The sequence below is a fragment of the Sphaerotilus hippei genome (assembly GCF_003201595.1).
GTDB lineage: Bacteria > Pseudomonadota > Gammaproteobacteria > Burkholderiales > Burkholderiaceae_C > Sphaerotilus > Sphaerotilus hippei.
Window position 1 is genome coordinate 56,772 of record NZ_QJJS01000011.1, and the last position, 57,671, is coordinate 114,442.

At 72.5% G+C, this 57,671-nt stretch carries 33 protein-coding genes and 1 tRNA gene (2 of these 34 cut by a window edge); 11 read left to right on the forward strand and 23 right to left on the reverse strand.

Features of this window, described 5'->3' with window-relative positions; translation table 11 throughout:
- The 3 genes in view from recC to recD are tightly spaced (each overlapping or abutting the next) and all read left to right on the forward strand, a layout consistent with a single transcriptional unit that may run on beyond the window.
- A protein-coding gene (recC, locus tag C7444_RS12645; RefSeq protein ID WP_110401216.1) for an exodeoxyribonuclease V subunit gamma crosses the window boundary here: on the forward strand, positions 1-2,667 show its 3' portion. Its footprint begins 1,056 nt before the window's first position; the window shows 2,667 of its 3,723 coding nt (coding positions 1,057-3,723); its start codon lies beyond the left edge, outside the window; its stop codon occupies positions 2,665-2,667.
- Complete coding sequence (recB, locus tag C7444_RS12650; protein ID WP_110401217.1) at positions 2,664-6,515, forward strand: exodeoxyribonuclease V subunit beta; 3,852 nt, start codon at positions 2,664-2,666, stop codon at positions 6,513-6,515. Before recC ends, recB begins: the two co-directional genes overlap by 4 nt.
- The gene (gene recD, locus C7444_RS12655; protein ID WP_110401218.1) at positions 6,515-8,833 is read left to right on the forward strand and encodes an exodeoxyribonuclease V subunit alpha; all 2,319 of its coding nucleotides are present in this window, start codon (positions 6,515-6,517) and stop codon (positions 8,831-8,833) included. Before recB ends, recD begins: the two co-directional genes overlap by 1 nt.
- Positions 8,834-8,870: 37 nt before the next feature.
- Here the strand turns inward: recD and C7444_RS12660 are convergent, their stop codons facing one another.
- Positions 8,871-10,142 (reverse strand): MFS transporter, encoded by a 1,272-nt coding sequence (locus C7444_RS12660; RefSeq protein ID WP_110401219.1) that lies wholly within the window; start codon positions 10,140-10,142, stop codon positions 8,871-8,873.
- Between the two features lie 52 nt (positions 10,143-10,194).
- Here C7444_RS12660 and C7444_RS12665 point away from each other — a divergent pair, with 52 nt between their 5' ends.
- From C7444_RS12665 to C7444_RS12670, 3 genes are all read left to right on the forward strand, one after another.
- Positions 10,195-11,106, forward strand: coding sequence for an AraC family transcriptional regulator (locus C7444_RS12665; protein WP_110401220.1), 912 nt, complete (start codon positions 10,195-10,197; stop codon positions 11,104-11,106).
- Between the two features lie 141 nt (positions 11,107-11,247).
- Positions 11,248-11,409 carry a hypothetical protein gene (locus C7444_RS20270; RefSeq protein ID WP_170130745.1) on the forward strand — a complete coding sequence of 54 codons (162 nt, stop codon included), beginning with the start codon at positions 11,248-11,250 and terminating at the stop codon, positions 11,407-11,409.
- 92 nt (positions 11,410-11,501) lie between these two features.
- Positions 11,502-12,224 carry a fumarylacetoacetate hydrolase family protein gene (locus C7444_RS12670; RefSeq protein WP_245909544.1) on the forward strand — a complete coding sequence of 241 codons (723 nt, stop codon included), beginning with the start codon at positions 11,502-11,504 and terminating at the stop codon, positions 12,222-12,224.
- An 11-nt stretch (positions 12,225-12,235) separates the two neighbouring features.
- Here the strand turns inward: C7444_RS12670 and C7444_RS12675 are convergent, their stop codons facing one another.
- Together C7444_RS12675 and C7444_RS12680 are read right to left on the reverse strand one after the other, a co-directional pair.
- Entirely contained in the window at positions 12,236-13,171 is a 936-nt protein-coding gene (locus C7444_RS12675) for a phosphotransferase enzyme family protein (protein WP_110401221.1), read from the reverse strand.
- Positions 13,168-13,659 carry a retropepsin-like aspartic protease family protein gene (locus C7444_RS12680; RefSeq protein ID WP_170130746.1) on the reverse strand — a complete coding sequence of 164 codons (492 nt, stop codon included), beginning with the start codon at positions 13,657-13,659 and terminating at the stop codon, positions 13,168-13,170. The genes C7444_RS12675 and C7444_RS12680 overlap by 4 nt, the downstream gene beginning before the upstream one ends.
- Positions 13,660-14,033: 374 nt before the next feature.
- Here C7444_RS12680 and C7444_RS12685 point away from each other — a divergent pair, with 374 nt between their 5' ends.
- The gene (locus C7444_RS12685) at positions 14,034-14,297 is read left to right on the forward strand and encodes a hypothetical protein (RefSeq protein WP_110401223.1); all 264 of its coding nucleotides are present in this window, start codon (positions 14,034-14,036) and stop codon (positions 14,295-14,297) included.
- A 397-nt stretch (positions 14,298-14,694) separates the two neighbouring features.
- Here the strand turns inward: C7444_RS12685 and C7444_RS12690 are convergent.
- The 4 genes from C7444_RS12690 to C7444_RS12705 form a co-directional block, all read right to left on the reverse strand.
- Positions 14,695-14,770 (reverse strand) — tRNA-Thr (locus C7444_RS12690).
- Positions 14,771-14,794: 24 nt separating this feature from the next.
- Positions 14,795-18,544 carry an O-linked N-acetylglucosamine transferase family protein gene (locus C7444_RS12695; protein WP_110401224.1) on the reverse strand — a complete coding sequence of 1,250 codons (3,750 nt, stop codon included), beginning with the start codon at positions 18,542-18,544 and terminating at the stop codon, positions 14,795-14,797.
- Complete coding sequence (locus C7444_RS12700; RefSeq protein WP_110401225.1) at positions 18,537-23,060, reverse strand: O-linked N-acetylglucosamine transferase family protein; 4,524 nt, start codon at positions 23,058-23,060, stop codon at positions 18,537-18,539. Before C7444_RS12700 ends, C7444_RS12695 begins: the two co-directional genes overlap by 8 nt.
- A gap of 90 nt (positions 23,061-23,150) precedes the next feature.
- The gene (locus C7444_RS12705; RefSeq protein ID WP_110401226.1) at positions 23,151-36,536 is read right to left on the reverse strand and encodes a hypothetical protein; all 13,386 of its coding nucleotides are present in this window, start codon (positions 36,534-36,536) and stop codon (positions 23,151-23,153) included.
- 328 nt (positions 36,537-36,864) lie between these two features.
- Here C7444_RS12705 and C7444_RS12710 point away from each other — a divergent pair, with 328 nt between their 5' ends.
- On the forward strand, positions 36,865-38,817 hold the full coding sequence (locus C7444_RS12710) for a type I secretion system permease/ATPase (protein ID WP_110401227.1): 1,953 nt from the start codon (positions 36,865-36,867) through the stop codon (positions 38,815-38,817).
- A complete protein-coding gene (locus tag C7444_RS12715) occupies positions 38,814-40,571 on the forward strand; it encodes an HlyD family type I secretion periplasmic adaptor subunit (protein ID WP_110401228.1) in 1,758 nt (585 codons plus the stop codon). Before C7444_RS12710 ends, C7444_RS12715 begins: the two co-directional genes overlap by 4 nt.
- Positions 40,572-40,628: 57 nt before the next feature.
- Here C7444_RS12715 and C7444_RS12720 read toward each other — a convergent pair whose 3' ends face one another.
- The 4 genes from C7444_RS12720 to prfB all read right to left on the reverse strand — a co-directional run bounded on the left by C7444_RS12720 (position 40,629) and on the right by prfB (position 46,250).
- Positions 40,629-41,645, reverse strand: a complete 1,017-nt coding sequence (locus C7444_RS12720) for a class 1 fructose-bisphosphatase (RefSeq protein ID WP_110401229.1) — start codon at positions 41,643-41,645, stop codon at positions 40,629-40,631.
- Between the two features lie 106 nt (positions 41,646-41,751).
- Complete coding sequence (pepN, locus tag C7444_RS12725; protein ID WP_110401230.1) at positions 41,752-44,442, reverse strand: aminopeptidase N; 2,691 nt, start codon at positions 44,440-44,442, stop codon at positions 41,752-41,754.
- Entirely contained in the window at positions 44,435-45,142 is a 708-nt protein-coding gene (locus C7444_RS12730) for an HAD family hydrolase (RefSeq protein ID WP_110401231.1), read from the reverse strand. Before C7444_RS12730 ends, pepN begins: the two co-directional genes overlap by 8 nt.
- A gap of 3 nt (positions 45,143-45,145) precedes the next feature.
- Positions 45,146-46,250, reverse strand: a protein-coding gene (gene prfB / locus C7444_RS12735; protein ID WP_110401292.1) for a peptide chain release factor 2 whose coding sequence is annotated in 2 segments (ribosomal slippage) — positions 45,146-46,168 and positions 46,170-46,250 — 1,104 coding nt in all. Because the reading frame shifts where the segments join, the coding sequence is not laid out codon by codon here.
- A gap of 181 nt (positions 46,251-46,431) precedes the next feature.
- On the opposite strand from prfB, the gene C7444_RS12740 reads away from it, so the two are divergent.
- Positions 46,432-46,884, forward strand: a complete 453-nt coding sequence (locus C7444_RS12740; RefSeq protein WP_310732630.1) for a DUF4212 domain-containing protein — start codon at positions 46,432-46,434, stop codon at positions 46,882-46,884.
- Between the two features lie 32 nt (positions 46,885-46,916).
- On the opposite strand, the gene C7444_RS12745 is transcribed toward C7444_RS12740, so the two are convergent.
- The 3 genes from C7444_RS12745 to C7444_RS12755 all read right to left on the reverse strand — a co-directional run bounded on the left by C7444_RS12745 (position 46,917) and on the right by C7444_RS12755 (position 49,649).
- Positions 46,917-47,867, reverse strand: a complete 951-nt coding sequence (locus C7444_RS12745; RefSeq protein WP_110401232.1) for an alpha/beta fold hydrolase — start codon at positions 47,865-47,867, stop codon at positions 46,917-46,919.
- Between the two features lie 24 nt (positions 47,868-47,891).
- Entirely contained in the window at positions 47,892-48,680 is a 789-nt protein-coding gene (locus tag C7444_RS12750) for a 2OG-Fe dioxygenase family protein (RefSeq protein WP_110401233.1), read from the reverse strand.
- Positions 48,681-48,752: 72 nt separating this feature from the next.
- The gene (locus tag C7444_RS12755) at positions 48,753-49,649 is read right to left on the reverse strand and encodes a DMT family transporter (protein ID WP_110401234.1); all 897 of its coding nucleotides are present in this window, start codon (positions 49,647-49,649) and stop codon (positions 48,753-48,755) included.
- 99 nt (positions 49,650-49,748) lie between these two features.
- On the opposite strand from C7444_RS12755, the gene C7444_RS12760 reads away from it, so the two are divergent.
- Positions 49,749-50,810, forward strand: coding sequence for an aldo/keto reductase (locus C7444_RS12760; protein WP_110401294.1), 1,062 nt, complete (start codon positions 49,749-49,751; stop codon positions 50,808-50,810).
- A gap of 9 nt (positions 50,811-50,819) precedes the next feature.
- Here C7444_RS12760 and C7444_RS12765 read toward each other — a convergent pair whose 3' ends face one another.
- From C7444_RS12765 to C7444_RS12805, 9 genes are all read right to left on the reverse strand, one after another.
- Positions 50,820-51,191 (reverse strand): glutaredoxin family protein, encoded by a 372-nt coding sequence (locus C7444_RS12765; protein ID WP_170130747.1) that lies wholly within the window; start codon positions 51,189-51,191, stop codon positions 50,820-50,822.
- 11 nt (positions 51,192-51,202) lie between these two features.
- A complete protein-coding gene (locus C7444_RS12770) occupies positions 51,203-51,583 on the reverse strand; it encodes a RidA family protein (protein ID WP_110401236.1) in 381 nt (126 codons plus the stop codon).
- Entirely contained in the window at positions 51,580-52,251 is a 672-nt protein-coding gene (plsY, locus tag C7444_RS12775; RefSeq protein WP_110401295.1) for a glycerol-3-phosphate 1-O-acyltransferase PlsY, read from the reverse strand. The genes C7444_RS12770 and plsY overlap by 4 nt, the downstream gene beginning before the upstream one ends.
- A 144-nt stretch (positions 52,252-52,395) precedes the next feature.
- Positions 52,396-52,899: an aminoacyl-tRNA deacylase gene (locus tag C7444_RS12780; protein ID WP_110401237.1), complete on the reverse strand. Its 504-nt coding sequence runs from the start codon at positions 52,897-52,899 to the stop codon at positions 52,396-52,398.
- 8 nt (positions 52,900-52,907) lie between these two features.
- Positions 52,908-53,330 carry a carboxymuconolactone decarboxylase family protein gene (locus tag C7444_RS12785; protein WP_110401238.1) on the reverse strand — a complete coding sequence of 141 codons (423 nt, stop codon included), beginning with the start codon at positions 53,328-53,330 and terminating at the stop codon, positions 52,908-52,910.
- Between the two features lie 47 nt (positions 53,331-53,377).
- Entirely contained in the window at positions 53,378-54,010 is a 633-nt protein-coding gene (locus C7444_RS12790; protein ID WP_110401239.1) for an L-threonylcarbamoyladenylate synthase, read from the reverse strand.
- A gap of 4 nt (positions 54,011-54,014) precedes the next feature.
- Positions 54,015-54,938 carry a DMT family transporter gene (locus C7444_RS12795; RefSeq protein ID WP_110401240.1) on the reverse strand — a complete coding sequence of 308 codons (924 nt, stop codon included), beginning with the start codon at positions 54,936-54,938 and terminating at the stop codon, positions 54,015-54,017.
- Positions 54,938-55,798 carry a 3',5'-nucleoside bisphosphate phosphatase gene (locus C7444_RS12800; protein WP_110401241.1) on the reverse strand — a complete coding sequence of 287 codons (861 nt, stop codon included), beginning with the start codon at positions 55,796-55,798 and terminating at the stop codon, positions 54,938-54,940. Before C7444_RS12800 ends, C7444_RS12795 begins: the two co-directional genes overlap by 1 nt.
- Before the next feature lie 62 nt (positions 55,799-55,860).
- Positions 55,861-57,671 carry the 3' portion of a sensor domain-containing protein gene (locus C7444_RS12805; protein WP_110401242.1) on the reverse strand. 1,378 nt of this gene lie beyond the right edge of the window, so only the last 1,811 of its 3,189 coding nucleotides appear in the window; the start codon falls outside the window, past its right edge; the stop codon is at positions 55,861-55,863.

Sequence of the window (57,671 nt, forward strand, 5' to 3'; positions counted from 1 at the left end):
GCGATCCCGCGGGTCGACCTGTTCGATGTCGACGAGGCCGGGGACGGCGGCCCCGCGCCGCTGCTGCAGCAGCTGCAGGCGGCGGTGCGGGACCTGAAGCCGCTCGATGAACATCCGCGCCGCCTGGGCCTGCCGCTCGAGGCCAGCGTGGCGCCGGGCGACCGCTCCATCACCTTCCACGTCACGCATGGCGCGCAGCGTGAGGTCGAGGTGCTGCACGACCAGCTGCTGCACGGCTTCGCGGCCGCGGCGGCGGCCGGCCAGCCGCTGGGCCCGCGTGACGTGGTGGTGATGGTGCCCGACATCGAGCCCTACGCGCCGATCATCCGGGCGGTGTTCGGCCGCGTGCCGCGGGGTGACGCCCGCCACATTCCCTTCGAGATCACCGACGTGCGCCAGCGGGGCCGCCAGCCGCTGCTGCTGGCGCTGGAGTGGCTGCTGCGCACGCCGCAGCGGGCCACGGCCAGCGAGCTGCGCGACCTGCTGGAGGTGCCGGCGCTGGCCCGGCGCTTCGGCGTGTCCGACACCGACCAGCCGCTGATCGCGCGCTGGCTGGCCGGTGCCGGGGTGCGCTGGGGGCTGGACGAGGCGCACCGCGGCGAACTCGGCCTGCAGGCCTGCGGCGAGGCCAACACCTGGGCCTTCGGGGTGCGGCGCATGCTGCTCGGTTATGCCACCGGGGCGACCGCGGCCGGTGCGGGCCACGGCGGCATCGAGCCCTACGACGAGGTGGGCGGGCTGGAGGCCGCGCTGGCCGGCTCGCTGGCCGAGCTGCTGCACCGGCTGAGCCACTGGTGGGCGCTGGCCGCCGAGCCGGTGTCCCCGTCGGCCTGGGCCGAGCGCTGCCGCGGGCTGCTGGCGCAGTTCTTCGACCCGGTCGAGGAGCGTGAGCGCCTGCTGGTGGCCGCGGCCCACGAGGCGCTGGACCGCTGGCTCGACGACAGCGACGTGGCCGGCTTCGACGAGGCGGTGCCGCTGGCGGTGCTGCGCGAGGCCTGGCTGGGCGCGATCGACGAGCCGGGGCTGAACCAGCGCTTCCTGGGCGGGGGCGTCACCTTCTGCACGCTGATGCCGATGCGCGCGATTCCCTTCGAGGTGGTCTGCCTGCTCGGCCTCAACGACGGCGACTACCCGCGCCGCGCGCCGCGCAGCGACTTCGACCTGATGGGCCTGCCCGGGGTGCGCCGCCCCGGGGACCGGGCCCGCCGCGACGACGACCGTTACCTGCTGCTCGAGGCCGTGCTGTCGGCCCGCCGCCAGCTCTGCATCAGCTGGGCCGGGCGCAGCGCCCGCGACCAGAGCCTGCAGCCGCCGTCCGTGCTGGTGGCGCAGCTGCGTGACTACCTGAGCGCCGGCTGGGGCGAGGCTCTGCCCGGGCGCCTGACCACCGAGCACCCGCTGCAGGCCTTCAGCCGGCGTTATTTCGAGCCCGGTGCCGCCGCCCGGGGCCTGGTGACCTATGCCCGCGAGTGGCGCGAGGCCCATGTCGAGCCGGTGCTGGCGCCGCCCCGGTCGGCCGGCCCGGCGGTCGAGGCCGATGCCGAGCTGGGCCTGGCCACGCTGGTCGACCTGCTGAAGCGGCCGGTGCGGCATTTTTTCCGCCACCGGCTGCGGGTCGACTTCGACGATGCCGATGCGCAGGCGCTCGAGGACGACGAGTGTTTTGCCCTCGACGGGCTGGTGCACTGGTCGCTGCTCGAGGATCTGCTCGACAGCCTGCCGGCCACGCCCCTGGCCGACGAGGCGCTGGCCGCTCACCTGCAGCAGGCCGTGCACCGGCTGGCCGCACGTGGCCAGCTGCCGCTGGCGGGGCTGGGCGAGCGCACCGGCACGCTGCTGTGCACCGAGGCCGAGCCGATGGCCCGGGCCTGGCAGCGGCTGCAGCAGCGCTGGCCCCCGGCCGCCGCCACCGAGGCCAGCGGGCGCCTGCGTGTGCAGGGCCTGTGGTCGCTGCCGCCCGATGCGGCGGCGCCGGCCGGCCCGGTCACGGTGCGCCTGGACGACTGGATCGAAGGGCTGCGCCGCGGTCCGGCCGGCGAGGCCACGCTGCTCAGCCGCAGCAGCTCGGCGCTGATGAAACCGGATCCGGATGCCCGGCCCCCGGCGCGGGTGCTCAAGCCCGAGGCGGTGGTCGACGTCTGGGTGGCGCTGGTGGTGGCCGCCGCCCAGGGCGTGCCGCTGCAGGCGGTGCGGCTGGGGCGTGACGCGGTCGTGACCCTGCACCCGCCCGAGGCCGCGCTGGCGCGGGCCTGGCTGCACGACCTGGTCGCGGCCTGGAACGCCGCCCGCCAGCACCCGCTGCCGCTGGCGCTGAAGACCGCGCTGGCCGCCGTCGCCAGCGGCACGCCCGAGGAGGCCCGCCCGGCCTTCGAGGGCGCCGGTTTTGCCGGCAGCCCGCCCGGCGAGCGTGAGCGGGATCCGGCCCTGGCACGTGCCTACCCGGACTTCGAGACCCTGCTCGCGGGTCTGCCCGACACCCCGACACCGGCCGGCGCCGGCTGCCGCTGGACCGCCGCCGAGGTCCCCGAGGACCCGGACGATGCGCCCGCCACGCGCGGTCTGGCCGCCTGGTGCGGCCTGTACCAGCCGCTGCACGACTGGGCCCGGACCTGCGCCGAGACCGAGTCGCTGGCCGCTTTCCTGAGCCGCACGGAAGGCGCCCCATGAGCCTGCCCCTGACCCTGCCGCTGCACGGCAGCCACCTGATCGAGGCCAGTGCCGGCACCGGCAAGACCTGGACCATCGCCGCGCTCTACCTGCGCCTGGTGCTGGGCCACGGCCGCGAGCCCGATCCGGCCGACCAGGCCGACACCGGCACCCAGCCACCCCGGGCGCTGATGCCCGGCGAGATCCTGGTGATGACCTTCACCCGCGCGGCCACGCGCGAGCTGTCGGACCGCATCCGCGAGCGGCTGGCCGAGGCGGCCCGCTGCTTCCGCGGCGAGCCCGGCAGCGAGCCGGTGCTGGCCCGCGACGCGCTGCTGCGCGAGCTGATGGCGGCCTATCCGGCCGGCGAGGCGCGCGAACGCGCCGCCTTCCGGCTGGCGCTGGCGGCCGAGGCCATGGACGACGCGGCGGTGCACACCATCGACGCCTGGAGCCAGCGCATGCTGCGCGAGCATGCCTTCGACAGCGGCAACCTGTTCGACGAGGAGCTGGTGGCCGACGAGTCGGCGCTGCGCGAGCAGGCGCTGCGCGACGTCTGGCGGGCCGAGGTCTACCCGCTCGAGGCGGCCGCGCTCGCCCCGGTGCTCGAGGTCTGGCCCACGCTGGACCACCTGCGCGACGACCTGCCCGGGCTGCTGCCCAGGCTCGAGCTGTTCGATGCCGCGCCGGTCGCCGACGTGGCGGCCCTGCTGCGCACGCGGGTCGAGGCGATGCAGGTGCTGCGCCAGGGCTGGACCGCCCGCGCCGCGGCGATGCGCCCCTGGCTGACGGCGCTGCTCAACGGCCCGGCCAACCCGTTCAACGGCAACAAGATGAAGGCCGACAAGGTGGCCGACTGGCTCGATCGCCTCGACGCCTGGGCCGCTTCGCACGGTCCTGGCCACCTGCGCCTGGCCGACAAGGACGATCAGCACGACAAGGCCTGCTGGCGGCTGACGCCGGCCGGCCTGGCCGATGCGCTGAAGAAGAACCAGCAGGCCGAGCTGCCGCCGGTGTTCGCCGAGTTCGAGGTGCTGCAACAGCGCCTGGCCATGCTGCCCGACCTGGCCTCGCTGCTGCGCCAGCATGCGGCACGCCGGGTGGCTCATCGCATGGACCAGCTCAAGCAGCGAGCCGGCCGCTACGGTTTTGCCGACCTGCAGGCGCGGCTGGAGCGGGCGCTGGCCGGACCGCGCGGCCCGGCGCTGCGCGAGCGCATCGTCGGCCAGTACCCGGTGGCGCTGATCGACGAGTTCCAGGACACCTCGCCGCTGCAGTACCGGCTGTTCGACCGGCTCTATCACATCGCTGCCGACCGGCCCGAGACCGGGCTGTTCCTGATCGGCGACCCGAAGCAGTCGATCTACGCCTTCCGTGGCGCCGACATCTACAGCTACCTGCAGGCGCGCCGCGACACCGAGGGCCGCCACCACCGGCTCGACACCAACTTCCGCGCCACCGAAACGCTGGTGGGCGCGGTCAACCACCTGTTCGACCAGGCCGAGCGGCGACTGCCCGGGGGCGCGTTCGCGCTGCCCAAGGACGGCACGCTGGCGCTGCCCTTCGACCCGGTGCGCGCGCGGGGCCGCGGCGAGCGCCTGGTGAGCTCGGCCGGCGTGGTGCCTGCGCTGGCGCTGTGCTGCGACCTGACCCCGCTGGCCGCCGTGCCGCTGCGGCGGCGCTGGGCCCAGCACTGCGCCGAGCGCATCGTGACGCTGCTCAACGACGAACGTTGCGGCCTGCAGGGCGACGACGGACGCTTCACGCGGCTCAGTCCGGGCGACATCGCGGTGCTGGTGCGCAGCCGCCACGAGGCCGCCGCGGTGCGCCAGGCGCTGGCGCACCGGCGCGTGGCCTCGGTCTACCTGTCGGACCAGGAATCGGTGTTCGCCAGCGGCGAGGCGGTCGAGCTGCTGCGCTGGCTGCGCGCGGTGGCCGATCCCGCCGATGGCCGGCTGGCGCGTGCGGCCCATGCCGGCGCCGCCATCGGCCTGGGCCTGGACGAGCTGCGCCGCTGCAGCGTCGACGACGAGGCCTGGGACGTGCACCTGCTGCGCCTGCGCGAGCTGCATGGCGTGTGGCAGCGCCAGGGGGTGCTGGCGATGCTGCGCCGCAGCCTGCACGAGCTGGACCTGCCCGCCCGCTGGCTGGCGCAGGTCGATGGCGAGCGGGTGCTGACCAATGTGCTGCACCTGGCCGAGCTGCTGCAGGCCGCCAGCGTGCAGCTCGAGGGGGAGCAGGCGCTGGTGCGCTGGATGGCCGAGCAGATCGCCGACCATGCCGCCGGCGTCGGCGAGGGGGGCGAGGACCGCATCGTGCGGCTCGAGAGCGACGCCGCGCTGGTGCAGATCGTCACCGTGCACAAGTCCAAGGGGCTGGAGTATCCGGTGGTCTTCCTGCCGCATGCGGCCAGCGCGCGCCCGGTCGACCGGCGCGGGCGGGTCGCGGTCGAGTCGGTCGACGAGGCGGGCCGACGGGCGCTGGACTTCAGCCTCGGCGACGCGGCGCTGGCCTCGGCCGAGCAGGAGCGCCTGCGCGAGGACCTGCGCCTGTTCTATGTCGCGCTGACCCGGGCGCGCCACGCGCTGTGGCTGGGCGTGGGGCTGCCGTCGGTGCGGGGCGCTCCGGACCAGACCGCGCTGTCGCTGAGCGCGCTGGGGCACCTGCTGGGCGTGGCCGGCCGCACGGTGCCGGTGGCCGAGCTCGACGCGGCCCTGCGCCGCCTGGTCGACGGCCAGCCGGGCCTGTGCCTGGGCCCGCCGGCCGCACCCACCAGCCAGCGTCTGGTGGCCCGCGGCCAGGCGCCGGTGCTGCAGGCCGCGCCCGGCTACACCACCCGCATCGAGCGCGACTGGACCATCGGCAGCTTCTCGGCGCTGGTGCGTGACCTGGCCAGCGCCGGGCCGGCCGTCACCTGGCCGGCCACCGTCGCCGACCGCGGGTCGGCCTCCGCGCCGGTCGCGCCCGGGCCGTCGGCCCGGGTGCCGACGACGGGCGGCGGGCTCGAGCCCCTGCTGCCGCTCGGCGCGGTGCTCAACGACCCGCTGCGCGAGGAGGCCTGGCGCGAGGAGCAGGCCGCGATCGAGCGCGACGAGCCGGCCGACGAGACGCCGCTGCCCGTGCCCGGGCAGGCCCAGCCCTGGCACCGTTACCCCCGGGGGCCGCTGGCCGGCAATTTCCTGCACGAGCAGCTCGAGCGGCTGGCTGACGTGGCGGGCTGGGACGCCGTGGGCACGCCCGAATTCCTGCGTGGCCTGCAGCGCCGCTGCGAGCGCCAGGGGGCGGCCTACCGCGCCGAGGACGTGCAGGTCTGGCTGCAGGCGCTGGTCGACACGCCGCTGCCGCCGCTGGGCGCCTCGCTGTCGCAGCTGCGTCACCACCTGGTCGAGATGGAGTTCTGGATGCCCAGCGCGGGCTGGCCGGTGGCCGCGCTCGACCGCCTCTGCCGCGAGGGCCTGCTGCCCGGCCTGCCGAGAGTGGCGGTGCCGGAGCGGCCGCTGCGCGGCCTGATGATGGGTTTTGCCGACCTGGTGTTCGAGCACGGCGGGCGCTACTGGGTGCTCGACTACAAGAGCAACGCGCTGGGCGCCGACGACAGCGCCTACGGCCGCCCCGCGCTGGAGGCCGCGGTGCTGCAGCACCGCTACGACCTGCAGGCCGCCCTCTACCTGCTGGCGCTGCACCGCCTGCTGCGGGCCCGCCTGGGTGAGGGCTATGACCCGGCGACCCACCTGGGCGGCGCGATCTACCTGTTCGCCCGCGGCATCGACGCCCCGGGCCGTGGCTGCGTGCACCTGCCGGCCGATCCGGCCCTGCTCGACGGGCTGGACCGCCTGCTCGACGGCCACGAGCACCCCGAGGACCTGTGATGCCCCCCCGTCAGCCCCCACGCCCCGCCGATCCGCCGCTGCAGGCGTCGCTGTTCGACGCGGTCGTGCCGCGCTCGCCCACCGAGCCCACCGAGCCGCCAGCCGCGACATCCCGCGAACGCTCCGGTGCGGCCTGGCCGCCGCCGGAGGCCGGACCGGCGTCCGGCGCGCTGCCGCTGGTGTTGCCGCTGCCGTCGGTGCGGGACGCGGCCGGCCTGCTGGCCGAGCTGTCCCGCTGGGCCGAGGCCGGCTGGCTGCGCCTGCTCGATCTGGCCTTCGCCCGCTTCGTGCACGAGCAGGCGCCGCGCAGCGAGCCGGTGGTGCTGCTGGCCGCGGCGCTGCTGGCCCAGCTCGAGGGGCGTGGCCACACCTGCCTGAGCCTGGCCGACCTGCTCGACGGGCGCCGCGCCGCGCTGATCCACTGGCCCGCGGCCGGCATGGGCGCGCTGGAGGCCACGCTGGCGGCGCTCGAGGGGGACGTCGACCGCTGGTCCGCGGCGCTGGCGGCCAGCGCCGCGGTGGATGTCGATGCACCGGATGGCGTGTCGCCGTCTCCTGCCGCGCTCGGGCAGGCCCCGCTGGTCTGGGTGCCGCGGGGCGCACGCCTGTACCTGCGCCGCTACTGGCGCGACGAGCAGCGTGTGGCCGCCCAGGTGCTGCAGCGTGTCGGTGCGGCAGCGGCGGCGGGCGAGGGCGAGGGGGCCGACCCGATCGCGCACGCCACCGCACCGGCCGAGGTGCGCCGCTGGCTCGACCTGCTGTTCCACGCGCCACCACCGGCCGCCCCGGGGGACGAGGCGCTGGAGCCCGACTGGCAGCGCATCGCCTGCGCGGTGGCCTGGAGCGGGCGCCTCGGGCTGATCACCGGCGGGCCGGGCACCGGCAAGACCTACACCGTGGCGCGGCTGCTGGTGCTGCTCGAGGCGCTGCACCCCGGGCCCGAGCCGCTGCGCATCGCGCTGGCCGCCCCGACGGGCAAGGCCGCCGCGCGCCTGAAGCAGTCGATCGAGGCGGCCCTCGGGCCGCTGCAGGCGCAGGTGGGCTCGGCGCTCGACCTGTCGGCGCTGGTCACCCGCATCGGCGCGGCGCGTACGCTGCACGCGCTGCTGGGCGCCCGTCCCGACACCCGCCGGCTGGCCCGCCATGCCGGCCATCCGCTCGATGTCGACGTGCTGGTGGTCGACGAGGCGTCGATGGTGCACCTGGAGATGATGGCCGCGCTGCTGGAGGCGCTGCCGTCCCGCGCGCGCCTGGTGCTGCTGGGCGACAAGGACCAGCTCGCTTCGGTCGAGGCCGGGGCCGTGCTGGGGGACCTGTGCCGCCAGGCCCAGGCCGGGGCCTACGCCGAGGACACGGCCGCGCGGGTGCTGGCCTGGACCGGCCAGGTGCTGCCGCAGCCGATGCGCCTGAAGGCCGGTCAGCGGCCGTCGCCGCTGGCGCAGCAGACCGTGATGCTGCGCCGCAGCCAGCGTTTTGGCGGCCCGATCGGCCAGCTGGCGCTGGCGGTGAACGCCGGCGCCAGCGTGCGCGCCTGGCAGGTGCTGCGCGGGCCGGGCGGTTCGCCGTCGCCGGTCGCCTGCTGGCCGGTCGACCGGCCGGTGACCCGGCTGGCGCTCGAGGGCCGTGACGGTGCCCCCGGCGGCTACCGGACCTACGCCGAGCTGCTGGCCCGCGGGCCGCAGGTGCCGTCCGCGCACGGCCGCGACGATCCGGAGGTGCTGCACGAGGCCTGGGTCCGGTCGGTGCTGCAGGCCTTCGAGCGTTTCCGGCTGCTCACCGCCGTGCGGGAGGGCGACTGGGGGGTCGGCGGCCTGAACCGTGCGGTCGAGGCCGCGCTGATCGGCGCGGGCCTGCTGCAGCGCGGGGGCGAGTGGTACGAGGGCCGCCCGGTGATGGTCACGCGCAACGATGCGGCCCAGGGCGTGTTCAACGGTGACGTCGGCCTGACGCTGCGCGCCTCGCCCCGGGTCAGCGCGGCCGGGGCGGGCACCCGGGCGCTGCGGGTCTATTTCCTCGACGGCGATCAGCTGCGTTCGGTGCTGGCCAGCCGCCTGAACCAGGTCGAGACCGCCTTCGTGATGACGGTGCACAAGAGCCAGGGCTCGGAGTTCGAGCACACCGTGCTGGTGCTGCCCCCGCGGGGCGCGCAGGTGCTCACGCGGGAGCTGGTCTACACCGGCATCACCCGGGCCCGCCGCGCCTTCACGCTGGTGGCGCCCGAGCCGGCACTGTTCGACGCCGCGCTGCAGCGCCGCACCCACCGTGCCAGCGGCCTGCCGGCGCTGCTGGGCACGGACGACCCGGCCACGACGGCCTGAACCGGGGGCCGGTCGTCCGGGCGTGTCGACCTGCGGCTCAGGCCCTGGTCGCGCCGCGGGCGGCGTGGATGCGCCCGCCCACCAGCGCGGCCGAGCCGATGCCCAGCAGCAGCGCCAGCGCCGAGCCGTGGAAGATGCCCGCGTCCAGCCCGCGGTCGAGCATCATGCCGAACACCGGTGCGGCCAGCGCGAAGCCGGTGTCCAGGCCGGAGTAGACCGTGCCGTAGACCCGCCCCGTCGAGCCCGGAGGGGCGGCGCGCTTGATCAGCATGTCCCGCGACGGCCCCGCCAGGCCGGTGCCGAAGCCCGCCAGGGCCGCCGAGCCGGCGGCCAGCAGCGGCGGCAGCCAGCCGGTGCCGGTCAGCACCAGCAGCACCGCCGCCAGCGCCATCGCCATCGCGATGATGCGCTCGAGCCGCTGCACCCGGGCGACCAGGAAGCCGCCGGCCACCATGCCCACCGCGCCGCAGAGCATGTAGCCGGTGACGACGAAGGCGGTGGTCGACGCCGGCAGGCCGTAGAGGTGGCCCAGCGCCGGGCTGGCGAAACTCTGGATCGCGCTCAGCGCCGCCGTGGTCCAGAAGAAGAACGAGAAGCACAGCCAGACCGAAGGCAGCTTCAGGAAGGCCATCGGGTGCTCGTCCTGGCCACCGCCCGCCCGGCCACCGGCCGGGGCCCGGCCGTGGTGGTCATCGATCGCGTCGGACTGCCACACCAGCACGGCCAGCACCACCAGGCCCACCAGCGCCGTGCCGGCGTAGGCCAGGCGCCAGTCGTCGAGCGCGCTGACGCCGATCAGGAAGACCGGCGCGAGCGCCCAGCCCAGGTTGCCGCTGATGCCGTGCACCGAGAACGCATGGCCCAGCCGTCCGGGGCTGACCCGCTTGTTCAGGATGGTGAAGTCGGCCGGGTGGAAGGGCGCGTTGCCCAGGCCGGCGAGCGCGGCGGCCAGCATCAGCCCGCCGTAACCCCGGGCCAGCGCGGCGGCCACCGACGCGGCCACGAAGCTCACCAGCGCCGCATACAGCACCGGCCGTGCGCCGATGCGGTCGACGATGAAGCCCGACAGCGCCTGGCCGATGCCCGAGATGATGAAGAACACCGTCACCAGCAGGCCCAGCTCCGAATAGCTCAGCCCGAAGTCGCGGATGAAGGCCGGGAACAGCGGTGGCAGCAGCAGGTGGTGGAAATGCGAGGTGCCGTGCGCCAGTCCGACGAGCGCGATGGTCTTGTAGTCGCGCCGGGCGGCGGCCCGGGCGTCGTCGACCTGCCGCAGGTCGGTCGCGCTGGAAAGAGGGGATGCACTCATGATGACCGGACTGTAGGCGCATGGCTTTCGACCGGGTTACGATAGAAAGACGATGTCTGTCGAGAATCAGCCAATCCGTCGACCCCGTGGCCGCACGGCCGCGGGCGAGCCGACCTATGTGCAGCCGCTCGATCCGCTGCGTTTCGCGCCCACGTCCGCCCGCCCGGTGCGTGCCAAGGCCCGCCGGCTGGCCGCCGACACCCGGGTCGATCCGCATGCCCACGCCTGGGCGCAGCTGTCGTATTCCGCCGCCGGGGTCACCCGGGTGACGGCCGGCACCAGCACCTACATCGTGCCGCCGTCCCGGGCGGTCTGGATCCCGGCCGGGGTCGAGCATGCGGTCACGGTCGTCCAGGCCGCCGACCTGCGCACGCTCTATTTCCACCAGGCGCCCGAGCCGGTCGAGGCGCGGGCGGGCGGCCCGGGGCCTTGGGACCGCTGCCGCGTGGTCGAGGTGTCGAGCCTGCTGCGCGAGCTGGTGCAGCAGCTGGTCGTGCTGGAGACCGATGCGCCCGGGCTGGAGGGCGGGCCGCCGGCGCCGTCCGGACCGGCCCGGACGGCGCGGGAGCATTGCCTCGCGACGCTCGCCGTGGACGAGCTGCGGCAGGCCCGTTGCCTGCCGCTGGGGGTGGCGCTGCCGCAGGACCGGCGCCTGCGCGGGCTGTGCGAGGCGGTGCTCGACGATCCGGTGCGCCACGCCACGCTGGAGGGCTGGGCCGCCGAGGCCGGTGCCAGCGCCCGCACCATCGCCCGCCTGTTCCGCCACGAGCTGGGCGCCAGCTTCGTGCAGTGGCGCCAGCAGGTGCTGCTGGCCAGGGCGCTGTCGCTGGCCGCCCGCGGGCGGCCGATGAGCCACATCGCCGCCGAGCTGGGTTATGCCAGCCCGAGCGCCTTCAGTGCCATGGTGACCCGCACCGTGGGCATGTCGCCCAGCCGCTTCTTCGGGCTGGAGCGGCTCGGCTGAGTGGCCGCGGGCCTTGCGGCGGGCCGCCTGCAACAAATTGTCGATCCGCTGTCATCCGATCCGGCGCCCGCGTCGTTAGAGACGCACAGCCCCCGTCGCCATCGACGGGACAGCATCAAGAATCGATCCCACCTCATCCTCATGAAGTACTTCCTGCGCTCCGAGCAGCACCCCCCCCGCCGCCTGCCGCTGAAAGAGCGGCCGACCGAAAAGGGGCAGAAGCACGAGTCCTTCGACTACGGCCGCATCGGCTGTGGTCAGCGCAGCGTGGCCCTGGCCCTGCGCATGGACCGCAAGCGCTGAACCGCGTCGCGGCCCTCATGCCGCGCTCAGGCGGTGGGGGCATCCGGATGGCATTACGCTTCAGGTCCGAATCCGCAACCTGAGGAATCCGAGTGAGCCTGTCCTGCGAACTGGTCATCGAGGCCGTCGAGCCGACCACCCTGCCCGTGGTCGGCACCCATCAGCGTTTTCCGGTGCGCCGCATCTGGTGCGTCGGTCGCAACTACGCGGCCCACGCCCGCGAGATGGGGTCCGATCCGACCCGCGAGCCGCCGTTCTTCTTCGCCAAGCCCACCGATGCGGTGCTGCCGGTCGAGGCGGGCAGCGTCGGCGAGATGAGCTATCCGCCGCAGACCGCCAACCTGCACCATGAGGTCGAGCTGGTGGCGGCCATCGGCAAGGCCGGCGCCGACATCGCCGTCGAGCAGGCGCTCGAGCATGTCTGGGGCTACGGCATCGGCCTGGACATGACCCGCCGCGACCTGCAGTTCGCGCTGCGCGACAAGGGCCGGCCCTGGGAGCTGGGCAAGGCCTTCGACCAGTCCGCCCCGATCGGTCCGATCCATCCGGTCAGCGCCATCGGCCATCCGGCCCGGGCCTCGATCTGGATCGACGTCGACGGCCAGCGCCGCCAGCACAGCGACATCGACCAGATGACCTGGAGCGTGGCCGAAGTGATCGCCCACCTGTCGCGCTACGTGGCCCTGCAGCCCGGCGACCTGATCATGACCGGCACGCCCGAAGGCGTGGCCGCCGTCGTGCCGGGCCAGACCCTGAGCGCCGGCATCGACGGCCTGGGCACGCTGCAGGTGCACATCGCCGAGCGCGGCGCCTGAAGCCCGCGGCCTCAGCCGCCGGGTCGCTGCCGCAGCCACGCCAGGCGAGCGGCCAGTCGCTCGCGGCGACCCGCCAGGTCCGGCCCCAGCCACCAGGTCCATGCGACCACGAAGAGGGCCCGCAGCTCGATGCAGTCGTCCAGCAGGTCCTCGTCCACGGGCCGGCCCACCTCGCGCCAGGCGCCCAGCGCGGCCTCGGCCCAGTCCACGTCCGAGCCCAGCACCCGGGCCGCGCCGACCAGGCCGGCCAAGTCCCATTCCAGCGGCGCCCTGCAGGCATCCTCCCAGTCGAGCCAGACGGGGCTGCCGTCGGCCAGGCGGCGCACATTGTTCAGGTGCGCGTCACCGTGCAGCCACTGCACGGGTGCCGGGTGGTGGCGCACCCGCCGGTCCAGCACGGCCAGCCGGCGCGCGACCCAGCCGGCATCGTCGCCGGCGCGGGCCTGGATCACCGGGTGAGCCAGCAGCCGGGCGGTTTCGTCCAGGGGTGACCACGGGGGTGTCGGCTCGCCGAGCCCGTCGTGCGGCAGGTCGTGCAGCACCGCGTGGCAGCGTGCCAATGCCCGGCCGGCCGCGCACGGGTCGGGTGCGGTGTCGTGCAGGGCCAGTCGTTGCCAGAGCGTCAGGCGCCAGCCGTCCTGCACATGCGGCCCGGCAAGATCCCCGGGCGCGGGCGTGGCCACGGCGGCACCGGCCCGCGACAGCGCCCGTGCCAGCGTGACTTCGCGGCGGGCCCATGCGGCCTGCGCGCGCGGCCCGGCGGTGCCGGTCGCCACGCGGGCCACCCAGGGGCCGGGGTCCAGCCACAGGGCCAGGTTGGAATGGCGGCCGATCACCACCGGCTGCACGCGGCCCAGCCCCAGGTGCGAGGCCAGGCGCTGGCAGGCCTGGATGACGGCTTCCTGCGTGGCCGCTTCCGCGTGATCCGTCCGGGTCGGCGTGCTCATCGGGGCTGGATCTGCAGGCGGGAGCCGTCCTGCACCAGGCGCAGGCGCGACAGCACGTCCATGCCGAGCAGCGGCTGATCCCCCAGCCCCTGCAGCACGACCACCTCCAGCCGGTCGATGCGCAGGCCGCCGGTCAGCGCGAGGTCCACGCGGCTGAGGTGGCCCCGTGCCTCGCCATTGGCCGTGGCGGTGCGCAGGACCTGGCCTTCGGGCAGGCCGAGCCGCCGCGCGTGGGCGGCGCTCAGTGCGCTGCGGGTGGCCCCGGTGTCGATGAGGAACTCCACCTCCAGTCGGCCGTCGGGCCCCTGCAGCACGGCCGGCCAGTGGAAATGGCCGTCCGACGAGCGGCGCAGCGTCAGCGTGCCGTCCAGGGCGTGGAACTCGGGCTGCGTGCGTCGGTGCTCGACGGCCTGCACGCCCAGGAACACCAGCGTGCCCAGCAGCAGCCAGACGGTGACGATCTTCAGGGCGCGGGGAAAGTCCTGCATGGCGCTCAGCGTCGTGCGCCGTGGTGCATCACGGGGGCAGGGCAGCGGGTGAGGAGGTCGTGGGTCATGCCCCGCATTCTGGCCGCGGAGCGGGAGCCCGCGCCGACGCGGGGCCTCGAGGCCTCGAGACCGCCACCCCCGACCCGGGTGTGATGCTGTCCGCACTACACCCTGTGCGCGTGGTTGTCCAGGTGCCGCGTCCGGTGTGACCATGTGTCACATCGCTGCTGGCGGTGAAATCACACGAATCGACCGAAATCGACTGAAAGGAACCCAGGCCATGGCCAACCGCCACCTCGTTTCCGGGGGCTTGCCACACGAACCGAGCCCGATCTGCAACCCGGAGCCGCGCCAGGCTCTGCCGGGAGCCTCGCATGGGCGCGACTGAGGTGCAAAAGGCGTTTCTGGAGCTGACGACGGTGCTGACGCAGGAGGTCCAGGCCCTGCACCGCCAGTCGGTGGCCGACCGAATGCTCATCCACGCGCTGATCCAGACCCACCCGGACTCCGGGCGCCTGCTGATGGACGTGATGGACCGCATGGACACGCTCGCCCCCCAGCTCGGCACCTCGGCCATCCTGGAGCAGAGCGTCGCCTTGCGCCATTACCTCCAGCACCTGAGCGACCTGCAGTCGTAGCACGGAAAGCCGCTCCGATGGCCGGCGTGTCCAACCTTCCAGTCTCTGGCCGGGCGGCTGCGTGATGGTACGTGGGCAGCGCTTCAGGCGGCATACAGGCGCTTGAGCACCCTGCGCATCTCGTCGGGCAGGCCGAACCATGCCTCGGCCACCGAGCCGATGATGTCCCCTGCGATGGCACCGAGCATGAATTCTCCCTTGACGTTCCGGTCCTGCCCGTGTGGCGCGGAACCCGAGTCCCCGTCCCGGTCTGACGCCACCGCTGGTGGCTGAGCGCACGGTGGGTCCAGCCGGCACCCTCGTCTGCCGTCACGGATGCACTGTTGTCAATGTGCAACAGTGTTGCCACAAAGCACAACGGGTCAGCGCCTCGTGAGCGCTGACCCGTTGATTTTTCTGGTGCCGGAGAAAGGAATCGAACCCTCGACCTTCTCATTACGAATGAGCTGCTCTACCAACTGAGCTACACCGGCGAAGAACGCAACTATAGCAAGAAGTCAGGGCGTTGCCAACTCTGGCGCGTGGTTGGGTTCAAGACGCTGCTGCCAGAGGTCGGTCACGAGGGCTTCGAGGTCACGCACGAAGCCGGCCGTGTTCCACAGCGGGGCGCTGCGCTGCCGGCTGGCGAGCTGATCGCGCCAGCGCTGGCGCAGGTCGCGGTCGCGCAGCAGCTGCAGTGCCAGGGCCTCGTAGTCGCTGTCGCTGCGGGTGATGCCCTGCGGCAGGCCGGCGGCCTGCAGCAGGCTGGCGCCGACGCGGGCGGCGAAGGCCTGGCCCTGTCGGGTGATGACCGGCACGCCGGCCCACAGCGCATCGCTGACGGTGGTGTGGCCGTTGTAGACGCGGGTGTCGAGGAACAGGTCGGCCAGCTGCAGGCGCTCGAGGTGGCGGTCCTTGGCCCAGACCGGGGCGAACACCAGCCGGCGCGCATCCACGCCGGCGGCGGTGGCCGCGGCGCGCAGGCGCTCGCGCACGAGCGCCGGGCCGTCGATCAGCCAGAGCCAGGCGGTCGGCACGGCCTTGAGCAGCCGCATCCACAGCGCGAAGGTGTCGGGGTCGAGCTTGTAGTGGGTGCAGAAGCAGGCGATCACCGTGGCGTGCTCGGGCAGGCCGCAGGCGGTGCGCGTCAGCCCGGTGCGCGCGATGGCCTGCTGGTGGTCGGTGCACTGGTAGCTGTGGGGCAGGCGGGCGATGGGTTCGACGTAGGCGCCGGCGACCGACTCGGGGGTCACGACCGCGTCGCCGATGACCGCGTCGAACCAGGGGGCCCCGGCCGCGCCGGGGTAGCCCAGCCAGGTCAGCTGCAGCGGTGCCGGGCGGCGCACGAACACGCCCGGGCGGCTGTCGCGGGTGTAGCCCTTCAGGTCGATCAGCACGTCGATGTCGTCGGCGCGGATCCGCTCGGCGATGCGGCTCTCGTTCCAGCCGGCCACGTCGACGAAGCGGTCGACGTTGTCGAGCAGCTGCTCGCGGTAGTGGCTGCCGTCGTCGGGGCCCCAGGAGTAGAGGCTGATGTGGAAGCGGGCGCGGTCGTGGCGCTCGAACACGCCGCGCATCAGGTGCATGGTGGCGTGGTTGTGGAAGTCGGCCGAGGCGTAGGCCAGGCGCAGTCGCTGGCCGGGCGCCCGCGCGCGCGCGGGCGGTGGCGCGAACGGCCCGCCGGCCTTGTGCATCAGGTGGAGCGCGTGGGCCCGGGCCGCGGGCGCGAGCTCGGCGTCGGTGAGCGCGCAGGGCAGCGACAGCAGCGCGAACGGCGAGGGCGGATCCAGCCCCGCGGGCGGCTCGGCGCAGGCCCGGGCCAGCGCCCGCTGCGACTCGGCGTCGGGCAGGCGGTCCCAGTCGCACAGCTGCTGGCGCAGGTGCACGACATCGAGCTGCACGCCGACATGGCCGGGCTGCAGGTCCAGACAGACCTCGTACTCGGTCAGCGCACGTTCATGCTGGCCCAGCGCGAGGTAGATGGCCGCGAGGTTGAAGCGCGAGGCGAAGTGCTGGCGGTCCAGCGTCAGCAGGCGGCGGTATTCGGCCGCCGCGGCGGGCAGGTCGCCCCGGGTCTGCAGGCACAGGCCCAGGCTGTAGCTGGCCCGCAGGTGCAGGTGCACCGTCGCGTCCGCGGGCACGCCCTGCGGGCGGCGGGCCAGGTTCCACAGGTCGACCCCCTGGCGGGTGGTCGACAGCACATGCTCAAAATGGGGCTCGGCCTCTGCCGGCCGCTCGGCCCGCTGCAGCGCGATGCCCAGGTTGTAGTGCAGGTCCAGCGCGGCCGGATGGTGCTGCAGGCCGGCGCGGTAGGTGGCGACGGCCTCGTCCAGCCGGCCCAGCGCCACCAGCGCGTTGCCTCGATGGATCAGCGCCTCCAGTGCATGGGGCTCGAGCAGCAGCGTGTCGTCGGCGGCCAGCAGCGCCTCGTCGTGGCGGCCCAGCAGGCGCAGCACGTCGGAGCGCTGGCTGTGGGCCTGGCGGTCCAGCGGGGCGTGGCTCAGCGCGGCGTCGAGCAGGCGCAGCGCCTCTTCATGGTGTCCCTGCGCCTTGCGCAGCAGGCCGAGGTTGCGCCAGGCGTCGGCAAAGCCGGGCCCGACGTCGATGGCCCGTTGATAGGCCTCGGCGGCCAGGTCGGCGTCCCCCAGGCGGCGGTGGATCGCCCCCAGCAGGGCCCAGGCGTCCGGGCGTCCGGGCTCGCCGATCAGCACGTCGGTGCAGCCGCTGCGGGCGGTCTCGAGCTGGCCGGCCGCGAAGGCCTCGAAGGCCTGGACCAGGCGGGTCTGGGCGTCGAGCGGCGGCAGCGGGACGGGCGTGTGTCCGGCCCGCTGGCGGACCTGCTCGTGCAGCGCCGCGGCCACCGCCTGCTCGACGGCCGGCCAGTCGCCGCGCTGCGGCTGGCGGAACAGCCGCATCGACGGGTACCAGTCGCTGCGGGTGGCGTCCATGCCGTAGCGCCAGTCACGCTGCCAGGGCAGCGTGACCCACACCGGCTTGCCCAGGCAGCCCGCGAGGTGGGCCACGGAGGTGTCGGAGGTGATGACCAGGTCGAGCTGGGCGATGACCGCGGCGGTGTCGGCGAAGTCGTCGATCTGCGCGTCGAGGTCGACCCAGCAGGCCGGCATCGTGCGACCGTCGAGGTCCTGCCGGCCGGGGCCTTTCTGCAGCGCGAACCAGCGCACGCCCTCGACCTCGAGCAGCCCGGCCAGCGCGTCCAGCCGCGGCGAGCGCCAGGCGTCGTTCCTGACGTTGGGATTGCCGGCCCAGACCCAGCCGACGGCCAGCTCGGTGCCGGGCTGCCAGCCGTGGGCCAGCAGCCGTTCGCGCCAGGCGTGCAGCCGCTCGGGCGGCGTGTGCACGCTGGGGGCCAGGCGTGGCAGCGTGAAGCGTTCGGCGGTGATGGCGTTGGCGGGCACGCCCGGGTGCTGCTGCAGCACCGCCGGCAGGCTCATCAGCGCGACGTGGCAGTCGATCGTGCCGGCCTGGGGCGACAGCACGCCCCCGCGGGGCGTGACCGCGGCCACGCCCGGGATGCGTTCGGCCAGCGCCATCATCGGCTGCAGCACCTCCAGCACCACCCGCCCGCCGCGCCGCACCACCTCGGGCACGAAGCGCAGGCACTGCAGCGCGTCGCCGAAGCCCTGCTCGGCCCAGATCAGGATGGTGCGGCCCTGCAGCGGTGCGCCGTCCCACAGCGGTTCGGCGCAGACCCGTGGCTCGGGCTGGCGGCGGGTGAAGCGCCACTCGTAGTCCCGGAAGCCCTCGGCATGGCGGCCGTGCAGCAGCAGCGCCAGGGCGCGGTTCCAGTGGCCGTCGACATGGCCGGGGTCGAGCTCGACCGTGCGGCTGAAGGCGGCCAGCGCCGCGTCCCATTCGCCGAAGTGTTCCAGCGCCACCGCCCAGTTGTGGGTCGGCTCGGCGCCGTTCGGGTTGAGCTCGACCGCGCGGCGGTAGGCGGCCAGCGCCTCGTCGCGCTGCAGCCGGTCGCGCAGCAGGTTGCCCAGGTTGTTCCAGGCATCCGGGTAGTCCGGCTGCAGGCTCAGTGCCTGGCGGTAGGCGGCTTCGGCGGCGTCGAGCCGCTCGTGGCGTTTCTCCAGGATGCCCAGCAGCGTCCAGGCGTCGGCGCGCCGGGGCAGCAGCTCGACGGCACGGCGCGCCAGCGGCAGCGCGGCCTCGAACTGCTGCGCCTGGTAGAGCGCGAAGGCGCGTTCGAGCGGCGGGCCGTCGTCGGCGGTCGGCGCCACGGTCCGGGGTTCGGTCTCAGGCATGGCTGCTCGGGATGCGCGAGGGTTTGACGGCACGCAGCGCGAACTGCAGCACCTGGCCGTCGTCGTGGCTGTGCACGACGCTGAAGTCGGCCTTGAAGATCCAGCGGAAGTCGCTCATCGCCGTCTTGCCGACCTGGGCGATGTACTGCATCTGGTCGAGGAAGATGAACTGCTCGGGCTGGATGATGCGGGTGTGCGACGGGTCGCCCCAGGCCCAGGGCGAGTGGCGCGAGGGGCAGGTGCCGATCAGCACGCCACCCGGGCGCAGGATGCGCCAGAACTCGCTGAACTGGGCGAAGTAGAAGCGGAAGTCGCCCTGGGCACCGGTGTGCTCGAGCACCTCGTAGGCGTGGATCTCGTTGAACTCGTCGTCGCCGTAGGGCAGCGGCAGCTGGGTCAGGTCCCAGACCATGTCGGGGCGGTGGTCGGGGTTGATGTCCAGCGTGCACAGCTCGGTCCAGTGGCTGCGCCCGTTCAGGCTGAGCTTCTTGGCGTGGTTGCCGCCGCAGCCGATCAGCAGTTCGCGGTAGGACGTCAGCGCGGGCTGCAGCGCCGCCGGTCCGGCCGGCACGAGCGTGGCGGGCGGCAGGACGAGCGCGGAGGGTGTGGCGAGCGAGGAGGCGGGCAGGGCGAGTTCGGCATTCATGGTCAGCAGCGTCTCCGGGGCGGGAAGCAGGATGGGGCAGGGCGGTGCCGCCTGCGCGGTCAGCGGGCGCAGGCGTTCGGCCGGCAGGTGCACCGGTGGCAGGCCCTGTTCGGCGCGGGCCCACATGCGGCGGTAGAGCGCCTCGAGCTCGACGGTGAAGCGTCCGGCGTCGAACAGCGGCAGCGTCTCGCGCCGCTGCGTCAGGTGCTCGCGCAGGCGCAGGCGGCGCGGGGTGTCGTGCACCAGGGCCAGCGTCAGCTCGACGTAGTCGTCCTCGGTGCGCACCGCCAGCTCGGGCAGGCCGGCCGCGCTGACCAGGCTGGTGGCCACCCGCGAGGCGAAGGTCTCGCCGGTGCGGGTGATCACGGGCACGCCGGCCCACAGCGCATCGCTGGCGGTGGTGTGGGCGTTGTAGGGTTCGGTGTCCAGGCTCAGGTCGGCCTGCTGCAGGCGGCCCAGGTGCGCACCCAGCGGCAGCTCGCCACCGAAGACCAGGCGCGAGTCGTCCAGGCCTTCGGCGGCCAGCGCCTGCCGCAGGTGGGCCTCGGCCAGCGGGTTGGAGCGCAGCAGCCACAGCACCGTCCGCGGTGCGGCCTTCAGGATGCTGCACCAGCGGGCGAACACCGGTCGGGTGATCTTGTAGTTGTGGTTGAAGCAGGCCAGCACCACCGCGTCCTCGGGCAGGCCGAGCGCGGCGCGCTCGGGCCGCTCGCCGATGCGGCGGTGGCGGTCGTTGGGCTGGTAGCAGTCGGGCAGCTGGGCGATGCGCTCGTCGTAGTCGGACGCGTGGGCCAGCGGCGTGACGATCGGGTCGCCCAGCACGTAGTCGGCGAAGGGGTCGCCCAGCGTGCCGGGGTAGCCGAGGTGACTGACCTGCACCGGTGCCGGGCGCAGCGCCAGCACCTGGCTGCGCGTGTCGCGGGTGTAGCCCTTCAGGTCGACCAGGATGTCGATGCCGTCGGCATGGATGCGGCGGGCGAGGTCCTCGACCGACAGCGCGGCCACGTCGTGGAAGGCGTCGCAGGCCATGCGGATGCGGGTGCGCATCTCGCGGCCGTCGTCGGCGCCGCAGGAGTAGGCGACGACCTCGACCTTCGAGCGGTCGTGGCGCTCGAACACCTCGGCCATCAGGTAGGCGGTGGCGTGGTTGTGCAGGTCCGAGCTCAGGTAGCCGATGCGCAGCCGCTCGCGCGGGCCGGTCTGCCGCGGCAGGGCCAGCGTGCGGGCCCGCTCGAGCTGCGGTCGGTACTGCGCCGCGACCCACTGCTGCGCGCAGCGGCGCTGTTCGGCCCGGCTGGTGTCGATGGCCAGGAAGGCGAAGGGAAACACCGGCTGCGGGGGCGTGCCCGAGGCCACCATCGAGCGCAGGCGGGTGGCACTGGCCTCGGCCCCGCTCCAGTCGCAGGCGTTCTGCTGCACCCGCAGCAGCGAGGTCAGCGCGTTGACGTAGTCGGGGTCGATCGCCAGCGCGGCCTGGTAGGTGTCGATGGCCTCGGCCAGCCGGCCGCTGTCGTTGAGCACGCCGGCCAGGTTGTAGAGCACCGGGGCGTTGAGCGGCTCGGCCTGCAGCGCCCGGCGGAACAGCGCCTCGGCCTCGGCCAGCCGGCCGGCCTTCTGGGCCGCGGCGGCCAGCACGTTGTGCAGGCTGGCGGAGTCGGGGCGGTGCGTGAGCCCTTCGCGCCAAGCGGCCTCGGCCTCGGCCGGGCGGCCCTGGGCGGTCAGGCTGTTGCCCAGTTGGGTCCAGTGCTCGTCCTGTCCGGGCAGGCGCCGGGTCGCCTCGCGGTAGGCGGCCTCGGCGGCGGCCTCGTCGCCCAGGGCCCGCAGCAGGTGGCCGAAGTTGCCCAGCACCGTGGCGCGGAACGGCTGTTCCCCGCAGCGGGCGAGGGCCTGCTCGAAGGCGGCGCGGGCCTCGTCGCCGCGCTGCTGGCGCTTGAGCGCGAGGGCGCGCAGGTGCCAGCCGTCGACGCTGTCGTCGATGGCCAGCGCCGCCAGCGCGCTGGCCTCGGCCTCGGCGGGCTGGCCGGCCTGCAGCGAGCGGATGGCCTGCGACAGCAGCGTCTCGGCCGCGGTCCGGTCGGCGGCACCCTCGTGGGCGGCCAGGCGCTGGCGCAGCGCGGTGGCGACCTCGTCGATCACGCCGGCCCAGTCGCGCGGCTGGCGCTGGCGGAACAGGCGCAGGCTGGGGTACCAGGCGCTGTGGCTGGTCTCGCGCAGCCAGCGCCAGTCCGGGCCGTGGGCCACCAGCACCCAGGCCGGGCGGTTCAGCGCGCCGGCCAGGTGCACGATCGAGGTGTCCACGCTGATCAGCAGGTCGAGCGACTCGACGATGGCGGCGGTGTCGGTGAAGTCGCGCAGCTCCTCGTCGAGGTCCAGCACGCGGGAGACGAAGCCCGAGCCACGCAGCGCCTCGGCCGCCTCGCCCTTCTGCAGGCTGACCCAGGCGATCTGCCGGCCGTCCGGATCGAGCGCCAGCAGCGGCGCCAGCGTGTCCAGCGAGGTCGAGCGGTTGCGGTTGTTGGCGTGGTCCTTGTTGCCGGCCCAGACCAGGCCGACCCGCAGGCGGCCCGCGGCATGGCGGTCCAGGCGCTGGCGCCACGAGGCGGCCAGCGCGGCGGGGGCGTGCAGATAGGGCACGGCGGCCGGCACCGTGTCCGAGCGCGTGCCCAGCCGGTGCGGCAGGCTCAGCAGGAAGGCCCAGCAGTCGTAGGCGTGCTCGTGCATCTGCCCGGGCGCGATGACCCGGGTCGGGCCGTCCAGGCCACGCAGCAGCGCCACCAGCGGGCCGTCGACGATCAGCGTGACCTCGGCGCCCGCGTCGCGCAGCTGCGCGGCGTAGCGGCAGAACTGCAGCTGGTCGCCCAGGCCCTGCTCGCGCACCAGCGCGATGTGCCGGCCCGCCAGCGGCTCGCCCTGCCACATCGGGCAGGGCAGGTCCGGCGGCTTGGGTGCGCTCTTGTTCTGCGAGCGGCCGTGGTAGCGCACCTCGTAGCCGGCAAAACCACGCTCGAGCTCGCCGAACAGCAGGTCGGCCAGCGCGATGTTGTAGAGCGTGTCGGGGTTGTCCGGTGCCAGGGCCAGCGCCCGGTCGTAGCAGGCCAGCGCCTGGGCGTGGTCACCGAGCTCCTTGTGCAGCTGTCCCAGGCTGTTCCAGGTGCGCCAGAAGCCGGGATCGATGGCGAGGATCTGTTCGTAGAGCCGGCCGGCCTCGGCGAAGCGCCCGGCCTCCTTGACGATGGTGGCCAGGTTGTTGAGCGCGTTGCGGTGCTGCGGCTGGCGGGCCAGCACGTCGCGGTAGCACTGCTCGGCCTCGTCGCTGCGGCCCAGCTCCTGCAGCAGCGTGCCGAGGTTGTTGCGCGTCTCGGCGTGGTCGGTGCGGGCGGCCAGCGCGGCGCGGTAGCGCTGCTCGGCCTCGGCCCAGCGTCCGCGCGCCTGCAGCACCAGGCCCAGGTTGTTGAGCGCCTCGGCGTTGCCCGGCTCCAGCGCCAGGCCACGCTGCAGCGCCGCCTCGGCCTGCGGCCAGCGCTGCAGCGCGCGCAGCACCTCGCCGAGGTTGACCTGCATGTCCGCCGAGTCCGGGCGCTGCGCGGTGGCGCGCTCCATCCAGGGCAGGGCCTCGTCGCTGCGGCCCTGCAAGTGCAGCGCCAGGCCCAGCAGGTGCATCAGGTCGGGCTCGCCGGCCCGCTGCTCCAGCCCTTGGCGGCAGACCTCGGCCATCGCGACCGGATCGCCGCTGCGGAAGTGCTGCAGCGCCAGGCGCAGCCGGGCGACCAGCGCCTCGTCCCGCTGCACGGGCGCGGCGGAGGCCATCGCGGACGGGGCGCTGGTGGAGGCGGTGGCGGTATCGGTTTCGGGCGGGCAGGCGAGATCCATCGGGACAGCTTAGGACCGCCGCTGTCCCGACATGAGCGCAAAAAGGCGGGTGTGAGCCCGCCTTTTTCGGCCCCGGTGGTGGATGGGCCGTCAGGAACCGAAGAAGTCGCCGCTGTCCAGGTTCTTGAGTTGCGTGCCCAGCAGCTTGATCTCCATGTCCGCCGAGCCGTCGCCGTCCAGGTCGATCTGGATGACCGAGTCCGATGTCGTCAGGCCGGCGCCGTAGGCCGCCCCGTCGACGGCGCGGATCTCGGTCTGGCCGATCGTGCCGGTGAAGGCGCTGCTGCCGACATAACCCATCGCGCCCTGCACCATGCCCAGCAGGTAGAGCTGGTCGATGGAGGTGGTGGCCGTGCCGGCGTTGAAGCCGGTGATGGTGTCCACCGACACCCCGGTCGACTCGGACGCGTTCTTGTAGAGGAAACGGTCCGCGCCGGCCCCGGCGGTGATCGTGTCGGCGTCGGCACCGGCATACACCGTCGCTCCGGTCTTGCCGGTGATCAGGATGGTGTCGGCGCCGCTGCTGCCGATCACGCTCTCGACGCTGTTGGCCGCCAGGCGACCGGCATCGAGCATCGTGACCGTGTCGGTGCCGTTGGCCGCACCGACCACGCTCTCGACCGAGGACACCGACACCGAGGCCGAGCTGAGCAGCGTCAGCACGTCGGTGGTGGCCGTGGAGCCGAGCACCGTCTCGATCGCCGAGGTCTTGATGGCCCCCGTCGTGCCCATGGTCAGCACGTCGATGCCCGACGAGCCGGTGATGCTCTCGACGGCACGCACCTCCAGTGCCCCTGCCGAGGTCATCACCACCGCGTCGGTCGCGGCGCTCGAGCCGACCACGGTCTCGACGCCGCTGACCCGGTAGGTGCCGGTGGCCAGCAGGTTGACCACGTCGGTGCCGGTGCTGCCGAGCACCGTCTCCACCGCGGACACCTTGATCGAGCCTTCGCTCAGCAGCGAGACCACGTCGTTGGTGCGTGCGCTGCCCAGCACGGTGTCGATGCCCGACACGCTGAGCAGGCCGCCGGTGAGCATGGTGACGATGTCGGTGAGGCCGGTCGTGCCGATGACACTCTCGACCGCGCTGACCCGCACGTTGCCCGCGGTGATCAGCGTGAGCACGTCGACGGTGCCGGTGCTGCCCAGCACGGTCTCCACGCCGCTGACGGCCATCAGGCTGTCGAGCATGCGCACCGTGTCGACTCCGGCCGAGCCGAGCACCGATTCGACCGCGCTGGTGGCCAGGGTGCCGGCGGCCAGCAGCGTGACGATGTCGGTGCCGCCGGAGCCCAGGATGCTGTCGATCGCGCTGACCCTGATGCTGCCGGCCGTCAGCAGCGTCAGCGTCTCGACGTTGCGGCTGCCGACCACGCTCTCGACGCTCGACAGCGCGACGCTGCCGGCGTTGAACAGCACGACCTGGTCGGTGGTGTCGCTGGAGCCCAGCACCGTCTCGATGCCGGTCAGCTTGAGCATGCCGCCGCTCAGCATCGTCACGGTGTCACCCGTGCCGGTGGTGCCGGTGATGTTCTCGACCGCGCTGACGCTCACCGACACCTGGCCGCTGCCCAGCAGCGTCAGCGCGTCGGCGCTGGCGGTCGAGCCGATCACGGTCTCGACCGCCGAGGTGGCCAGCGTCGCGGCGGCCAGCAGGCGCACCACGTCGGTGTTGCCGGTGCTGCCGGTGACCGTCTCGACGGCCGAGACCGACAGGTCGGCGCTGGTGAGCATCTGCACCGTGTCGCGGCCGCTGGAGCCGACCACGCTGTCGATCGACGAGACCGCCAGCGTGCCCGCGCTCAGCAGGCGCACGACGTCGGTGGTCTCGCTGGTGCCGGTGATGGATTCGACCGCGGACAGCGCCACCGTGCCGGCGGCCAGCATCACCAGGCTGTCGGTGCTGCCGGCCGAGCCGAGCACGCTGTCGATGTCGGAGATCACCACCGTCGCCGCCGTGGCCAGCGCGAGGATCTCGGTCGTGCCGGTCGAGCCGATCACCGACTCGATCGCCGAGATCGTGACGGTGCCGTTGGTGCCGGTCAGCGTCAGCGTGTCGCTGGCGCCGGCCGAGCCGGTGACGGTCTCGATCGCGCTGGTGCTCAGCGCGCCGCCCGACAGCATCACCACGGCATCGGTCTTGCCGGTCGAGCCGACGACGGTCTCGACGTCGCTGACGCTGAGCGTGCCCTGGGCCAGCAGTTGCACCACGTCGGCGGTGTCGAGGCTGCCGATCACCGTGTCGACCAGGCTGACCGACACCGTGCCGCCCTTGAGCAGGCTGACGATGTCGGTGGTGGCCGCCGTGCCCAGCACGGTGTCGATGTCGGAGACCGCCAGCGAGCCGGTGGTCAGCATCGTGATGATCTCGGTCACGCCGGTCTGGCCGTAGATCGACTCGATCGCCGAGACCGCGACGGTGCCGGCGGCCATGACCTTCAGCAGGTCGGTGCTGCCGGCCGAGCCGACCACGGTCTCGACCGCGCTGGTGCTCAGGCTGCCGGTGGCGTCCATGCGCACGACGTCGCGCCCGGCGCTGCCGACCACGGTGTCGACGGCCGAGACGTTCAGCGTGCCGGCAGCCAGCAGCGTGACCACGTCGGTGGTGTCGGCCGTGCCGACCACCGATTCGATCAGGCTGACGCCCACCGAGCCGGCGGTCAGCAGCGTGATCACCTCGCCGGTGCCGGCGGTGCCGATCACCGATTCGACCCCCGAGACGACCAGGCTGCCGGTCGTGCCCAGCGTGACCACGTCGCTTGCGGCGGTCGAGCCGATCACCGTCTCGATGGCCGAGACCATGATCGAGCCGGCGGCCAGCAGGGTGACGATGTCGGTGGTGGCGGTGGTGCCGACCGCCGACTCGACGCCCGACAGCGCCACCTGGCCGGTTTCGCGCATCGCGACGGTGTCGCGCCCGATGGAGCCGACCACCGATTCGATCGCCGAGATCGACAGCGTGCCGGCGGTCAGCAGCGTGATCGCGTCGTCGCTCTGCGCCGAGCCGGTGACGCTCTCGACGCCGCTGACGGCGAGCGCGCCGCCGTCGAGCAGCGTGACGGCGTCGCTGGCCGCGGCGCTGCCGACGACCGTGTCGACGTCGGAGATGGCCACCGCACCGGCGGTCAGCAGGCGCACCACCTCGGTGGCGCCGGCGGTGCCGAGCACGGTGTCGACCTGCGAGACCGACACGTCGGCGCCGACGATCGACAGGATCTCGGTCTGGCCGTTCTGGCCGATGACCGACTCGATCCCGGTGACCTGCAGCTCGCCACCCCCGAGCACGGTGATGACGTCGGTGCCGGTGGTGCCGACCGCGCTCTCGACCGACTGCACGCTCAGCCGGCCGGCGGCCAGCAGCGTGACCTGGTCGGTGGTGTCGCCCCCGCCGATCAGGGTCTCGATGCCGCTGACGCTGACCGAGGCGCTGTCGAGCAGCGTGATGGTGTCACCGCTGCCGCTGGAGCCGATCAGGGTCTCGATGCTGCTGACGGCCACGCTGGCCAGGCTCAGCAGGGTCAGCACTTCGGTGGCGGTGGAGCCCAGCACGCTCTCGACGCTGCTGACGGCCAGTGCGCCGGTGGTGCTGGCGCTGTCGATCGTCAGCGTGTCGGTGCCCGCCGAACCGATCACGGTGTCGACCTCGCTGAGGCTGACCGCGCCCTGGGTCAGCAGGCGCACGAGGTCGGTGGTGGCCGTGGTGCCGACCACGCTGTCGACCAGCGAGACGCTGATCGCGCCGGCCGACAGCAGCGTGACCTGGTCACCCGCGGCGGTCGTGCCCAGCACCGTCTCGATGCCGGAGACGGCGACCTCGCCGGTGGTCAGCAGGTTGAGCGTGTCGGTGGCCGCGGCCGAGCCGATCACCGTGGCGATGTCGGAGATGCCGACGGTGCCGGTGGCCAGCAGCGTCAGCACGTCGCCGCCGCCGGTGCCCAGCACCGATTCGATCCGCGAGACCGACAGGCTGCCGGTGTTGAGCAGCGTGACGGCGTCGCCCGTGCCGGTGCTGCCGATGACGGTGGCCACGTCGCTGACGGCCAGCGTGCCGGTGGCCAGCAGCGTGACCACGTCGGTGCTCGCGCCGGTGCCGAGCACGGTGTCGACGCCCGACAGGCTGACGCTGCCGGTGGCGAGCAGCGCGACGACGTCGCTGGCCTGGGTGGTGCCGATGATCGATTCGACCGCGGAGATCGCCAGCGTGCCCGAGGCCAGCATCGTGATCACGTCGCCGACGGCCGTGCTGCCGGTCACGGTCTCGATGCCCGAGATCGCCAGGCTGCCCGCGCCGAGCATGTGCAGCGCGTCGCCCGCGCCGGTGGTGCCGATCACCGTCTCGATGGCGGTGATGCGGACCTCGGAGGCGGGGGTGTCGAGCAGGGTCAGCACGTCGGTGCGGCCGGTCGAGCCGGTCACGGTCTCGACCGACGAGACCGCGATCGCGCCGCCGGTCAGCAGCGTGACGGACTCGTTGCCTCCGGCGTCGCCGATGACGGTCTCGACGCCCGAGACCTTGATCGCATCCCCTGCGGACAGGTGCACCTGGTCGGTGACGCCCGAGGCGCCGAGCACCGTGTCGATGCCCGAGACCTGGACCGAGCCGCTGTGCAGCAGCGTGACGGTGTCGTTGGTGGTCGTGGTGCTGCCGACGACCGTGTCGATCGACGAGATCGACACCGCCGACTGGTTGCCCGCCAGCGTCAGGCTGTCGCTGCCGGTGGTGCCCAGCACGGTCTCGACCGCGCTGACGGTGAGGCTGCCGGCGCTCGCCAGCGTGACGATGTCGCTGCCGGCGCTGCCGATGATGGTGTCGATCGCGTCGATGCGCAACTGGCCGCTGCTCAGCAGGGTCAGCGTCTCGTCGGTGGCGGTCGTGCCCACGACGGTGTCGATGGCCGAGAGGCTCAGCGCCGTCTGCGTGCCGCTCAGCGTGACGGCATCGGCCGCGCCGGCGCTGCCGATCAGCGTCTCGACGCCGTCGACCACGATCGAGCCGCCTTGCAGGATGCGCACGACGTCGGTGCCGGTGCTGCCGGTCAGGCTCTCGATGGCCGACAGGCTGACGCTGGCGCCGTTGCCTTCGAGCGTCAGGTGATCGCTGCCGGTCGAGCCGATGATGGACTCGAAGGCGCTGGCGCTGATGCTGCCCGCGCTCAGCAGGCTCAGGACCTCGCCGGTGGCGGTGGTGCCGGTGGCCGAGTCGATGTCGCGCACGGCCAGCGAGCCGCCGCTCAGCAGCGTCACCGCCTCGCCGACCACGGTCGTGCCGATGACGGTGTCGACCGCGCCCACGGCCAGGCTGTCGCCTTCGTTGGCCAGCGTGACCACCTCGGTCTGGCCGGTGCTGCCCAGCACGCTCTCGACGTCCGAGACGGTCAGCGAGCCGCCGTTGAGCAGGCGCACGACGTCGGTGCTGTCGACCGAGCCGACCACCGACTCGATCGAGGAGACGGCCACGGTGCCCGTGGCCAGCAGGGTCAGGGTCTCGGTCGCGCCGGTGCGGCCGATGACGGTGTTGATGTCGGAGACCGACAGTTCGGTGCCGGCGTTCAGCGTGACCACCTCGGTCAGCGCCGACGCGCCGGTGACGCTCTCGACGTCGGAGATCGCCAGCGCGCCGCTGGTCAGCATCACGACGGCGTCGCTGGTGTCGGTGCTGCCGATGACCGACTCGACCGCCGAGACCTCCAGCGTGCCGCCGGCCAGCATCTGCACCTGGTCGTTGTTGGCGGAGGTGCCGATGACCTGCTCGACATCGGAGACGCCGACCAGGCCGCTGCCCATCAGGCGCACGACGTCACCGGTCAGCACCGAGCCCTGCACGGTCTCGATGCCCGAGATGGCCAGCGTGCCGTTGGTGAGCATCGTCGCCACGTCGGTGCCGGTGGTGCCGGTCAGCGTTTCCACGGCGGACACGCTGACCGCCCCTTCGGTCAGCAGCACGACGCTGTCGTTGGTCGCGCTGCTGCCGGTGACGGTCTCGAAGGCCGAGATCCGCACCGTGCCGCCGCCGAGCAGCTGCAGCTCGTCGCTGCTGTCGGTCGTGCCGATCGCGCTCTCGACGGCCGAGATCGCCAGGGTGCCGGGGGTGGTCAGCGTGACGATGTCCGCGACACCCGACGAGCCCTGCACGGTCTCGACGTTGGCCACGCTGAGCGGGCCGGTGCTGAGCATGCGGACCAGGTCGGTGCCCGACGAGCCGGTGATGCTGTCGACGGCGGAGACGGCCACGGTGCCCGAGGACAGCAGCTCCAGCTCGTCGGTCGACGCGGTGGTGCCGATGACGGTCTCGATGTCGCTGGCCGACAGCAGGCCGGTGGTGGCCATCGTCAGGGTGTCGGTGCCGGTCGAGCCCAGCACGGTCTCGACCTGGGAGATGCGCACGGTGCTGGCGCCCAGCAGCGTCAGCGTGTCGCCCGAGGACGTGCCGCCGATGACGGAGTCGATGTCCTGCACGCTCAGCTCGCCGCTGTCGAGCAGGCGCACGGTGTCGACCACGCCGCTGCGGCCGATCACGGTGTCGATGTCCGACACCGCCAGGCTGCCCGCGCTCAGCAGCGTCAGCACCTCGGTGGCGCCGTCGCTGCCCAGCACGGTCTCGATGGTCGACAGCGCGATGCTGCCGCCGTTGAGCAGGGTCAGCGTGTCGGTGCCCGAGCTGCCCAGCAGGGTCTCGACGTCGGAGACGGCCACCGAGCCGGCGGTCAGGAAGCGCACCGTGTCCGTGCCGGCGGTGCCGACCACGCTGGCCACGGCCGACACGCCCAGCGTGCCCGCGGCCAGCATCTCGACGGTGTCGTCACCGCCGGTGCCGATGACGGTCTCGACCTCCGAGACGGCCAGCGTGCCGCCGGTCAGCAGCTGCACGGCGTCGTTGCCGGTGGAGCCGAGCACGGTGTCGACCTCGCTGACCCGCACCGTGCCGCTGGCGAGCAGCTGCACGGTGTCGACCGAGGCGATGTTGCCCAGCACCGTCTCGACGGCGCTGACGGCGATCTCGCCGCCGTTGGCCATCGTGACCCGGTCGGTGGCGGCCAGCGAGCCCAGCACGGTCTCGACGTCGCTGACGGTCACGCCGCCCGCGGTCAGCAGGCGCACGACGTCGGCGCTGTCGCCGGTGCCGATCACGCTCTCGATGCCGGAGATGTTCAGGGTCAGGTCGGTGCTGAGCTGCACCACGGTGTCGCTGCCGGCGCTGCCGATGACGCTGTCGACCTGGTCGACCGTCAGCTCGCCGGCGGCCAGCAGCACGACGCTGTCGGCGCTGCCGGCCACGCCGGTGACGCTGGCCACGCTGGAGACCGACACCTGGGCCGCGCTCATCAGCGTCAGGTGGTCGCCGGCCTCGCCGGTGCCGATCACCGATTCGACCTGGCTGACCTGCAGCGCGCCGGTGGTCAGCAGCGTGACCACGTCACGCGTGCCCAGGCCGCCGATCAGGGTCTCGACGTCGGAGATGGCCACCGAGCCGCTGGTCAGCAGCTGCACCAGGTCGGCGCCGGTCGAGCCCAGCAGGGTCTCCACCGCCGAGATCGCGATCGTGCTGTCGACCAGCAGCTGCACGGTGTCGGTGCCGGTCGAGCCGATGGCGCTGTCGATGTCGCTGACGCTCAGCGAGCCGGCGCTGAGCATGCGCACGGTGTCGGCCGTGCCGCCCGCGCCGGTGACGCTCTCGACCTCGCTGACGTAGACCGTGCCCGCGGTGCCCAGCGTGACGTGGTCGGTCAGCGCCGACGAGCCCAGCACGCTCTCGATGCCGCTGACGGTGAGCGCGTCGCCGGTCATCATCTGCACGATGTCGATGCCGTCGCTGCCCTGCACCGACTCGACGTCCTGGACCGCCACCGTGGCGGCGGTCAGCAGGCGGACCTCGTCGGTGCTGCCCGACGAGCCGGTGACCGTCTCGACGGCGGAGATGCTGACGACCCCGTCGGTCAGCAGCGTGATCGCGTCGGTGCCGCCGGCCGTGCCGACGACGCTGTCGACGTCGGAGATGGCGAGGGCGCCACCCTGCAGCAGGTGCACGGTGTCGGCGCTGCCACCGCCGGCGGCGATGACGGTCTCGACATCGCTGACCGCGAGCACGCCGTCGGCCGTGGCCTGCGTGACCACGTCGCTGGTGCCGGCCGAGCCGATCACCGAGGTGATCTGGGCCACCGTGACCGCGCTGCCGTCGAGCAGCGTCAGCACGTCGGTGCTGCTGCCGGTGCCGGTGACGGATTCGACCTCGCTGACCGCCAGCGAGCCGGCGACGGCCAGCGTCACATGGTCGGTGCTGCCGGTCGAGCCGATCACCGACTCGATCGCCGAGATCGACACCGTGCTGCCGTCGAGCAGGCGCAGCACGTCGCTGCCGGTCGAGCCGATGACGTTCTCGATGTCGCTGATGGCCAGCGTGCCGGCGTTGCTCAGCGTGACGGTATCGCTGCCACCCCCCTGGCCGATCACGGTCTCGACGTCGGAGACGCTGACCGTGGCGTTGGTGTCCATCAGGCGCAGCTCGTCGTCCGAGGCGGCCGAGCCGACGATGCTCTCGACGGCCGACAGCGCGAGCGTGCCGCCCGACAGCATCACCAGCGTGTCGCTGCCGCTCGCGCCGGTGACGGTCTCGATGCCCGAGACGGCCAGCGTGCCGGCGGTGAGCAGTTCCACCACGTCGGTGCCGGTCGAGCCGGTCACGGTGTCGATGGCCGAGACGCCGATCGTGCCGGCGTCGAGCAGGTGCACGACCTCGGTACTGGCGGTGCCGCCGATGACGGTCTCGACCGCCGAGACCGACAGCGTGCCGGGGGCGACGCGCAGGATGTCGGTGCCGCCGGAGCCGAGCACGGTGTCGATCTGGTTGACCGTGACCTGGCCCCCCGCCGAGGCGGCCAGGGTCACGACCTCGACCGCGTTGGCCGAGCCGGTGATGCTGTCGACCGCATCGGCGCCGCCCGAGACGGTGAGTGCGCCACCGCCTTGCAGCGTGACCCGGTCGGCGCCGCTGGTGCCGGTGACGGATTCGATGCCGGCCACCGTCAGGCTGCCGGCGGTGAGCAGGGTGACCTCGTCGGCCGTGCCGGCCGCGCCGATCACGGTCTCGACGTCCGAGACCGCCAGCGTGCCGTCGGTCAGCATCGTGACCACGTCGGTGCCGGTGGAGCCGAGCACCGATTCGATCTCGGTCACCGACATGCCTCCGCCCGTCAGCATCGCCAGCGTGTCGGTGCCGGAGGTGCCGACCACGCTCTCGATGCTGGAGACGGCATGCGTGCCGCTGTCGCCGAAGGTGACGGTGTCGACCGAGCCGGCCGCGCCCAGCACCGTCTCGACGTCGCTGGCCAGCAGCGCACCGCCGCCGGCGAGTTGCAGCACGTCGGTGGTGCCGCTCGAGCCGGTCACGGTCTCGATGCCGGTCACCGACAGGCTGCCGCTGAGCATGGTCACGGCGTCGGCGCCGGTGGTGCCGACGACGGTGCCCACGCTGTCGGCCGCCAGCGTGGCGCCGCTGCCTTGCAGGTGGATCACGTCGGTGGCCGCGCCGGTGCCGACGACCGACTCGACGTCCGACAGGCTGACCGCGCCGCTGGCCAGCAGCGTGACCGTGTCGGTGCTGCCGGCCGTGCCGATGACGCTGTCGACCGCGTTGATGGCGACCACGCCGGCCGCGTCCCCCAGCACGATGGTGTCGATCAGGCCGGACTGGCCGATCACGGTCTCGACCTCGCTGACGGTGACGCTGCCCCCGCCGTTGAGGTGGAGCTGGTCGGCGCCGGTCGAGCCGATCACGGTCTCGATCGCGGAGACGGTGACCGAGCCGCTGGCCATCGTGACCACGTCGGCGCCGGTCGTGCCCAGCACGGTGGCGACCGAATCGACGGTCAGGCTGGCGGAGGTGCCCAGCGCCTGGATCACGTCCGCACTGTGGCCGGTGCCGGTCACGCTGGCGATCGCCGAGACCGCCAGCGGACCGCTGGAGAGCAGGGTGACCGCATCGGCGGCATCACCGGTGCCGATCACGGTGTTGATGTTGCCCACGCTGATCGCGCTGCCGGTGTCCAGCAGCGTGACGGTCTCGTTCAGGCTGGCCGTGCCCAGCACGGACTCCACCGCGCTGACGGCCACGCTGCCGCCGCCCAGCAGCGTCAGCGCATCGGTGGCCGCGCTCGAGCCGGTGACGGACTCGACCGCCGAGACGGTCAGCGAGCCGGTGGCCATCGTGATCGCGTCGGTGCCGGTGGTGCCCAGCACCGTCGCCACGCTGGAGACGGTCAGGCTCGAGCCCGTGCCCAGCAGCTGGGCGACGTCGGTGGCGTTGCCGGTGCCGGTGAGCTGGTCGATGTCCTGCAGCTTGACGGTGCCGGTGGCCAGCAGCGTGAGCTGGTCGGCGGTGTCGGTGGTGCCGATGACGGTGTCGATGGCCGAGATCGCCAGGCTGGTCTGCGTGCCGCCCAGCGTCACGACCTCGGTCAGGCCGGTGCTGCCGATCACCGTGTCGACGTCCTGCAGCGTGATCGCGCCGCTGGTGATCAGCACGATCTCGTCGTCGCTGTCGGCGCTGCCGATGACGGACTCGACGCCGGAGACCCGCATGATGCTGCCGGTGCGCATCGTGACGGTGTCGGTGCCGGTCGACCCCAGCACGGTGTCGACCTCCTCGACCATCACCGGCGAGCTGTCCTGCAGCTGAAGGGTCTCGTTCTGGCCGCTGGCGCCCAGCACGGTGTCGATGGCCGAGATGCGCACGGTGCCGTTGGACAGCAGCGTCAGCGTGTCGGTCGCGTCGGTCGTGCCGATGACGGTGTCGACCTGCTCGACCGCCAGCGTGCCGGTGGTGGCCAGGCGCACGCTGTCGCTGGCCGCGGCCGTGCCGGTCACGGAGTCGATGTCGCTGATGACGATGCTGCCCGAAGTCAGCATCACCACCGTTTCCGTGCCGTCGGTGGTGCCGATCAGCGATTCGACGCCGGAGACGGCCAGCGTGCCGGTGGTCAGCAGCGTGACCGCGTCGGTGCTGCCGGTGCTGCCGATCACGCTGTCGATGTCGCTGACGGCGAGTGCCTCGGCCGTCAGCATCTGCACGGCCTGGGTCACGCCGCTGGCGCCGAGTACGGACTCCACGCCCGAGACCTTGAGCAGGCCGGCGTCGGTGAGCTGCACCACGTCGGTGATGGCTGCCGAGCCGAGCACCGTGTCGATGGCGGAGATGCCCACCGTGCCGCCGTTGAGCAGCGTCACGGTGTCGATGGTCGAGACCGTGCCCACGACGCTGTCGATGTCGCTGACGCTCAGCGTGCCGGCGGTCAGCAGCGTGACGGTCTCGGTGGTGTCGGAGGTGCCGATGACCGTCTCGACCCGCGAGACGGCCAGGTTGCCCAGCGTGGCCAGCGTCACCACGTCGGTGCCGGCCGAGCCGAGCACCGACTCGACGTCGCTGACCGAGACGCTGGAGGCGCTCAGCAGCTGCAGCGTGTCGGTGCCGCCCGAGCCGGTGACGCTGTCGATGGCCGAGATCGCGACCTGGCCGGCGGTCATCAGCGTCAGGGCCTCGGTGGTGTCGGTGGTGCCGATGACGGTGTTGATGTCGGAGATCGACAGGCTGTCGCCGGCCGCGCCCAGGCGCACCACCTCGGTGGTCGAGGCGCTGCCGGTGACACTCTCGACGCCCGAGACCGTCAGCGTGCCGCTGGCCATCAGGCGCACGTCGTCGCCCGCATCGGTCGAGCCGATCACGGTGTCGACCGCGCTGACCGACAGCGTGCCGGCCGCCAGCAGCTCGACCACGTCGGTGGTGGCGGTGGTGCCGTAGACGCTGTCGATGCCGCTGATCGACACGGTGCCGGTGCTCAGCAGCGTCAGCGCGTCGGTGGTCTCCGAGGTGCCGATCACCGTCTCGACCGACGAGACGGCCATCGCGCCGGTCGTCGCCATCGTGATCACGTCGGTGCCGGCCGAGCCGATGACGGTGTTCACGTCGCTGACGCTGACGCTGTCGGCGGCGAGCAGGCGCACCGTCTCGGTGGCCGCGCTGCTGCCGATCACGTTGGCCACGTCGGAGATGCGCACGCTGCCACCGTTGAGCAGGTGCAGCTCGTCGGAGCTCGAGCTGGTGCCGATCACGCTCTCGATGCCCGACACCGACAGCGTGCCGGTGGTCATCAGCGTGACCGCGTCGGCCGAGCCGGTCGAGCCGATGACGCTGGCGACGTCGCTGATCTGCAGCGAGCCGGTGGTCAGCAGCTGCACGATGTCGTTGATGTCGCCCGTGCCGGTCACCGTCTCGACGCCCGACAGGCGCACGGTACCGGTGGCCAGCAGCGTGACGGCGTCGCTCGCGCCGGTGCTGCCCAGCACGGTCTCGATGTCGCTGATCTCGACGGCTTCGCTGGCGAGCAGCTGCAGCGTCTGGCTGCCCGCGCTGCCCAGCACGCTCTCGACGCCCGAGATCCGCAGCGTGCCGGTGTTGAGCAGGCTCAGGGTGTCGTCGGCCGAGGCCGAGCCGATGACGGTGTCGATGGCCTGGACCGAGACGCTGGCGTTGTTGAGCAGCGTCAGCACGTCGGTGGTGGCGCTGGTGCCGACGACCGCGTCGATGTCGCTGACCGCGAGCGGGCCGGTCGACAGCAGCGTGACGGTCTCGGTGGTGTCGGCAGTGCCGACCACGGTCTCCACGCGCGAGACGGAGAGGTTGCCGGCCTGGGCCAGCGTCAGCACGTCGGTGCCGGTGGAGCCGAGGATGCTCTCGACGCCTTCGATCGTGACCGAGCTGGCGCTCAGCAGGTTCAGCGTGTCGGTGCCTGCCGAGCCGGTGACGCTGTCGATGGCCGACAGGGCCACCGTGCCGGCGGTCAGCAGCGTGACGGCCTCGGTCACGTCGGTGGTGCCGATGACGGTGTTGACGTTGGCGATCGACAGGCTGTCGCCGGCGTTGGCCAGCTGCACCACCTCGGTCAGCAGGGTGCTGCCCAGCACGGTCTCGACGCTGGAGAGGTGCACCGTGCCGCTCGACAGCAGCGTCACCTCGTCGCTGGCGTCCGACGAGCCGGTGATGCTGTCCACGCCGCTGACGGCCACGCTGCCGACGGTGAGCATCGTGATCGCGTCGGTGGTCGCGGCCGTGCCGATGACGCTCTCGACGGCACCGACCTCGATCGAGCCGGTCGACAGCATGCGCAGCGTGTCGGTGCCCGCCGAGCCCAGCACCGTCTCGATGCCCGACAGCGCCAGCGACGAGTCGGTCAGCAGGCCGATGGTGTCGCTGCCGGTGGAGCCGATCAGGGTCTCGATGCCCGACAGGTGCACGGTCTCCGGGTTGGCGGTGGCCAGCGTGATCGCATCCGATCCGCCGGCCGCGCCCAGCACCGACTCGATGCCGCTGATGGCGATGCTGCCGTTGGCCAGCAGCGTCAAGGTGTCGTCGATGGCAGTGCCGCCCTGAATGCTGTTCAGGTCGCCATTGATGACCACACCGTTGATGTCGATCGAATTCGCCATGTGCTGCTCCGGCTGCGATCGTTGCGTGATCGAGCACAAATGAAAAAATGGTCCGGCGGGACGCCGGGAGGCGATTCGTGAAAAGTAACCACCCGCAACAGGCTATCGGCCGGTCCATCCCCTTCTTGAGGGGTTTCTGGGGGCGAATCACCGGGCGCGGGCGGATTTCCATGCATCGCACTGACACTGTGAGGTGATCGGGGGCGGGGCCAGGGATGGATCAGCGTGGGCAGGGGCGGCCTTTTTCAGGCACCGCCGCGCTCGCGCCGGCTTAAGCTGGGAAGGTCCATATCCCCGTCCCACGGCGCTTCATTTCCGCCTTCCGCCCATGGCCGCACCGGCTTCTTCCCCTGCTGAACTGCGCCGCGCCGTCCTGGCGCAGTGGCGGGCCTACGCCATCGCCGGGGCCTTCAGCGCGGTCGTCAGCGTGCTGATGCTCACGCCCTCGCTGTTCTCGATGCAGGTCTACGACCGGGTGCTGGCCAGCCGCAACGAGCTCACGCTGTGGATGCTCAGCGGCATCACGCTCGGGCTGTTCCTGGTCATGAGCCTGCTCGACTGGGCACGTGGCGAGGTGCTGATGATCGCCAGCATGCGGCTCGACGCCCAGCTGGGCACCCGCGTGTTCGATGCCGCCTTCCAGCGCGGCCTGCGCGGCAACCCGGTCAGCCCGTCGCAGTCGCTGGCCGATCTGGCCCAGGTGCGCCAGTTCATCGGCGGCGCGCCGATGCATGCGCTGTTCGACCTGCCGTGGCTGCCGCTCTACCTGCTGGCGCTCTACCTGGTCCATCCGATGCTGTGCGTCTATTCGGTCGGGGGCTCGCTGCTGCTGGCCGGCCTGACGGCACTGACCGAATGGCTGACCTCCCAGCCGCTGGCCCAGGCCAACACCCAGGCCATCATCGCCAACCAGTTCGCCAACGGCGTGACCCGTCACGCCGAGGCGGTGCAGCCCATGGGCATGCTGCCCGCGCTGCGCCAGCGCTGGCGCGACCGCCAGGACGCGGTGCTCGGCCTGCAGGCCCAGGCCAGCGCCCGCTCCGAGCTGATCGGCGCCTTCACCCGCTTTGCCCGCGTGTCGCTGCAGTCGATGGCCATCGCGCTGGGCGCCTGGCTGGTGCTGCGCAACGAGCTGAGCGGCGGGGCGATGTTCGCCGCCTCGCTGCTGGTCGGCCGGGCCTCGGCGCCGGCCGAGCAGATCATCGGGCTGTGGCGCCAGCTGGTCGCCGCCCGCGGGGCCTGGCAGCGGCTGGACCAGCTGCTCGCCGAGGTCGCGCCGCTGCCGGCCCGCATGGCGCTGCCGCGACCGCTGGGCCATGTGCAGGTCGAGGGCCTGGTGGCCATGTCGCCGGGCACCCAGGTGCCGATCCTGCGGGGCGTGTCGCTGGTGGCCGAGCCGGGCGACATCGTCGGCGTGATCGGGCCGAGCGCCTCGGGCAAGTCGACGCTGTCGCGCATGCTGGTCGGTCTGTGGGCGCCGGCGATGGGCCACGTGCGGCTCGACGGCGCCGACATCGCGCCCTGGGCCCAGGGTGAACTCGGTCCCTACATCGGCTACCTGCCGCAGAGCATCGAGCTGCTCGACGGCACCGTGGCCGAGAACATCGCCCGTTTCGGCCCGGCGGACCCCGAGCTGATCGTCAAGGCCGCCAAGCTCGCCGGCGTGCACGACATGATCCTGCGCCTGGCGCAGGGCTACGACACGATCATCAGCGCCACCGGCGGCATGCTGTCGGGCGGCCAGCGCCAGCGGGTCGCGCTGGCCCGTGCGCTCTACGGCTCGCCGCCGCTGGTGGTGCTCGACGAGCCGAACTCCAACCTCGACGGTGCCGGCGAAGCCGCGCTGCACGACGCGCTCGTCGGCCTGAAGGCCCGCCGCGCCACCGTCTTCGTCATCACCCAGCGCAACGGCGTGCTGGCCATGGCCGACAAGCTGCTGTGGCTGCAGGACGGCCAGGCGATGGCCTACGGCTCCCGCCACGAGGTGCTGCTGCGCCTGTCCGCCGGAGCCGCTCCCGCCGGAGGCGCCGCCCCGCCGCCCCAGGCCCAGGCCCAGGCCCAGGCTCAAGCTCAAGCGAAGGCACAGGCACAGGCTCAGGCTCAGGCTCAGGCACAGGCACAGGCACAGGCACAGGCACAGGCACAGGCACAGGCACAGGCACAGGCACAGGCACAGGCTCAGGCTCAGGCTCAGGCTCAGGCTCAGGCTCAGGCTCAGGCGGCCGCGCGGGCCGCCGAGCCGGCGGCCCGGCCGGCGTCCGATGAGGCGGTCGCGCCATGAAGCTGGGCGAGCGCATCTCGGGCATGGTCGGCGGCTTGCTGCCGCAGCGCAAGGCCGCGCCGGCTGCGGCGCCCAAGGGGCCCCGCAGCACGTTTTCCATCACCGTCGGCGACGGGGACGACGAACCCGCGATGGTGCCGCTGGCCAAGCTCGACATCATCCAGGTGCCCGCCTCCCAGGCCATTCCCGGCACGCCGCCGGTCACCCTCACGCCGGTCGAGCCCGCGGCGCCTGCCCGCGTCCGGACTGCCACGCCGGCCGCGGGGGGCGAGCCCCCGCCGGTCGAGCGACGCCAGGACCCCGCCCGGCGCGAGCGCCAGCCCCGTGCCCCGGTCGAACCTCCGGTGCTGACCGAGCGCCTGCCGGTGCGCGAGCGGCGCGAGCCCGAAGCCAGCCCCGAGCGGGCGGTGGTCGCCGCCGCGCCGACGCCGGTCGCGCTGCCGCTGGCGGGCGGGGCCCCGCTGCGCCCGCCGCTGAGCATCCGCCTGCCCCTGATCGTCGGGCTGAGCGTCATCCTGCTGGGGGGCGTCGGTTTTGTCGGCTGGGCGGCGACCGCGCCGTTGGCCGAGGGGGTGCCGGCCGAGGGTTACGTCAAGATCGAGACCAGCCGCAAGACGGTGCAGCACCTCCGGGGCGGCATCGTCGAGTCGATCCTGATCCGCGACGGTGACGCGGTGAAGGCCAACCAGGTGCTGTTCAAGCTCAACGACACCGAGGTGCGCGGGCGCATGCAGTCGATCGAGTCGCGCCTGATGGCCGCGCTGGCGCTGGAGGCCCGCCTGCTGTCCGAGCGCCGGAGCGACGGCCAGCTGGTCTTCCCGCCCGAGCTGACCGCCCACGCCGGCACGCCCGCCGCCGACGAGGCCATGCGCACCCAGCAGCAGCTCTTCAACGCCCGTCGCACGGGGGTCTACACCGACGTCGCGATCCAGTCCGTCAACACCTCGTCGCTCGAGAGCTACGTGCGCGGCCTGCAGGCCGATGCCCAGGCCAAGACCGAGCAGATCGCGCTGCTCAACCAGGAACTCAAGTCCCAGCGTGACCTGGCCGCGCAGGGATACGTGCCACGCGTGCGGGTCTCCGAGCTGGAGCGCCAGGTGCTGCTGATGCAGGGCCAGCTCAGCGAGGTGCAGGGCAACATCGGCCGGGTGCGCGGCAGCATCTCCGAATCGCGCCTGAAGGTCACGCAGCGCCGCACCGACGTCAGCAAGGACGTCGAGACCCAGCTCACCGAGGTCCAGTCCCGCGTCAACGACCTGCGCGAGCAGATGACCAGCCTGCGCGAGGAGTTCGAGCGCATGGTCATCCGGGCGCCGGGAGACGGCGTGGTCGTCGACCTGCAGGTCCACACCGTCGGTGCCGTCATCAACCCCAGCCAGCGCCTGCTCGACGTCGTGCCGGCCCGCGAGCCGCTGATCGTCGAGGCCCAGGTGCCCGCGCGCCTGTTCGACAACCTGCGTGCCGGCATGGTCTGCGACGTGCGGTTCACCGGCCCCGACCAGAGCGTCACCCGCCCGGTCAAGGGCACCGTCACCTACGTCGCGCCCGACCGCAGCATCGACCCCGCCCGCGGCGACAGCTACTTCGTCACCCGTGTCCAGGTCACCGACCAGGCCCTGGCCGACGCCAACCTCAAGGTGATGCAGCCCGGCATGCCCGCCACCGTGATGATCACCACCGCCGAACGCTCCCTGCTGCACTACCTGGTCTCGCCGCTGATGAAGCGGCTGCCCGGAGCGCTGGCCGAGCGCTGAGGCCCATGAAAAAGCCCGGCGGAGCCGGGCTGTGGTCTGGCGCTGCGGGCGGGTGCCTTATCGGGCGGCGTCCTGCAGGTGGTAGTCGGTCACGCGCTGCACCTCGTTCTTCGAGCCGAGCACGACGCTGACCCGCTCGTGCAGCTTGCCGGGCTGCAGTTCCATGATGCGCTGGTGGCCGTTGGTGGCGATGCCACCGGCCTGCTCGACCAGGAAGGCCATCGGGTTGGCCTCGTACATCAGGCGCAGCTTGCCCGGCTTGTCCGGATCACGCTGGTCCCAGGGGTACATGAAGATGCCGCCGCGCGTCAGGATGCGGTGCACGTCGGCGACCATCGAGGCCACCCAGCGCATGTTGAAGTCCTTGCCGCGCGGGCCTTCCTTGCCGGCCAGGCATTCGTCGATGTAGCGCTTCACCGGCGGGGCCCAGTGGCGCATGTTCGACATGTTGATCGCGAATTCCTTGGTGTCGGCCGGGATCTGCACGTTCTCGCTGGTCAGCACCCAGGAGCCGGTCTCGCGGTCGAGCGTGAACATGGCCACGCCGTCGCCGACGGTCAGCACCAGCGTGGTCTGCGGGCCGTAGACGCAGTAGCCGGCCGCGGCCTGCTGCTTGCCGGGCTGCAGGAAGTCCTCCTCGCTGACGCCGCGCTGGTTGTTGACCTTGCGCAGCACCGAGAAGATGGTGCCGATGGAGACGTTGACGTCGATGTTGCTGGAGCCGTCGAGCGGGTCGAACAGCAGCATGTACTCGCCCTGCGGGTAGCGGTTGGGCACGACGTGGATGGAGTCCATCTCCTCGGACGCCATGGCCGCCAGGTGGCCGCCCCACTCGTTGGCCTCGATCAGCACCTCGTTGGAGATGATGTCGAGCTTCTTCTGCACCTCGCCCTGGACGTTCTCGCTGCCGGCCGTGCCGAGCACCTCGCCCAGCTCGCCCTTGTTGACGGCGATGGCGATGCGCTTGCAGGCGCGTGCCACCACTTCGATCAGCAGGCGCAGCTGGGCCGGGATGTGGCCGTGCTCACGCTGCTGTTCGACCAGGTACTGGGTGAGACTGATGCGTTTGGTCATGTCGGTATGGGCCTTTCGGGGCGACGCAGTTACAGAGTGGTTTCTTGCCTGGGCGGCATCCTAACGGCAGTGGCGCCCAAAACCGAGCGCCACCACCCCCCCATCCTCAGTCTGCCAGCGCACGCGTGACGATTTCTCGCGTGTCGGGCGACAGATCGGGGTGGGCCGCCACCCGTTCGATGGCCGCCTGTGCGGCCGCGCGCAGCGGCTCGGCCAGCGCGCGCCAGCGGTCCAGCGCCCGCGCCAGGCGCGAGGCGAGCTGCGGGTTGATCGGGTCGATCGCGAGCACCTGGGCCGACCAGAAGGCGTAGCCGGCGCCATCGCCGCGGTGGAAGGCGGCCGGGTTCTGCGTCATGGCCATCAGCAGGCTGCGTGCCCGGTTGGGGTTGCGCAGCGTGAAGTCGGCATGCCCGGCCAGCGCCCGGATGCGCTCGAACACGCGGCCTTCGTGCTCGCAGGCCAGGGCCTGCAGCGTGAACCACTTGTCGATGACCAGAGCCTCGCCGCGGAAGAGGGCGTGGAAATGCGCCAGCGCCGGCTCGGCCAGCGGGTGGTGGGCCTGCACCAGGGCCGACAGCGCGCCCAGGCGGTCGGTCATGTTGCTGGCGTCCTTGACCCGCTGGTAGGCGCGGCCGGGCCAGGCGGCATCCCCGCTGGCCACCGACTGCAGCACCAGCATGTGCAGCGCCTGGTTGGCCAGCGCACGGCGGCCTGCGCCCAGCGCGTCGGGGCGGTAGCCACCGGTGTCGCCGTGGGCGGCCCAGGCGGCTTCCCACTGCGGCTGCAGCTGGCGCGCGAGCTCGGCGCGCAGGCCTTCACGCACGGCGTGGATGCGCTGCGGATCGACGGCCTGGCCGCTTTCGGCCAGGCGCTCGGCCACGTAGGCCTCGCTGGGCAGCGTCAGCACCAGCTCCTTGAAGGCGGCGTCCAGCGTGGGCTCGTCGAGCACGGCGCGCAGCGCGCCGGCCAGTGCCGCATCGAGGGCGACCGGCTGCTCGCCGCGCAGGGCCTGCAGCATGCGGTCCAGCGCCAGGCGCTGGCCGGCCTCCCAGCGGTTGAAGGCGTCGCTGTCGTGGGCCAGCAGCGTCAGCAGCTGCTCGTCTGCCGCCGTCCAGTCGAGCACGACCGGGGCGGAAAAACCGCGCAGCAGCGAAGGCACCGGCACACCGTCCAGGCCGGTCAATCCGGTGAACACGAAGGTCTGCCGCTCGGTGTCGAGCACCAGCACCCGCTCGGTGTCGCCCGAGGGGGCTTCGCCCTCGAGCTGCAGCGCCAGCGCCCGCCCGTCGCGGCCGACCAGCCCCACGGCCACCGGGATCACGAAGGCCTGCTTGACCGGCTGGCCGGGCGAGGGCAGGGCGCTCTGGCTCAGCGTCAGCGTGAAGGTGCCGGCTTCGGCGTCGAAGTGGCTGGTGGCCTGCAGGCGGGGCGTGCCCGACTGGCTGTACCAGCGCTTGAAGCCGTCGAGCCGGGTCGCCAGCGCGCTGCCGGGGTTGGCGTCGGCGATGGCCTGGGCAAAGTCGTCGCAGGTCACGGCCTGGCCGTCGTGGCGGGCGAAGTACAGGTCCATGCCGGCCCGGAAGCCGGCGCGGCCGACCAGCGTGGCCATCATGCGCACGACCTCGGCACCCTTCTCGTAGACGGTGGCGGTGTAGAAGTTGTCGATCGCCTGGTAGCTGTCCGGGCGCACCGGGTGGGCCATCGGGCCGGCGTCCTCGACGAACTGGATCTGGCGCAGCTGGCGCACGTCCTCGATGCGCTTGACCGCGCGCGCGCTGGCCTCGCCGGCCATGTCCTGGCTGAACTCCTGGTCGCGGTAGACGGTCAGGCCTTCCTTCAGGCTGAGCTGGAACCAGTCGCGGCAGGTGATGCGGTTGCCGGTCCAGTTGTGGAAGTACTCGTGGCCGACGACGGCCTCGACGTTGCCGAAGTCGATGTCGGTGGCCGTCGCGGGGTTGGCCAGCACGAACTTCGTGTTGAAGATGTTCAGGCCCTTGTTCTCCATCGCGCCCATGTTGAAGTCGCTGACCGCGACGATCATGAAGCGCTCGAGGTCCAGGCTCAGGCCGAAGCGGGCCTCGTCCCAGGCGACCGAGGCGATCAGCGAGTTCATCGCGTGTTCGGTCTTCTCGAGGTCGCCGGCGCGCACGTAGACCTGCAGCAGGTGGTCACGGCCCGAGCGGGCGCGGATCTTCTGCTCGCGGCAGACCAGGTTGCCGGCCACCAGCGCGAACAGGTAGCTGGGCTTGGGGTGCGGGTCGCTCCAGACGGCGTAGTGGCGGCCGTTCTCCAGCGTGCCCTGCTCGACCAGGTTGCCGTTGGACAGCAGCACCGGGAAGGCCCGGGCGTCCGCGCGCAGCGTGACGCGGTAGACGCTCATCACGTCCGGGCGGTCGAGGAAATAGGTGATGCGGCGGAAGCCCTGGGCCTCGCACTGGGTGAAGAAGTTGCCGCCCGAGGTGTAGAGCCCGGACAGCTGGGTGTTCTTCTCGGGCGCGCAGGTGTTGCGGATCTCCAGCGCGAAGGGCTCGGCCGGCAGCTTGTCGAGCACCAGCTGCCCGGCCTCGAAGCGGAAGGACACGCTCTCGCCGTTGACCAGCACCCGCGTGAGCACGATGTCCTCGCCGTCCAGGCGCAGGGCCTCGCCGGCCCGCTCGGGGTTGGGCTCGACCTGCAGGCGGCTGATGACCAGGGTCTTGTGGCCTTCGAGCTCGAAGGTCAGGTCGACGCCGCGGATCCAGTGGGTCGGCGCCAGATAGTCCTCGCGGCGGACCAGGGCAACGCTGCCTTCACGCATGGGGCTTCTCTTTCTGAACGATCGGTAGGGAGTCCGGGATCCGGTGGCCGACGAAGTCGGCGGCGGTCGCGATCACGTTGGGGAAGGCGCCGAACGCGTCGGCGTCCAGGGTGGTGGTCAGGGCCACGGCCGGCATGCCGGCGCGACGGGCCGCCTCGATGCCCAGCGGTGCATCCTCGTAGACGAGGCACTGCGTGGCGGCCAGGCCCAGGCGGCGTGCCGCCTCGAGGAAGATGTCCGGATGCGGCTTGCCGCGCAGCCCGTCGGCCGGGCAGACCACGGCGTCGAAGCGTGCGGCCAGGCCGAAGCGCCGCGCCGCCACCTCGATGTTGGCCGGTGGCGCGGCCGTGCAGATCGCCAGCTTCAGGCCGCGCTCGCGGGCCTGGGCGAGCACCTCGTCCACCCCGGGGATGAGCTGCAGCTCACGCTCGGCGATCTCGCGGTAGAGCACTTCCTTGCGCTCTGCCAGCGCGTCGCGCTCGGACACGCTGCGCCCGGGCAGCATGTCGGCCAGGATCTCCTGGTTGGTCCGGCCTGCGGTGGCCTGGAAAAAACCGTCCTCGTCGAAGGGCAGGCCGATCTCGGCATGCCACAGCGCCCAGGAGCGGTCATGCAGCTGCATGCTGTCGATCAGCGTGCCGTCCATGTCGAAGAGCAGACCGGCCACGTCGTGGCCGGACACCGCAGGAGGAAGGCTCATGGCTCAGAGTCCCGATTTCAGGCTGGCTTCGATGAAGGCGTCGAGGTCACCGTCGAGCACCTTCTGGGTGTTGGAGATCTCGACGTTGGTGCGCAGGTCCTTGATGCGGCTGTTGTCCAGCACGTAGCTGCGGATCTGGTGGCCCCAGCCGACGTCGGTCTTCGTGTCCTCGAGCTTCTGCTGCTCTTCCTGGCGCTTGCGCAGCTCGTGGTCGTAGAGCCGCGAGCGCAGGCGCTTCCAGGCCACGTCGCGGTTGCTGTGCTGGCTGCGGCCGTCCTGGCACTGCACGACGATGCCCGTCGGGATGTGCGTCAGCCGCACCGCCGAGTCGGTCTTGTTGATGTGCTGGCCGCCCGCGCCCGAGGCCCGGAAGGTGTCGGTGCGCACGTCCGACGGGTTGATGTCGATCTCGATCGAGTCATCGACTTCCGGGTAGACGAACAGCGAGGCGAAGGACGTGTGGCGTCCGCCCGACGAGTCGAACGGGCTCTTGCGCACGAGCCGGTGCACGCCGGTCTCGGTGCGCAGGTGGCCGAAGGCGTAGTCGCCCTCGACCTTGATGGTCGCGCTCTTGATGCCGGCGGTGTCGCCTTCGGTCTGGTCCTCGACCGTGGCCTTGAAGCCCTTGCGCTCGCAGTACTTCAGGTACTGGCGCAGCAGCATGCTGGCCCAGTCGCAGGCCTCGGTGCCGCCGGCGCCGGCCTGGATGTCGACGAAGCAGCTCAGCGGGTCGGCCGGGTTGCTGAACATGCGGCGGAACTCGAGCTGCTCGACGGTGGCGCGCAGCGTGGCCGTCTCGGCCTCGATCGCCTCGAGCGACTCGAAGTCCTCTTCGGCCTTCGTCATCTCGAACAGCTCGGCGTTGTCGGCCAGCTGCGACTTCAGGTGGTCGATGGTGGCGACCACGTCCTCGAGCGACTTCTTTTCCTTGCCCAGCTCCTGGGCGCGTTTCGGGTCGTTCCAGACCGCCGGGTTTTCCAGGGCGGCGTTGACTTCATTCAGGCGGAGGGACTTTTGATCGTAGTCAAAGGTACCCCCTTAGCGCTTCTGTGCGCTCGCCCAGATCGGACAGCGAGCTGCCGATGGCGTTGATGCGTTCGATGTCCATGTGGGTGTCCGTGAGGAACCAGATGAGGGAGGGGTGCATTTTCGCATGGCGGCACCGCGTGCTTTTCCCTCTTGCACGAATCTGACGTGCCGCTCACCATGGAAGGCTGTGCTTTGATGATGAGGCCGGACCCGCGACGAGGCGGAGGCCGGCCCGGGAGACCCAGTCCATGAGTGCGACGATGTCCGGAACGCCCGGGGCGGCCAGCGGTCCGCCGGATGCCCCCGCGGCGCTTGTGTCTCCCCAGGCCGGCCGGGTCGTCGCGCTGCGGCCTGCGCGTTACCAGCAGCTGCGGGAGCTGTCGGGTGGCCTGGACATGGCGAAGGAGCCTGCCCGGCCGCTGCGCACCCACCCCGAGGTCGAGCAAGCCCGGGCCATCCGGGTGCGTTTCTGGCGCCGCACCCGCCTGCTGACGCTGGCGCTGCTGGCCGTCTGGCTGGTGGTGACGCTGACGGTGAGCTACTTCGCCCGCGAACTGAGCCCGATCGTCGCCGGCTGGCCGCTGAGCTTCTGGGGCGCCGCCCAGGGTGCGCTGATCGTCTACGTGCTGATCATCGTCGCCTATTCCTGGGTGATGGACCGGCTGGAGCAGTCCTGCCAGGACGAGCTGCGGCTGTCGCGCCGCCAGGACTGAACGGCCTGGTCGCCGCCTTTCCCGGAGGGGGCTCAGGCCAGGTGGCGCCGCAGCGTGTCGGCCAGCGCCTCGGGCTGGTCGTGGTGCAGCATGTGGCCGCTGGGGCTCAGGCGCTGGCGCGACAGCTGCGGCACCACCGCCAGCCGCTGCTCGAACTCGCTGCGCGGGTAGCGGTGGCCCCACCACACGGCGGTGTCGGTCAGGTCGCCATCGACCCACAGCACCGGGGCGCTGATGGCCCGCCAGCAGGCCAGCACCTCGTCGACGTGGTAGAGCACCGGGTTGACCTGCTTGTGGGCCGCGTCGGCGAGCAGGTGCCAGCGGCCGGCCTCGTCGCGGTGCGACCAGTGCGCGGCCAGCCAGGCGGCCCGTGGTGCGCTCAGCCTCGGGTTGTTGCGGCGCAGCCGGGCGGCCACGTCGTCGACGCTGCGGTAGCTCTGCAGCGTGCCCGGAGACTGCAGGCCGTCGAGCCACTGCCGGTAGCGCTCGGGCGCCTGTTCGGGCCGGGTCGCGGGCAGGCCGAAACCCTCCAGGTTGACCAGCCGGCGGATGCGCTGCGGGCGCACGCCGGCATAGACCATCGCGATGTTGCCGCCCATGCTGTGGCCGACCAGGTCGACCGGCGTGTCGCTGGCCAGGCCCAGCGCCGGCTGGCGCAGCAGCGCGTCCAGATCGGCCAGGTAGTCGGGAAACCAGTAGCTGTCGGCCCCGGGCACGCGGGTCCAGCCGAAACCGCGCCAGTCCGGTGCGACGATGAAACGGGCCTCACCCTCGCGCTCGGCCAGCGCGTCGACCAGGAACTGGAAGGACGCGGCCACGTCCATCCAGCCGTGCAGCAGCACCAGGGCCGGTCGCTGCGCCGTGACGGTCGAGGCGTCGCCCCAGCAGCGCACGTGGTACTGCAGGCCGCGCACGTCCAGCCAGAGCGAGCGGCCATGCTGCAGGGGCTGGTAGCGGGCCTCGGGGCGGGTGCAGTCGTCCATCGTGCGGTCGGCCTCGCTGGGGGTTCAGATCGTTTCGGGCGGGTCCTGGAAACGACCGGCCCGGTAGGTCAGCACCAGCGTGTCGCGCCAGCCGCGCTCGCCCATCGGCTGGATGGGGGTGCTTTCATGGATGACCCGGTCGTCGTCGAGCAGCAGCGCGCTCCAGGGCTGGTCGAGCGTGAAGCGCACGCCGTGCGGGCCGTCGGCCTGGAACACCCGCGTCTCGCCGCCCAGCACGCCGCTGCGCTGCACCAGCACGACGGCCACGAAGTTCACGCCGTCGCGGTGCGCCCCTTCGGGCGTGGGCCGGCCCACGCCGCCGGTGGTGTCGATGCGGAAGGGATGGGCCTCGATGAACCAGCGGCCGTCGAAGGCCGGCTCGCTGGCCGTCGGGTGGGCGGCCTCGGCGAAGATCCGGCCCAGCCCCTGCACCAGCGCGAGGAAGGCGGGCGAGTCCGCCAGCCCGGCGTCGAGCGGCGCGAAGTGGCGCAGCATGCCGCCGTGCAGGGCGTTGTAGGTGGTCGGCTGCCAGTGCGGGCGGTGCGGCACGGTCGTCAGCGTGCCGCGGCTCACGTCCTGCACCAGGCTGCCATGGCGCCGGCTGCGGTAGCGACCGCCGTCCTTCAGGTGCGCGTCGGGCGGCAGGTCGTCCCAGGCCGGCTCGAGCGTGTGCAGCACCTCGAGCGAGGTGTCGGCGAGCCGGGCGACGGTGGCCGGCGACAGGCGGGCAAAACCTTGGCGGGCCAGCAGGGCCGAGGCGGTTCCGGCGGCCGCGGGGTCCAGGGGTTCGGGTTGGGGCAGGGGGGAAGACATGCGCCGATTGTGCCCGCACCACCACGGCGGGTCCTGCGCCGGCTCTGTGTCTCGCCCCGTGCGCCAGGGCGCTCAGTGCACCTCGGGTTCGTGGTCGCGGCGCCATTGCGCCAGCAGCATCGCCACGACCATCAGCGCCGCGCCGCCCCAGCCGCGCAGGCCCAGCTGATCGCCCATGAAGGCCCAGCCCGCCAGCGCGGAGAACACGCCTTCGCTGCTGTAGATGATGGCCGCGTGCGAGGCCTGCGCGGTGCGCTGGGCCACGACCTGCAGCGTGTAGGCCAGGCCGACCGACAGCACCCCGCCGTAGGCGATGGCGCCGGCGGCCTGGCTGAGCGCGGCCGCGCTCAGCGGCTCGCGCCACAGCGCCACGGCCAGCGACAGCAGCCCGGCGATCGTGTACTGCAGCACCGCCAGGCGCAGCGTGTCGTGCCGGCGGGCGTAGACGCCCACCAGCATCATGTGCACCGCCCACAGCCCGGCCCCGCCGAGCTGCAGCCAGTCGCCCGCGGCGATGCCGGCGTCGGGCTGGACGCTCAGCAGGTAGAGCCCGCCAGCGGCCAGGCCCACGGCCGCCCAGGTCGACCCGGGGGCCCGTTCACCGAACGCCAGCATCAGCACCGGCACGATCACCACGTACAGCCCGGTGATGAAGCCCGCATTGCTCACCGAGGTGCCCAGCAGGCCGACCTGCTGCAGGTTCACCGCGGCGAACAGCACCAGCCCCAGCACCAGGCCGGCGGGCACGATGCCGCGGCTCTCGTGCACCGGGTGGGTCGCCAGCGGGCCCGGACGCCACCACCACAGCGGCGCGACCATCGCCGCCCCCAGCAGGAAGCGGGCGCCGGTGTAGAGAAAGGGGCCGATCGTGTCCATGCCCAGGCGCTGGGCGACGAAGGTCGAGCCCCAGATGGCCGCGGCCGCCAGCATCAGCAGGTCGGTGCGCAGGGTGCGGGAGGAAGGAGTCATGCAGCAGGCCGGAGGCAAACCGCCGAGCCTACCTCAGCACGGCGGGCCCGCCTGCGGCACACTGGCGGCCCCGAGCTTGTGGAACCTGTCATGACGACCCTGACCCCTGTCCGACTCGGCCGCAGCGACCTGCTGGTCAGCCCGATCTGCCTGGGCACGATGACCTTCGGCGAGCAGGTCGACGCGCCCCTGGCGCATGCGCTGCTGGACCGTGCCCTCGAGCGTGGCATCGACTTCATCGACACCGCCGAGATGTATGCGGTGCCGCCGCGGCGCGAGACCTTCGGCGCCACCGAGCGCATCCTCGGCGAGTGGTTCGCGGCCCGGCCGTCGCGCCGTGACCAGGTGGTGCTGGCCAGCAAGGTGGCCGGCCCGTCGCGCGGCATGGACTGGATCCGCGGCGGCAGCGCCGACCTGAAGGCCGCCGACATCGTGCAGGCCTGCGAGGACAGCCTGAAGCGGCTGCGCACCGACATGATCGATCTCTACCAGATCCACTGGCCGGTGCGGCCGGTGCCGATGTTCGGCAGCGTCTACTTCGACCCCGCGCCGCCGGCCGAGGCGCACAGCTCGATCGAGGAGCAGCTGCGGGCGCTGGCCCGCCTGGTCGAGCAGGGCAAGGTGCGTGCGGTCGGGCTGTCCAACGAGACGCCCCACGGCGTCAGCGAGTTCGTGCGCCTGGCCGAACAGGCCGGACTGCCGCGCATCGCCACCGTGCAGAACCCCTACTGCCTGATCAACCGGGTGAGCGACAACGCGCTGGACGAGGTGATGCACCACCTGGACGTGTCGCTGCTGGCCTATTCGCCGCTGGGCTTCGGCCTGCTGACGGGCAAGTACGACGAAGGGGGTTTCGACGATCCGCGGCAGACCGGCCGCATGGCGCTGTTCGAGCGCATGAAGCAGCAGCGCTGGGGCCGGCCCGAGTCGCTCGCGGCCGCGCGGGCCTACAACCGGCTGGCCCGCGAGCACGGCCTCACGCCCACCCAGCTGGCGCTGGCCTTCTGCTACCGGCGCTGGAGCGTGGCCAGCACCATCATCGGCGTGACGACGATGGCCCAGCTCGACGAGGACATCGACGCCTGGTCGGTGCCGATCGGCCCGGAGCTGTCGGCGGCGATCGACGCGATCCGCTGGGTGCACCGCGACCCGGCGCAGTGAGCGCGGGGTTCAGGGCGGCAGGCGCTGCAGCCGCTCCAGGCGCTGCAGCACGCGCTGCGGATCGAAGCCGAGCTGCACCTGGCCGGCGACCCGCACGACGGGCGTGCCGGACGCCCCGGTGCGCTCGTGCTCACGCCGGCACTCGGCGTCGCGCTCGATCAGGCATTCGCTGAACGCCACCTGCTGGCGCTGCAGCCAGTCCCGGGCGCGGTCGCAGTGGTGGCAGTCCGTCGACGAGATCAGCCTCAGCTCGCCCGGACGGACCTGGGCCCGCAGCCCGGCGCCCAGCTGCCGGTCCTGCCAGTGGCGCAGCCCGGTCGAGGCCAGCGCGCCCAGTGCCACCAGTCCCGCGAGCGTCAGCGCGAGGCGCCAGGACGACACGGGCGCCGGGTTCACGCGCCGCCGTGGTCCGGGCGGGGCTCGGCGGTGGCGGCGGTGACCACCACCTCGATCTTCCACTCCGGGCGGGCCAGGCGGGCCTGCACCGTCGCCCGCGGCGGGGTGTGGCCGGGCACGACCCAGGTGTCCCAGACCGCGTTCATGCCGTCGAAATCGGCCAGGTCAGCCAGGTAGATCTGCACCATCAGCAGGCGCGAGCGGTCGCTGCCGGCCCGCTCGAGCAGGCGGTCGATCATCGCCAGCACCTGCGTGGTCTGGCCGGTGATGTCCTGGCTGGCGTCGTCGGGCACCTGCCCGGCGAGGTGGATGGTGCCGTGGTGGATGGCCGCCTCCGACAGGCGCGGACCGACGTCAAGGCGTTGCAGCGAGCTCATTTTTTCCTGGCCTTTCGGGCCGGCGTCGTGTCCGGCGGGGTGGGGGCGGCCTTCTGGCCGATGCGGCTTTCCTGGCCGCGCAGCAGCTTGTCGATGTTGGCGCGGTGGCGCGCGATCAGCAGCGCGCTCATCACCGCCAGGGCCAGCGTGGCCAGCGACGGATCCCAGCCGATGACCTGGATCAGCGGCGCCAGGCCGGCGGCGATCAGCGCGGCCAGCGACGAATAGCGGGTGGTGTAGGCCACCAGCAGCCACAGCAGCAGCGTGATCAGCCCCAGCAGCGGATGGAAGCCCAGCAGCACGCCGGCGGCCGTGGCCACGCCCTTGCCACCCTTGAAGCCGAAGAACACCGGCCACAGGTGGCCCAGGAACGCGGCCAGGCCGACCAGCGCGGCGGCGTTGTCGGTGGCGTCCGGCCCGAGGCCGAGCCGGTCGCCGAAGGCGCCGACCAGCGCGACGGGCACCAGGCCCTTCAGGGCGTCGAACAGCAGCGTCAGCGCGGCCGCCTTCTTGTTGCCCGAGCGCAGCACATTGGTCGCCCCCGGGTTGCCCGAGCCGTAGGCGCGGGGGTCGTCGAGGCCCATCAGGCGGCTGACGATGACGGCGAAAGAAAGCGAGCCGATCAGATAGGCCGCGACCATCAGGGCGAGGGTCCAGAGCAGGGTCATGGGCATGAAGCGTCGATCAAGGGGAAACAGGACAGCGGGCGGACCGCACCGCCGCGGCAGCGCCGCCTGAGCGGGCCGCGCGCCGCGCAGTGTACGCGCGGCATCGGCCGGCCCGTCGGGGCCGACGCCCCGCCATCACGCCGATCAGCCGATCGACGAGGGGTCGATCGCCTCGACGGCCCGGGCACCGATCAGCGTGCCCAGCACCGAAGGATCGAGGCCGACCAGGTAGCCCCGGCGGCCGCCGTTGATGTAGATGCGCGGCAGCGCCAGGATGCCGGCCTCGACGTAGACCGGCACGGCCTTGCGGAAACCGAATGGCGAGGTGCCGCCCACCTGGTAGCCGCTGTGGCGCTGGGCCACTTCGGGCCTGCAGGGCTCGATCTTCTTGGCGCCGACCTGGCGGGCCAGGTTCTTGGTGCTGACCTGGCGGTCGCCGTGCATCAGCACGATCAGCGGCCGGGCGTCCTGGTCCTGCATCACCAGCGTCTTGACCACCTGGTGCTCGGCCACGCCGAGCTGGCGCGCCGACTCGCCCGTGCCGCCGTGCTCGACGTAGTCGTAGGGGTGCTCGCTGAAGTCGACCCCGTGGCTGCGCAGGAACTGCGTGGCGGGGGTCTCGCTGACGTGGGCGGTCTTCCTGGCCATCGGGCGGGTCAGTCCTGGTGCTCGTCGAAGCTCAGGCCGTTGTCGGCCATCCATTCGCGGGCGGCGCGGAAGGCCTCGATCGCCGCCGGCGCCCCGGCATAAGGCGCCACGTGCAGCAGCACCTCGCGGATCTCGCGCAGCGTCGCGCCGTTGTTCATCGCGCCGCGCAGGTGGCCTTTCAGCTCCTGGCTGCGGCCCATGGCGGCCAGCATCGCCACGGTGCACAGGCTGCGCTGCCGGAGCTCGAGCCCGTCGCGCAGCCAGGTCGAACCCCAGGCGTGTTCACTGACGTGGGCCTGCAGCGGGCGCGAGAAGTCGTCGGCCTGGGCCAGCGCGCGGTCGACGAAGGTGTCGCCCATCACCTGGCGGCGGCGCTGTTCACCCGGGTGGCGGGCAGCGGGTTCGGGCGTGGGGGCGGTGGTGTCGGTCATGTCGGCGAGGGGGGCAAAAGGTCGATCGGGTCGATGGCGCGCTTGGCTCAGTCCATGCTCAGGCCGAGGCTGGCGAGGTCGCCGCGGCCGGCCCGCACCACCCGCGCGTCGCCGTCGCTGAGGTCGATCACCGTGGTGGGCTGCATCGGGCAGGCGCCCGCGTCGACGATGACCTGGATCTGGCGCTCGTAGCGCTCGCGGATCTCGTGCGGATCGTTCAGCGGTTCGGTCTCGCCCGGCGGGATCAGCGTCGTGCCCAGCAGCGGCTGGCCGAACAGCAGCAGCAGGTCCTGCGTGACCTGGTGTTCGGGCACCCGCAGGCCGATGGTGCGGCGCGAGGGGTGGGACAGCCGGCGCGGCACCTCGCGGGTGGCCTCGAGGATGAAGGTGTAGGGGCCGGGCGTGGCCGTCTTCAGCAGCCGGTACTGGCTGTTGTCGACCCGGGCGTAGCTGGCGAGCTCCGACAGGTCGCGGCACAGCAGCGTCAGGTGGTGCTTGTCGTCGACGCCCCGCAGGCGGCGCAGCGCGTCGGCGGCGGCCTTGTCGTCCAGATGGCACACCAGCGCGTAGCTGGAGTCCGTCGGGATGGCGGCGATGCCGCCGGCCGACAGGATGGCGGCGGCCTGTTTCAGCAGCCGGGGCTGCGGATTGTCGGGATGGACTTCGAAGTACTGGGCCATGGCCCTATTGTCGCGCCACGCCGGCCGGGCGCAGGTTGAGCCAGGCACAGGTGGCGCCACAACAGGCGATCACGCTCATGCCGACCCAGCTCCAGCCGTCGGGCAGGTCACCGAACAGCAGCCAGCCGAGCAGCGCGGCCACGCCGATCTGGCCGTAGAGGAAGGGCATCAGCGTCGAGGCCGGCGCCCGGCCGAGCGCGAGCAGCAGCAGCAGGTGGCCCCCGGTGCCCAGCAGCCCGATCAGCAGCACCAGCGCCCGGGTCGCGCCATCGGCCTCGGCCATCAGCGCCAGCGGCGACACGCCGTGCAGCGCCAGCACCGGCGCGAGCAGCACGGTGCCGATCAGGCCGGTGTAGAAGTGGGTGGTCATCGGGCTCTCCAGCGCCGCCAGCTTGCTGGTCAGCACCTGGAAGCTGGCGTAGGTCAGCGCGCCGCACAGCGGAAACAGCACCGCCCAGCCGAACACGCCGCTGCCCGGGCGCATCACGATCAGCGCCCCGGCGAAGGCCCCGACCACCAGCGCCCAGCGCCGGGCATCGACCCGCTCGTGCAGGAACCAGCCGGCGAACAGCGTCACCAGCACCGGCGTGAGCATGTTGATGGCGGTGAATTCGGCCACCGGCATCGCCTGCACGCCCCAGAAGCTCATCGCCGAGGTGCCCAGCAGCAGGACGCCCCGCACCAGCTGGAAGCGTGGATGGGCGCTGCGCAGCGACTCGCCCGGCCGGCACAGCAGCCAGGCGCCGACCAGCACGGCCTGCGTCAGGTAGCGCAGCCAGAGGATCAGCAGCACCGGCAGCAGCCGGCCCGCGTGGCGGATGCTGCTGTCCATCGTCGCGAAGCAGCAGGCGGCCGCCAGGATCAGCACGATGCCCAGCGTCTCGGTGCCCGCACGCGGGGCGGCGGGTCCGGTCGATGCGGCCGACATCAGCCCGGCCGGGTGATGCGGTGGTCGAGCAGCTCCCACACCGGCGTCAGCGCGCCGGGCAGCCAGGGCAGGCCGCCCAGGTCGATGCGGCTTTCCGCGGGCGAGTGGAAATCGCTGCCCCGCGAGGCCGCCAGCCCGAACTCGCCGGCCATCTCGGCGTACTTGACGAAGTCCGCGGCGTTGTGGCTGCCGGTCACGACCTCGACCCCCTGGCCGCCGTGGGCCTTGAACTCGGAGAACAGCGCGAACTCCTCGGTCGGCGTGAAGCGGTAGCGTCCCGGGTGCGCGATCACGGCCGCGCCACCGGCTTCGGTGATCCAGCGCACGGCGTCGCCCAGCTGGGCCCAGCGGTGCGGCACGAAACCGGGCTTGCCGTCGGCGAGGTATTTGCGGAACACCTCGGAGGTGTCGCCGCAGACCCCGGCCTCGACCAGGAAACGGGCGAAGTGGGTGCGCGAGATCAGGTCCGGGTTGCCGACGTACTTCAGCGCCCCTTCGTAGGCGCCGGGGATGCCCACCTTCAACAGCTCGGCGGCCATGTCGCGGGCCCGCAGCTCGCGCCCGCCGCGGGTGCGGGCCAGGCCTTCGACGATGGCCGGATGGGCCTCGTCGAAGCCCAGGCCGACGATGTGCACGGTCTCGCCGGCGAAGGTGACCGAGATTTCGGTGCCGGTCAGGTAGGCCATGCCGGCGGCCAGCGCCGCCTGGCGGGCACGGGCCTGGCCGGCGAGCTCGTCGTGGTCGGTCAGGGCCCAGAGCTCCACGCCGTTCGCCCGCGCGCGGGCGGCCAGGGTCTCAGGGTCGAGGGTGCCGTCGGAGACGGTGGAATGGCAATGCAGGTCGGCGTTGAGGATGCTCACGGCCTCATTGTAGGCAGCAGGGTCAACCCGCGCTCGGATCAGGGTGCCCGGGCGCAGGCCCGTCACCCCCGAGCCGGGGGCATCGGCCGCAGCCAGGACCGCAGCTCGGCCGCCGGCAGCGGCCGGCTGAAGAAGTAGCCCTGGGCCGCTTCGCAGCCGTTGTCGAGCAGGTAACGCACCTGCGCTTCGGTCTCGACGCCTTCGGCGAGCACCGAGATGCCCAGGTTGTGCCCCATCGCGATCATCGTGCGCACCAGCTGCTCGTCGTTGGGGTCGCCCGGCACGTCGCGCACGAAGCTGCGGTCGATCTTGAGCTTGCTCACCGGGAAACGCTTCAGGTAGGCCAGCGAGGAATAACCGGTGCCGAAGTCGTCGATCGCCAGCTGCACGCCGAGCGCCCGCAGGCGGCCGAGGAACTGCTCGGCCTGGCCGCTCTGCTCCATCAGGCCCGATTCGGTGATCTCCAGCTCGAGCCGCTCGGCGGGCAGGCCCGAGGCGAGCAGCGCCGAGCGCAGCCGCTCGTCGGTGCCGCCGCGGCGCACCTCGACCGGCGACAGGTTGATCGCGATGCGGCCGAAGTCCAGCCCCTCGTCCAGCCAGGCGCGACCCTGGCGGCAGGCCTCGCGGGTCACCCAGTCGCCCAGCGCGATGATCAGGCCGTTCTCCTCGAGCACCGGGATGAACTCGGCCGGCCCGAGCGGTGGCAGGTCGGGCTGGCGCAGCCGCACCAGCGCCTCCACGCCGATCAGCCGGCGATCGCTCAGCTGCAGCAGCGGCTGGTACCAGAGCTCGAACTCGTCGCGCTCCAGCGCCCGGCGCAGGCGGGTGTCCATGCTCAGGCGCGCCTGGGCGGCGGTGGTCAGCGATTCGGTGTAGTAGCGGAAGGTGCTGCGGCCGGCCCGCTTGGCGAGGTACATCGCCGCATCGGCATCGCGCACGAGGTCGCCGCTGCTGTCGCCATCGTCGGGGAAGATGCTGATGCCCACGCTGGCCTGCACGTAGATGACCTGGTCGCCGATCGTGAAGGGCTGCTGCAGCAGCGACAGCAGCTCCTGCGCGACCTGCGCGGCCTCGCCGGCCTCGCCGAGGTGCTCCAGCACCAGCACGAACTCGTCACCGCCCAGCCGTCCGAGCGTGTCGTCGCGCCGCGTGCGCGCCTCCAGCCGCTGCGCGACCATGCCCAGCAGCTGGTCGCCGGCCTCGTGGCCGAGGCTGTCGTTGACGGTCTTGAAGTGGTCGAGGTCGATGAAGAGCACCCCCACGCGGTGCCCGCCGCGGGTGGCGCTTTCCAGCGCGTGCTCGAGCCGGGTGAACACCAGCACCCGGTTGGGCAGCTGGGTCAACGGGTCGAAGTGGGCGAGGCGGTGCAGGCGCTCCTCGGAGAGCTTCTGCTCGGTCGTGTCGGTGAAGACCGCGACGTAGTGGCTGGGGCGCTGCTGGGCATCCCGCACGGTGCTGATCGAGGTCCACTGCGCGTACGGCTGGCCGTCCTTGCGCTGGCTCCACAGCTCGCCCTGCCATTGACCGTCGTCGCGCAGGCTGCGCCACAGGCGATCGAACTGCGCCGGGCCGTGCCGGCGCGAGCGCAGCCGCCGCGGCGTGCGGCCGACCACCTCGGCCTCGGCGTAACCGGTGATGTCGGTGAACGCGCGGTTGACCGAGACGATGCGCGCCTGCAGGTCGGTGACCACGACCGCGTCCTGCGTGCTCTCCAGCGCCGCGGCCAGCAGGCGCATGCGGGCCTGCTGCTCGGCCCAGAGCGTGTCGCGAGTGAATTGCGCCAGCGCGAAGGACAGGTCCATCGCGATCTCGGCGAACAGCGCGCTCTCGTCCGGGTCGTCGGGGTTGAGCTTGTCGCGCATCAGCAGCACGA

Excerpts from the sequence above, each read along its gene's own strand:
- recB (WP_110401217.1), top strand. The coding sequence starts at position 2,664 with ATGAGCCTGCCCCTGACCCTGCCGCTGCACGGCAGCCACCTGATCGAG.
- recD (WP_110401218.1), top strand. The coding sequence starts at position 6,515 with ATGCCCCCCCGTCAGCCCCCACGCCCCGCCGATCCGCCGCTGCAGGCG.
- C7444_RS12660 (WP_110401219.1), bottom strand. The coding sequence starts at position 10,142 with ATGAGTGCATCCCCTCTTTCCAGCGCGACCGACCTGCGGCAGGTCGAC.
- C7444_RS12665 (WP_110401220.1), top strand. The coding sequence starts at position 10,195 with ATGTCTGTCGAGAATCAGCCAATCCGTCGACCCCGTGGCCGCACGGCC.
- C7444_RS20270 (WP_170130745.1), top strand. The coding sequence starts at position 11,248 with ATGAAGTACTTCCTGCGCTCCGAGCAGCACCCCCCCCGCCGCCTGCCG.
- C7444_RS12675 (WP_110401221.1), bottom strand. The coding sequence starts at position 13,171 with ATGAGCACGCCGACCCGGACGGATCACGCGGAAGCGGCCACGCAGGAA.
- C7444_RS12680 (WP_170130746.1), bottom strand. The coding sequence starts at position 13,659 with ATGCAGGACTTTCCCCGCGCCCTGAAGATCGTCACCGTCTGGCTGCTG.
- C7444_RS12685 (WP_110401223.1), top strand. The coding sequence starts at position 14,034 with ATGGGCGCGACTGAGGTGCAAAAGGCGTTTCTGGAGCTGACGACGGTG.
- C7444_RS12695 (WP_110401224.1), bottom strand. The coding sequence starts at position 18,544 with ATGCCTGAGACCGAACCCCGGACCGTGGCGCCGACCGCCGACGACGGC.
- C7444_RS12700 (WP_110401225.1), bottom strand. The coding sequence starts at position 23,060 with ATGGATCTCGCCTGCCCGCCCGAAACCGATACCGCCACCGCCTCCACC.
- C7444_RS12705 (WP_110401226.1), bottom strand. The coding sequence starts at position 36,536 with ATGGCGAATTCGATCGACATCAACGGTGTGGTCATCAATGGCGACCTG.
- C7444_RS12710 (WP_110401227.1), top strand. The coding sequence starts at position 36,865 with ATGGCCGCACCGGCTTCTTCCCCTGCTGAACTGCGCCGCGCCGTCCTG.
- C7444_RS12715 (WP_110401228.1), top strand. The coding sequence starts at position 38,814 with ATGAAGCTGGGCGAGCGCATCTCGGGCATGGTCGGCGGCTTGCTGCCG.
- C7444_RS12720 (WP_110401229.1), bottom strand. The coding sequence starts at position 41,645 with ATGACCAAACGCATCAGTCTCACCCAGTACCTGGTCGAACAGCAGCGT.
- pepN (WP_110401230.1), bottom strand. The coding sequence starts at position 44,442 with ATGCGTGAAGGCAGCGTTGCCCTGGTCCGCCGCGAGGACTATCTGGCG.
- C7444_RS12730 (WP_110401231.1), bottom strand. The coding sequence starts at position 45,142 with ATGAGCCTTCCTCCTGCGGTGTCCGGCCACGACGTGGCCGGTCTGCTC.
- C7444_RS12740 (WP_310732630.1), top strand. The coding sequence starts at position 46,432 with ATGTCCGGAACGCCCGGGGCGGCCAGCGGTCCGCCGGATGCCCCCGCG.
- C7444_RS12745 (WP_110401232.1), bottom strand. The coding sequence starts at position 47,867 with ATGGACGACTGCACCCGCCCCGAGGCCCGCTACCAGCCCCTGCAGCAT.
- C7444_RS12750 (WP_110401233.1), bottom strand. The coding sequence starts at position 48,680 with ATGTCTTCCCCCCTGCCCCAACCCGAACCCCTGGACCCCGCGGCCGCC.
- C7444_RS12755 (WP_110401234.1), bottom strand. The coding sequence starts at position 49,649 with ATGACTCCTTCCTCCCGCACCCTGCGCACCGACCTGCTGATGCTGGCG.
- C7444_RS12770 (WP_110401236.1), bottom strand. The coding sequence starts at position 51,583 with ATGAGCTCGCTGCAACGCCTTGACGTCGGTCCGCGCCTGTCGGAGGCG.
- plsY (WP_110401295.1), bottom strand. The coding sequence starts at position 52,251 with ATGACCCTGCTCTGGACCCTCGCCCTGATGGTCGCGGCCTATCTGATC.
- C7444_RS12780 (WP_110401237.1), bottom strand. The coding sequence starts at position 52,899 with ATGGCCAGGAAGACCGCCCACGTCAGCGAGACCCCCGCCACGCAGTTC.
- C7444_RS12785 (WP_110401238.1), bottom strand. The coding sequence starts at position 53,330 with ATGACCGACACCACCGCCCCCACGCCCGAACCCGCTGCCCGCCACCCG.
- C7444_RS12790 (WP_110401239.1), bottom strand. The coding sequence starts at position 54,010 with ATGGCCCAGTACTTCGAAGTCCATCCCGACAATCCGCAGCCCCGGCTG.
- C7444_RS12795 (WP_110401240.1), bottom strand. The coding sequence starts at position 54,938 with ATGTCGGCCGCATCGACCGGACCCGCCGCCCCGCGTGCGGGCACCGAG.